Source organism: Pelorhabdus sp. sgz311002, assembly GCF_056134285.1.
In genome coordinates, this window is the sequence record NZ_JBWBCL010000007.1 from 1 (window position 1) to 57,671 (window position 57,671).

46 protein-coding genes, 1 other RNA gene, 1 pseudogene and 2 riboswitches are annotated in these 57,671 nt (G+C 43.2%); of the genes and pseudogenes, 44 read left to right on the forward strand and 4 right to left on the reverse strand.

Annotation, left to right across the window (positions count from 1 at the left end; all coding sequences use genetic code 11):
• The 29 genes and pseudogenes from AC0NJP_RS11425 to AC0NJP_RS11565 form a co-directional block, all read left to right on the forward strand.
• A partial coding sequence (locus AC0NJP_RS11425) for a calcium-binding protein (RefSeq protein WP_474699850.1) occupies positions 1-1,939 on the forward strand: 1,939 nt, incomplete at its 5' end.
• 496 nt (positions 1,940-2,435) lie between these two features.
• The gene (locus AC0NJP_RS11430) at positions 2,436-4,007 is read left to right on the forward strand and encodes an acyl CoA:acetate/3-ketoacid CoA transferase (protein ID WP_474699851.1); all 1,572 of its coding nucleotides are present in this window, start codon (positions 2,436-2,438) and stop codon (positions 4,005-4,007) included.
• A gap of 79 nt (positions 4,008-4,086) precedes the next feature.
• Positions 4,087-5,547, forward strand: a complete 1,461-nt coding sequence (locus AC0NJP_RS11435) for a 4-hydroxyphenylacetate 3-hydroxylase N-terminal domain-containing protein (RefSeq protein ID WP_474699852.1) — start codon at positions 4,087-4,089, stop codon at positions 5,545-5,547.
• Between the two features lie 280 nt (positions 5,548-5,827).
• Positions 5,828-6,174: a transfer-messenger RNA gene (gene ssrA, locus AC0NJP_RS11440) on the forward strand.
• 233 nt (positions 6,175-6,407) lie between these two features.
• Positions 6,408-8,894 carry an HD domain-containing phosphohydrolase gene (locus AC0NJP_RS11445; protein WP_474699853.1) on the forward strand — a complete coding sequence of 829 codons (2,487 nt, stop codon included), beginning with the start codon at positions 6,408-6,410 and terminating at the stop codon, positions 8,892-8,894.
• Between the two features lie 370 nt (positions 8,895-9,264).
• Positions 9,265-10,614 (forward strand): MFS transporter, encoded by a 1,350-nt coding sequence (locus tag AC0NJP_RS11450; protein ID WP_474699979.1) that lies wholly within the window; start codon positions 9,265-9,267, stop codon positions 10,612-10,614.
• Between the two features lie 51 nt (positions 10,615-10,665).
• A complete protein-coding gene (locus tag AC0NJP_RS11455) occupies positions 10,666-11,475 on the forward strand; it encodes an HAD-IIA family hydrolase (RefSeq protein ID WP_474699854.1) in 810 nt (269 codons plus the stop codon).
• Positions 11,476-11,659: 184 nt separating this feature from the next.
• Positions 11,660-12,537: pseudogene (locus AC0NJP_RS11460) on the forward strand (damage-control phosphatase ARMT1 family protein).
• A 208-nt stretch (positions 12,538-12,745) separates the two neighbouring features.
• Complete coding sequence (locus AC0NJP_RS11465; protein WP_474699855.1) at positions 12,746-13,654, forward strand: helix-turn-helix transcriptional regulator; 909 nt, start codon at positions 12,746-12,748, stop codon at positions 13,652-13,654.
• A gap of 77 nt (positions 13,655-13,731) precedes the next feature.
• A complete protein-coding gene (locus AC0NJP_RS11470; RefSeq protein WP_474699980.1) occupies positions 13,732-14,553 on the forward strand; it encodes a nitroreductase family protein in 822 nt (273 codons plus the stop codon).
• A 263-nt stretch (positions 14,554-14,816) separates the two neighbouring features.
• On the forward strand, positions 14,817-15,854 hold the full coding sequence (locus tag AC0NJP_RS11475; RefSeq protein ID WP_474699856.1) for a LacI family DNA-binding transcriptional regulator: 1,038 nt from the start codon (positions 14,817-14,819) through the stop codon (positions 15,852-15,854).
• 91 nt (positions 15,855-15,945) lie between these two features.
• Positions 15,946-16,878, forward strand: coding sequence for a ribokinase (gene rbsK, locus AC0NJP_RS11480; RefSeq protein WP_474699857.1), 933 nt, complete (start codon positions 15,946-15,948; stop codon positions 16,876-16,878).
• A 17-nt stretch (positions 16,879-16,895) separates the two neighbouring features.
• Entirely contained in the window at positions 16,896-17,342 is a 447-nt protein-coding gene (locus AC0NJP_RS11485; RefSeq protein WP_474699858.1) for an RbsD/FucU family protein, read from the forward strand.
• Between the two features lie 18 nt (positions 17,343-17,360).
• Positions 17,361-18,437: a substrate-binding domain-containing protein gene (locus AC0NJP_RS11490; protein WP_474038917.1), complete on the forward strand. Its 1,077-nt coding sequence runs from the start codon at positions 17,361-17,363 to the stop codon at positions 18,435-18,437.
• Positions 18,438-18,542: 105 nt separating this feature from the next.
• A complete protein-coding gene (locus tag AC0NJP_RS11495) occupies positions 18,543-20,027 on the forward strand; it encodes a sugar ABC transporter ATP-binding protein (protein ID WP_474699859.1) in 1,485 nt (494 codons plus the stop codon).
• 20 nt (positions 20,028-20,047) lie between these two features.
• Positions 20,048-21,058 carry an ABC transporter permease gene (locus AC0NJP_RS11500; protein ID WP_474699860.1) on the forward strand — a complete coding sequence of 337 codons (1,011 nt, stop codon included), beginning with the start codon at positions 20,048-20,050 and terminating at the stop codon, positions 21,056-21,058.
• A gap of 1 nt (position 21,059) precedes the next feature.
• A complete protein-coding gene (locus AC0NJP_RS11505; protein ID WP_474699861.1) occupies positions 21,060-22,067 on the forward strand; it encodes an ABC transporter permease in 1,008 nt (335 codons plus the stop codon).
• Positions 22,068-22,071: 4 nt separating this feature from the next.
• Positions 22,072-22,710, forward strand: coding sequence for a deoxyribose-phosphate aldolase (gene deoC, locus AC0NJP_RS11510; protein ID WP_474699862.1), 639 nt, complete (start codon positions 22,072-22,074; stop codon positions 22,708-22,710).
• A 343-nt stretch (positions 22,711-23,053) separates the two neighbouring features.
• Positions 23,054-23,500 carry a chemotaxis protein CheW gene (locus AC0NJP_RS11515; protein WP_474699863.1) on the forward strand — a complete coding sequence of 149 codons (447 nt, stop codon included), beginning with the start codon at positions 23,054-23,056 and terminating at the stop codon, positions 23,498-23,500.
• Between the two features lie 223 nt (positions 23,501-23,723).
• Positions 23,724-25,424: an MATE family efflux transporter gene (locus tag AC0NJP_RS11520; RefSeq protein WP_474699864.1), complete on the forward strand. Its 1,701-nt coding sequence runs from the start codon at positions 23,724-23,726 to the stop codon at positions 25,422-25,424.
• A gap of 244 nt (positions 25,425-25,668) precedes the next feature.
• On the forward strand, positions 25,669-27,102 hold the full coding sequence (locus AC0NJP_RS11525) for an alanine/glycine:cation symporter family protein (RefSeq protein WP_474699865.1): 1,434 nt from the start codon (positions 25,669-25,671) through the stop codon (positions 27,100-27,102).
• 308 nt (positions 27,103-27,410) lie between these two features.
• Positions 27,411-28,010, forward strand: a complete 600-nt coding sequence (locus AC0NJP_RS11530) for a type 1 glutamine amidotransferase domain-containing protein (protein WP_474699866.1) — start codon at positions 27,411-27,413, stop codon at positions 28,008-28,010.
• 416 nt (positions 28,011-28,426) lie between these two features.
• Entirely contained in the window at positions 28,427-30,076 is a 1,650-nt protein-coding gene (locus AC0NJP_RS11535) for a DUF342 domain-containing protein (protein WP_474699867.1), read from the forward strand.
• 176 nt (positions 30,077-30,252) lie between these two features.
• Complete coding sequence (locus tag AC0NJP_RS11540; RefSeq protein ID WP_474699868.1) at positions 30,253-31,038, forward strand: hypothetical protein; 786 nt, start codon at positions 30,253-30,255, stop codon at positions 31,036-31,038.
• Between the two features lie 233 nt (positions 31,039-31,271).
• Complete coding sequence (locus AC0NJP_RS11545) at positions 31,272-32,312, forward strand: PocR ligand-binding domain-containing protein (protein WP_474699869.1); 1,041 nt, start codon at positions 31,272-31,274, stop codon at positions 32,310-32,312.
• 224 nt (positions 32,313-32,536) lie between these two features.
• Positions 32,537-32,899: an MCP four helix bundle domain-containing protein gene (locus AC0NJP_RS11550; RefSeq protein WP_474699870.1), complete on the forward strand. Its 363-nt coding sequence runs from the start codon at positions 32,537-32,539 to the stop codon at positions 32,897-32,899.
• Positions 32,900-32,916: 17 nt separating this feature from the next.
• Positions 32,917-33,120, forward strand: coding sequence for a hypothetical protein (locus AC0NJP_RS11555; RefSeq protein WP_474699871.1), 204 nt, complete (start codon positions 32,917-32,919; stop codon positions 33,118-33,120).
• Positions 33,113-33,553, forward strand: coding sequence for a hypothetical protein (locus AC0NJP_RS11560; RefSeq protein ID WP_474699872.1), 441 nt, complete (start codon positions 33,113-33,115; stop codon positions 33,551-33,553). Before AC0NJP_RS11555 ends, AC0NJP_RS11560 begins: the two co-directional genes overlap by 8 nt.
• The gene (locus AC0NJP_RS11565) at positions 33,541-33,729 is read left to right on the forward strand and encodes a hypothetical protein (RefSeq protein ID WP_474699873.1); all 189 of its coding nucleotides are present in this window, start codon (positions 33,541-33,543) and stop codon (positions 33,727-33,729) included. Before AC0NJP_RS11560 ends, AC0NJP_RS11565 begins: the two co-directional genes overlap by 13 nt.
• 65 nt (positions 33,730-33,794) lie before the next feature.
• Here the strand turns inward: AC0NJP_RS11565 and AC0NJP_RS11570 are convergent, their stop codons facing one another.
• Genes AC0NJP_RS11570 through AC0NJP_RS11580 form a run of 3 tightly spaced genes read right to left on the reverse strand, consistent with a single transcriptional unit; the run spans position 33,795 to position 37,113 of the window.
• Positions 33,795-35,204 carry a vWA domain-containing protein gene (locus tag AC0NJP_RS11570; protein WP_474699874.1) on the reverse strand — a complete coding sequence of 470 codons (1,410 nt, stop codon included), beginning with the start codon at positions 35,202-35,204 and terminating at the stop codon, positions 33,795-33,797.
• 5 nt (positions 35,205-35,209) lie between these two features.
• Entirely contained in the window at positions 35,210-36,298 is a 1,089-nt protein-coding gene (locus AC0NJP_RS11575; RefSeq protein ID WP_474699875.1) for an AAA family ATPase, read from the reverse strand.
• An 11-nt stretch (positions 36,299-36,309) separates the two neighbouring features.
• Entirely contained in the window at positions 36,310-37,113 is an 804-nt protein-coding gene (locus AC0NJP_RS11580; RefSeq protein ID WP_474699876.1) for a hypothetical protein, read from the reverse strand.
• A 182-nt stretch (positions 37,114-37,295) separates the two neighbouring features.
• Between AC0NJP_RS11580 and AC0NJP_RS11585 the strand changes: the two genes are divergently transcribed.
• From AC0NJP_RS11585 to AC0NJP_RS11605, 5 genes are all read left to right on the forward strand, one after another.
• Positions 37,296-39,503 carry an ATP-dependent helicase gene (locus tag AC0NJP_RS11585; RefSeq protein ID WP_474699877.1) on the forward strand — a complete coding sequence of 736 codons (2,208 nt, stop codon included), beginning with the start codon at positions 37,296-37,298 and terminating at the stop codon, positions 39,501-39,503.
• Positions 39,504-39,671: 168 nt separating this feature from the next.
• Positions 39,672-39,749, forward strand: a riboswitch (glycine riboswitch).
• 3 nt (positions 39,750-39,752) lie between these two features.
• Positions 39,753-39,829, forward strand: a riboswitch (glycine riboswitch).
• 119 nt (positions 39,830-39,948) lie between these two features.
• The gene (locus AC0NJP_RS11590) at positions 39,949-41,331 is read left to right on the forward strand and encodes an amino acid permease (protein WP_474699878.1); all 1,383 of its coding nucleotides are present in this window, start codon (positions 39,949-39,951) and stop codon (positions 41,329-41,331) included.
• Positions 41,332-41,530: 199 nt separating this feature from the next.
• Positions 41,531-43,255 (forward strand): methyl-accepting chemotaxis protein, encoded by a 1,725-nt coding sequence (locus AC0NJP_RS11595; RefSeq protein WP_474699879.1) that lies wholly within the window; start codon positions 41,531-41,533, stop codon positions 43,253-43,255.
• Positions 43,256-43,349: 94 nt separating this feature from the next.
• Positions 43,350-43,859 carry an ECF transporter S component gene (locus tag AC0NJP_RS11600; RefSeq protein ID WP_474699880.1) on the forward strand — a complete coding sequence of 170 codons (510 nt, stop codon included), beginning with the start codon at positions 43,350-43,352 and terminating at the stop codon, positions 43,857-43,859.
• Between the two features lie 265 nt (positions 43,860-44,124).
• Entirely contained in the window at positions 44,125-44,349 is a 225-nt protein-coding gene (locus AC0NJP_RS11605; protein WP_474699881.1) for a (2Fe-2S)-binding protein, read from the forward strand.
• On the opposite strand, the gene AC0NJP_RS11610 is transcribed toward AC0NJP_RS11605, so the two are convergent.
• Positions 44,346-45,857, reverse strand: coding sequence for a dihydrolipoyl dehydrogenase family protein (locus AC0NJP_RS11610; RefSeq protein WP_474699882.1), 1,512 nt, complete (start codon positions 45,855-45,857; stop codon positions 44,346-44,348). The genes AC0NJP_RS11605 and AC0NJP_RS11610 overlap by 4 nt on opposite strands.
• Before the next feature lie 330 nt (positions 45,858-46,187).
• Between AC0NJP_RS11610 and fliD the strand changes: the two genes are divergently transcribed.
• From fliD to AC0NJP_RS11660, 10 genes are all read left to right on the forward strand, one after another.
• Complete coding sequence (fliD, locus tag AC0NJP_RS11615; protein ID WP_474699883.1) at positions 46,188-47,369, forward strand: flagellar filament capping protein FliD; 1,182 nt, start codon at positions 46,188-46,190, stop codon at positions 47,367-47,369.
• Positions 47,370-47,552: 183 nt separating this feature from the next.
• Positions 47,553-49,556: a SpoIIE family protein phosphatase gene (locus AC0NJP_RS11620; RefSeq protein WP_474699981.1), complete on the forward strand. Its 2,004-nt coding sequence runs from the start codon at positions 47,553-47,555 to the stop codon at positions 49,554-49,556.
• A gap of 134 nt (positions 49,557-49,690) precedes the next feature.
• Complete coding sequence (locus AC0NJP_RS11625) at positions 49,691-50,749, forward strand: mechanosensitive ion channel family protein (RefSeq protein ID WP_474699884.1); 1,059 nt, start codon at positions 49,691-49,693, stop codon at positions 50,747-50,749.
• Positions 50,742-52,541 (forward strand): glycoside hydrolase family 3 protein, encoded by a 1,800-nt coding sequence (locus AC0NJP_RS11630; RefSeq protein ID WP_474699885.1) that lies wholly within the window; start codon positions 50,742-50,744, stop codon positions 52,539-52,541. The genes AC0NJP_RS11625 and AC0NJP_RS11630 overlap by 8 nt, the downstream gene beginning before the upstream one ends.
• Positions 52,542-52,627: 86 nt before the next feature.
• The gene (locus tag AC0NJP_RS11635) at positions 52,628-52,960 is read left to right on the forward strand and encodes a hypothetical protein (RefSeq protein ID WP_474038888.1); all 333 of its coding nucleotides are present in this window, start codon (positions 52,628-52,630) and stop codon (positions 52,958-52,960) included.
• A gap of 158 nt (positions 52,961-53,118) precedes the next feature.
• A complete protein-coding gene (locus AC0NJP_RS11640; RefSeq protein WP_474699886.1) occupies positions 53,119-54,408 on the forward strand; it encodes an aspartate aminotransferase type Ic in 1,290 nt (429 codons plus the stop codon).
• Between the two features lie 75 nt (positions 54,409-54,483).
• The gene (gene msrB, locus AC0NJP_RS11645; RefSeq protein WP_474699887.1) at positions 54,484-54,954 is read left to right on the forward strand and encodes a peptide-methionine (R)-S-oxide reductase MsrB; all 471 of its coding nucleotides are present in this window, start codon (positions 54,484-54,486) and stop codon (positions 54,952-54,954) included.
• A 163-nt stretch (positions 54,955-55,117) separates the two neighbouring features.
• Positions 55,118-55,834: an NAD-dependent protein deacylase gene (locus AC0NJP_RS11650; protein WP_474699888.1), complete on the forward strand. Its 717-nt coding sequence runs from the start codon at positions 55,118-55,120 to the stop codon at positions 55,832-55,834.
• 78 nt (positions 55,835-55,912) lie between these two features.
• Positions 55,913-56,362, forward strand: a complete 450-nt coding sequence (locus tag AC0NJP_RS11655) for a MarR family winged helix-turn-helix transcriptional regulator (RefSeq protein ID WP_474699889.1) — start codon at positions 55,913-55,915, stop codon at positions 56,360-56,362.
• Complete coding sequence (locus tag AC0NJP_RS11660) at positions 56,359-57,615, forward strand: L-lactate MFS transporter (RefSeq protein ID WP_474699890.1); 1,257 nt, start codon at positions 56,359-56,361, stop codon at positions 57,613-57,615. The genes AC0NJP_RS11655 and AC0NJP_RS11660 overlap by 4 nt, the downstream gene beginning before the upstream one ends.
• Positions 57,616-57,671: the final 56 nt, after the last annotated feature.

Here is a 57,671-nt window from a genome sequence, read left to right on the forward strand (position 1 = left end):
GAGTGGCAGCTATAATGCCAGTACGGGAATATACAGCGCAACAGGCAGTGTTGAGCAGGTGCAAAATGATCTGAACACGCTGATCTTTACGCCCACGAATCTGTTGACGGCGGGAAGTACGCAAAGTTCTTATTTTACAATAAAAGTGACCGATTCACATCATGCAGCAGCGACGACTCAGGTTGGTATTACAGTAAGGTCTAATGATACCGCCCCGACGATTAGTGGTGGGGTAGCAGGGCAGACCGTGAACGATAATGGGACTATTACGCCGTTTAGCAACATGAGGATTGTCGATCCGGACGTAAATGATATTGAAACATTGAATGTGCAACTGCAATATCCGTGGATGGGAAGGCTTACAGCAGCCAGTGGCAGCTACAATGCCAGTACGGGAATATACAGCGCAACAGGCAGTGTTGAGCAGGTGCAAAATGATCTGAACACGCTGATCTTTACGCCCACGAATCTGTTGACGGCGGGAAGTACGCAAAATGTTTCCTTTAACGTGAAAGTGACGGATTCGCATCATACAGCAGCGACGACTCAGGTTGGTATTACAGTCTTATCTCATTCAGCTAGTACCCTTGATTATTCGTCCTATTCTAGTGCAAGGGAAATCAACATGTCTGTCGGTACGGTTTCCAATGTTATCGGCGGCTCTGGTGATGATATTTTCCGCGGTAATAGCGGCAATAATGTGTTAGATGGCGGTGGCGGCAATAATCAACTCTGGGCGGCGGCTGGTGATGACAAAATGATTGGCGGCAGCGGCAGTAATGGTTTCTGGTGGGGCCAGGGCGATGGTCATGATGTGGTGCAGGAAGGCGGACGTACCAGCAGCGCTGGAGCCGATGCTTTGTATCTTTATAATGTAGATCGGAATGGCTATAACGGCGAACAAAGCGGCAATGATTTTGTGATTAGTCTACCTGACGGGGAAAGTATGACCGTAGCAGGTTGGTATGCAGCAGATCCAGCGAGTCGGATTCAAGGCTGGGTTTTTGGCGATACCGTAGTAGCCTGGAATGATGGTCAAACGGCTACCGTCGAATTGGCGCAACCAGCTTACGCCCAGGAAAATATCCATCAGGTCGTAGTCGATGACAGACAAGTCGGCATTGTCCGCGGCGGAAATGGCGATGATACACTAGAGGAAGGCGCCATGGGAGGCCAGCTCTGGGGCGGTGTTGGCGGCAACGACCGTATGGCTGGCAGCAGCGGCAGTACGGCTTACTGGTGGGGCAACGGCAATGGGCAAGATGTGGTCAGTCAAGCGGCTGTGAACAGCGGTGATGCCTTGTATCTCTATAATGTAGCAAGAAACGGCTACAGCGGCGAACGGCAGGGCGATGACTATGTCATCAAGACAGGCGACGGCTCTACTTTGACAGTACAAGGCTGGTATAGCGCTAAATCGGATGAGAGAATTCAAGGCTGGGTCTTTGGCAGCGAGGTCGTAGCTTGGAATGACGGTCAGGCGGCGACGGTAGAATTATCAGATCCCTGCTATGCTTTAAATGGGATTCATCAAGTTACAGCGGCGGACGGTGGTGCAATGACCTTTCGCGGCAGTAGCGGCTCTGACGTTTTGACAGCAGGTTCCGGTGGCAGTAAGATGTGGGGTGGCGCCGGGAGTGACGTCATGACTGGCGGCAGCGGCAAGGATGAGTACTGGTGGGGCCAGACAGACGGTCAAGATGTGATCAGCGGCCGCTCTGACAATAGTCAGGACTCCATCATGCTCTACAATATGTCTTTAAGTAGTGTGCACAGCCAGCTGAGTGGCAATGATCTAGTCATTTCGCTTGATGGCAGTAGTGACACTTTGACGATTAAAGATTGGGCGAAGGGCGGCGGCTATCAGCTGAATTCTTTTAATATTGGCGGTAAAATGTATCAGTTAGCAGCTGACGGCAAGAGCTGGTCAGCCAAGTGATAAGTTGAAGCAGGAGGCCTGCATTCTGAAAATTAAGATGCAGGTCGAAATTTGGTTCACCTCCACCATACAAATCACAAAATGTTTATAAAAGAAGCATAAAAAGGCCGTTTGGCCATTTTATGCTTCTTTTTTGCATGGAATTTAAGGTAGGTTACTCAGCAAGTTCATGTCGGTGATAGTAACGGCGAGTGTTCAGAAAATGGTTTTTGCGGTCCCTGACATAAGTAAAAATGTTCAAGCATATTAAGATTAGGGGCGCCTTTAAATTGAATGTATTGGCTGTTTCGCGATTAGATCGATTACCTATGACTTAGCAATAATAGGGTTTGCTGTAGCACTATCACAAAAATAAACGGAATTTTTTGATTATTATCCTTCAAAGTTCTTATTTTTATGGTACAGTAATGGAATTTCAAAGTTCATAGTCAATCTCCTATTTTATTGAGTTTTAACATATGGACAAACCGAGGACGAGCCAAAGGAGGGGGTAAACGTGGAAAACAAGATTATCAGTGCTACTGAAGCGGTTAATTTAGTTAAGTCAGGTGATACCTTAGCGATATCTGGCTTTATTGGTATGGGACATCCCGCCGAATTGACGGAAGCATTGGAAAAAAGATTTTTGGAATCTAACGAGCCAAGTAATTTGAAATTAACTTTTGGCGCTAGTCAGAATGACGGGAAATCCTGGTGGGGATTAAATCGTCTCTGCCATGACGGATTGTTAAGCAAAATTGTTGCCGGTCACTTTGGCCTCCAGCCGGACATGGTTAAAATGATCATTGATAATAAAGTTGAGGCCTACAATATACCGCAGGGAGTCGTCATGCATTTATACCGGGCTATTGCTGGGGGAAAGCCTGGGATTGTAACCTCTGTTGGTGTTCGCACTTTTGCTGATCCTCGGGAAACTGGCGGAAGGCTGAATGAAATTTCTAAGGACGAAGTGGTTCAGCTGATTGAGATTGATGGCAAGGAATATCTTTTTTATAAGGCTTTTCCCATCCATGTGGCGTTCATCCGTGGGACAACCGCTGATATTCGTGGGAATATTACTTGCGAAAAGGAAGGCATTTCTTTGGAAATTCTGTCACTTGCTATGGCGGCCCATAACTCTGGCGGAATTGTTATTGCCCAGGTAGAGCGTATAGCTGCGGTTGGTACGCTTGATCCCAAGCTTGTTAAAGTTCCCGGTATACTGGTGGATTATATGGTTGTTGCAAAACCGAAAAATCACTGGCAGACTATGGCGCGGCCGTATGATCCTGCGCTCTGCGGTGAGCTAAAAGTACCCCTGAACAACTGGGAGATTATGCCCCTGGATGAACGCAAGATTATTTGCCGCCGAGCTGCAATGGAGTTAATTCCTGATGCAGTTATTAACTTGGGAATTGGTATGCCCGAAGGCGTTGCTGCCGTCGCAGCTGAGGAAGGGTTCATTGATCAACTGACTATGACTGTTGAATCAGGGCCTATTGGAGGTATTCCCTTATCCGGACTGCGATTTGGCTGTGCGCTGAATCCAGAAGCGCTTTTGGATCACCCCTATCAATTTGATTTTTATGATGGGGGCGGCTTGGATTTAGCGGTGCTTGGCTTGGCCGAAGCTGATCAATTCGGGAATGTGAATGTCAGCAAGTTTGGGCCGCGTATTGCCGGAACTGGTGGTTTTGTCAATATTACGCAAAATACCATGCAGGTTATTTTCGCAGGCACACTTACAACTGGCGGCTTAGAAATAGATATAAAAGACGGCAAGCTACAGATTCTCCAAGAAGGAAAGAGCAAAAAAATAGTTTCCAAGGTTGGGCAGATTACGTTTAGCGGTGAGTATGCCAGGGAGATTAAACAGCGGGTTATGTACATTACAGAGCGGGCGGTATTTGAACTAAGGCCTGAAGGCTTTACTCTTACAGAGATTGCTCCGGGTATCGATATTGAGAAGGATATTATTGCCCAAATGGGATTCAGACCGCATATTGTCGCTGATCTTAAGTTGATGGATGCCCGGATTTTCAAGGCAGAATCGATGGAAATCAAAGCGGAAATAGCAGCCAAGAAATAAGCTTTATGTTTAGGCTGGTTTGCTCGTGGGGCAGATGCCCTGTTAATAAATAGATGCAAAAAAGGGAGAGTGTAGATGTATGTTGATGAATGGCAACCAGTACAAAGCGAGTTTGAAGAAACTGCGGCCTAATATTTACAAGTGGGGTAAACTGATCGAGGATGTTACCACCGATCCGGCGACTCGCTTGCATGTTCAATCCGTTGCATTGTCTTATGATGCCGCCTTTGATCCAGAAAGAGCGTCTATTTTCACTGCTAAGTCGCAGCTTACTGGTGAGACTGCTCATCGTTGGAACACGTTAATGAATAGTGCCGAAGCTGTAGTAGGCAATGCCAATATGAAGCGTGCTCAGTTTCATATGACAGGAACTTGTCAAGGCGCTACCTGCGCGGGGTGGACTGGACTTAATGTTTTGTGGGAAGTAACAGCTAAAATGGATAAAGACTTAGGAACGGTTTATCATGAGCGGTTAAAAAAATACTTCCGATATGTAGAAGACAATGCCATAGCTTTGGCTGGCGCCATCACCGATGCGAAAGGCAATCGATCTTTAAAGCCTTCCCAGCAAGCTAATAAAATGCAAAATCTGCACGTAGTAGAAACTCGGGCCGATGGCATCGTGATTAGTGGGTACAAAATTCAGATCTGTGGTGTGGCGGCAGCTCATGAAATTATTGTTGTTCCTGGTAGCGGCTATGGTGAGTCCGAAAAGGATTTCTGCGTAGCTTGCGCCGTTCCTCGTGATGCTGATGGACTGACTATTGTTGAAACTCGTCGTCCCAGTGAAAAACGGGACGAAGAAGAAGGCTGGGATGCTCCGAAAGTAGGGAATATTACTCAGGCATTCCTGTTGTTCGATAAAGTATTTGTGCCGAATGATCGCATATTTATGAATGGCGAATTTAAATATGCAGGGCAAATCATTGGTCATTTTGCCGCTATTTACCGTGCGGCTATTGGTGCTTGCGTTGCCGGTCAGGGCGACGTCATGATCGGTGCAGCGATTAACATGGCAAGAGCCAATGGCTTAGGTCAAAAGACATTCCAGGCAACACTTACGGAAATGGCTATTAATAACGAAGTGAATTACGGTTTGGGACTTGGGGCGATGATGATCGGCAAGCAACAGCCAGCTGGACTCTTTGTGCCTGATGCACTTTTGGCTCATACCAATAAAACTCAGGTGGCTAAACTTCCTTATGCAACCAAAGTTATGGCCCAGGACATCAGTGGTGGTATCGCTGAAACTGGCTGTTTCCCATCCTATACAGACTTTCAGTCTTCCGAATACGGTGAGAAATTGCTTGAATGTCTTGCTGCTGGATCTGATGGTGAAACCCGGGCCCGGGCGGCTCGTCTTGTTGAGTGGTTGACCGTGGGCGGCGGCATTCCAGGCTGCATGCATGGCGGCGGTTCACCAGATGGGGCTAAAATGGTCGTTAAGGCTTTTACGAAGTGGGAAGCTTATGCTGCTGATGCGAAACGGATTGCTGGTATTACAGCAGCTTTGACTGAACCAGAAAAAGCGAAGAAGTAAGTTACGATGAATGGGTGTGCATTGCTAGTCATACACATCCATTCATTATTTAAAAGTGGCCATTTTTTGTTGGCATAAGGTAATTTATTAAATAAAGTATTCATTATTCATAGTGACATTTTCATCTGATACATTCATAAGTCAAACAGCGATAAAGGCTGCAGTTGTTGCGAACTCTTGTTCTTTATGCTATAATAAGCAAACAAACGTTTTATCTCTGTAAAAGTGGCAGATGATAAAACCGTTCGCTACGGCTATTCGCCGTACATCCCGTCAACATGGGGGTGTACTGGTTTCGACAGGGATAGTTGTGGCAGCAATAGCGAGCCGGGATTCCATCAGCCCGTCAATACGGTGGAACGCAATTAAACGCAAACGAAGATTACGCTTTAGCAGCTTAATGCTAACGTTCGCCTCAGATTCGCCCGTGATCCGGGGATGAACGTCACTTAGCGGGATACCTGAAGCTCAATTCTCGGAGAGCCGACTGGGAAACTTTATCGAGATAGCGGCCAAGAAGCCTGTTTGCGGGCGTCAAGGCGGCGAAATCTAAATCGCAAACTGCGCTCGGAGAAGTTGTTGTAGCAATGTTTCTGGACAGGGGTTCGACTCCCCTCACCTCCACCATTAAATCCGAAGAAATTGAAAACCCGCGAATTTCGCGGGTTTTTTGCTGTTTGTTCTTTAAAAGATTTGGGATAATAAAAGATGATCGTATCTGAACATAATTTCCAGTTTACTCAAATAATTGCAGGAAATTTGTTTTATAAGGGGGAATTTTCTGATATATTCACAAAATATATCAGCCTGTGTTTCGACGCTACGATCAAACTTTTTGACTCTGCTATGGGGGGATATTTATGGTACTCAGCATTAAAAATAAAGCCATACTTACCATATCATTATTAGCTACGGTACTGATGTCAATTATGTCATTTTTGACATTTACCTATTTTGAATCTGAGTTTAAGCAATCCATTTCCAACCAGCAGTTTACCCTACTGTCAGCTATAGCAAAAGAAATTGACAGTAAATTGTTCACTGCCCATGCGACGCTTATTGCTGAGTCAACACATGCTCCATTGGACCTGGCAGATAATCCAGAAAAAGCGCAAGATTTCTTAAACGGCATGGCTGGCCTGCATACAATATTTGATAATAATATTTTTATCTTTTCACCACAAGGTCGAATCGTTGCCGAATATCCTTTTGCACCGAATCGACGGGGGCTTGATTTTTCTTATCGCGATTATATAAAAAGAACGCTGGCTGAGAGAGTTCCCGTTCTGGGAAATCCATACGTTTCCAGTCAAAGTCACGGACATTCGGCAATTATGTGCACCGCGCCTATTTTCGATAATGACGGTAATGTGGTGGCTATACTAGCTGGCGGTATTGACCTTATGAAAGATAACTTTCTTGGTGAGTTGTCTCGAACAAAAATCGGTAAAACAGGATACCTTTATCTCTATAATACGGACCGGACAATCATTATTCATCCTGACAGTGAACGCATTTTGCAACAGGATGTCCCCTTAGGTGTCAATCTATTATTTGATAAAGCCATTGAAGGTTTTGAAGGTACAGAAGAAACAAGTACTTCACGGGGAAACGCTGTCCTTGCAACATTCAAGCGGGTTCCATCTACCGATTGGATTCTCGTATCAAACTATCCCATCGCTGAGGCCTATGCCCCAATTGTGCAAGGAAGAGAGTATTTTCTTAAGGGAACAATCTTAGGCATTTTCGTTGTGCTCAGTTTAATCTGGTACGTTGTAGGCCATTTAATGGCGCCGCTAAAAACCTTTACCCGCCATGTTGAAGAAATCCAGACAAAAACAGGAGCTAGTCGGTTCAGCCAAATTAAATCTCATGATGAAATCGGCGCTTTATCCCAGGCTTTCGATAAAATGGTAGAAGAGCTAGATAAAAAAAATTCCTCACTGCAAAAAAGTGAGGAACTGTACCGGACAGTTGTGGATTTTGCCTCAGATATAGCTTACTGGCGCAGTATGGAGGGACGAATACTATATATTTCTCCCAACTGTGAACGGCTTACAGGCTATCGGGATGAGGAATTTTATGCCTCGCCTGTTCTGCTTGACAGACTATTTCGTGGACATCCGCAGGAAATTTCCGATAAACCAACGGAATTTAATATTACAGCAAAAACTGGACAAAAATATTGGGTTAGCCATGTGAGCCGCCAGGTTTTTGACGCGAGTGGAAACTTTCTCGGTATCCGCGGTAGTTTCAGTGATATTACGGAGCGTAAATATGCTGAAGAACGATTACTCTATTTTAGTCTTCATGATGCGCTTACAGGAGTCTATAACCGTGCTTTTTTCGAAAGTGAAATTCAGCGTTTAGCTACAGAGACCTCTCCGGTTGGTATGATTGTTAGCGATGTCGATGGTTTAAAGTTAATTAATGATACTCTGGGCCATGATCGTGGTGATCAATTACTGGTTGCGGCAACTGTGGCATTACAGCAATCTTTACCGCCAAGTGCGGTAGTAGCTCGGATTGGTGGCGATGAATTTGTAATTATTATAAAAAATACCACTTTATCAACAGTAAACGAGGTTTGCCAAAAAATTAAACTTGCTGTTCAGACTTCTAATCGAAACGATCCTCAAAATCTACTCAGTATATCTACAGGCTCGGCAGTCGGTCTTCCGATTTCGGGAAGTCTATTGCAGCTATTTAAACAAGCTGATGATATGATGTACCGCGAAAAACTCCATCGGAAGCAGAGTACACGTAGTGCGATCGTCAAGGCCTTAATGAAAGCGCTTGAAGTGCGGGATTTTTGCACCGGAGGACATGCTGACCGGTTACAGAATAAAATAGTTTTATTAGCCACAGCTATTAATATTCCCGAGCGAAATCTTGCAGATTTGCGCCTATTAGGCCAGTTTCACGATATTGGTAAAGTTGGTATTCCTGATCATATTCTTTTGAAACCGGGACCTCTCGACGAGGAAGAACGTCGTATCATGCAGCGCCATGTCGAAATTGGACACAGAATTGCTATAGCGGCTCCTGATCTAATGCCAATAGCAGATTGGATTTTAAAACATCATGAGTGGTGGAATGGTAGCGGATACCCCTTAGGTCTTAAAGAAGAGCAGATACCAATTGAATGCCGCCTCTTAGCAATTGTAGATGCTTACGATGCTATGACAAGCGACCGCCCTTATCGAAACGCAATTTCGAGTCGTGAAGCCCTCCTTGAACTGAAGAAATGTGCAGGTATTCAATTTGATCCCAGCCTTGTTGAAAAATTTTGCGAGATGATTACCGTTATTGAGCAAGCGACGGATGACCAAGCATTTTCAGCCTAGCAGTAATAACGTCGGGCTGCAAAATTTATGTTATACATTGCTCGAATAAACATGCTGTAAAGCTACAATGGAGTATATTTGGGATAGAGCAGAGAAATAGGGTTCTATATGTCCAGTTTGTTCCCGGTGAAAAGCGCGTAGGATTTATTCCTACGTGCTTTTCGTTTGTTTTTCTGATAACAAAATATCAAAAATTGTGTGATAATTCAGATATGGATAAGTGTAAATATAGAGCAGGGGGAGGTGTCTGAGGGGAATAGGTTGATTGCTATGGGCGTAATGATAGGCAATATTACGTTTTCTTTGAAATCAGAACGTATTTGCTACCAGCCAAACAAAAAATGAAGGAATCGGGTGAAAAGGTATGGGAATCATTGATGTTATTTGGACCTTCTTTAAAACGGGCGCAAATATAACACCGCTTACGGATCCAAAAGAAATCAAATCGAAATTTAATACGATGCGTTGGCAAGTATTTGGTTCGATTACGATTGGCTATGGCTTATTTTATGTATTGAGACTTAACTTTTCGGTAGTGAAAAAACAGCTTATGTCATTAGGTATACTAGATGCACAGCAGTTGGGGCTTATGGGCTCGGCGATGTTCATTACGTATGGTCTTGGTAAATTTACTAATAGTTTTCTAGCGGATCGATTTAATAATAAACGTTTTTTTGCTTTCGGACTATTTATGTCATCTGTCGCTAGTGTCGGTATGGGCTTTTGCAATACTTTCGTACCGCTTGTAGTTTTATGGGGCATTAACGGCTGGTTCCAGTCCTTTGGCGCTGGACCTTGCATTGTTGCATTGAATCAGTGGTTTACCAATAAAGAACGTGGTACCTATTATGGCATTTGGTTTACAAGCCATAATCTCGGCGCCGCCTTCACTTATGTAGTAACAGCTGTACTTGTTACTACGTATAGCTGGCAAATGGGCTTTATCGTTCCGGGTCTTGTTTGTATGGTAGGTTCTTTCGCTATATTATTCTGCATGCACGACCGTCCTGAAACAAATGGGTTGCCTAATGTAGAAGTATATAAAGGGGAAGTACAGCCAGAAGCGATAAAGAGTAATAAAACGGTAAGCCAGCTGCAATGGGAAGTTGTTAAAAATCCCGCAGTATGGATTCTTGGCTTATCGAGCCTTTGCTGCTATATCACACGCTATGCCATTGAAAGTTGGGGGATTGTTTACTTAACAGCAGAAAAAGGCTATTCCACAGTGGGAGCTAGTAGTGTCCTTGGTGTAATGCAGGTTGCCGGGATCTTTGGCGCATTGACTTGCGGTCTTGTCTCCGATAAATTGTTTAATCACAAACGGAATATGCCAGCATTAATATATGGTGTTTTATATGTTATATCAGTTATGCTTTTCCTCTGGGCTCCGCCAAGCTTTGCTATGGATATGTTTAGCTTGAGCCTATACGGTTGGGTAATGGGAGCTCTTGTCTGTTATTTAGGTGGTCTTATGGCAGTTGATATTGTTCCTAAACGGGCAACTGGTGCAGCAATGGGGATGATTGGTCTGTTAAGTTATGCCGGTGCAGCGATGCAGGAAGCGATCAGCGGCTATCTCATCAATTCTCATATGACAATTGTGAACGGCGAAAAAATTTATGACTTTACACTGGCAGGGGAGTTCTGGGTAGGCGCGGCTGTTGTTTCTTGTCTGTTGGCGCTGCTTGTATGGAATGCCAAACCGAAAGAAATCGTATAGCTTGTTGGCGCTGCTGCGCGTAAGGTTGTAAAAAGTAGGAGGCGACAGACAATGTCGCAGAATTTTGAGAAGTTACAACGCTTAAAATATTTTTCGTTAGATATGGATGGTACCATTTATTTAGGCAAAAAACTGTTGCCTGGTGCCATAGAGTTTTTGCAGTATTTAAAGGCGAGCGGCAGACCCTATCTGTTTTTAACGAATAATTCTTCCAAAAATAAACAATCTTATGTTACAAAACTTCAGGCTTTAGGAATTGAAGCAACTGTTGAACAAATATTGACTTCTGGTGAAGCGACCGCGCTATATTTAAAAAAGCTTAAACCACAAGCGCGAATTTTTTTACTAGGTACACCTGATTTGGAACAAGAATTTATCGCACAACAGTTCATCTTGACAGCTGACAACCCTGATTATGTTGTTTTAGGGTTTGATCAAACTCTTACTTATGCCAAGTTGACGGAAGCTTGTCATTTAATCAGGGAAGGCGTACCGCTTATTGCAACTCATCCTGATATTAACTGCCCGACCGATGATCGCTCTGGCTATTTACCTGATACGGGAGCGATGTTGGAATTGATTTATGCTTCCACAGGTAAAAAAGCCAAAATTATCGGGAAGCCTTATCGGGAAATCATTGATGTTTTAGTTGCTAAGCTCAATTGCAAACGAGAAGAAACGGCTATGGTAGGAGACCGGCTGTATACAGATATTAAACTGGCAAAGAATGCTGCTATTTGTGGTATTCTCGTATTAAGCGGCGAAACTAAGCTGGCTGATTTGGCGCAAGCGGAAGTTCAGCCTGATTATGTCTTTCCAAGTGTCGCCGAATTGACTACTGCTTTACAAGCGGCTAAATAGTAAAGTTTCGTTTTGCAAGTTCGGCACTAGTGCATTTTGATGAGCTGCAAGCAAAGCAGTACTAAGAAATTTATTGAATAAGACAAAATTAGCAGGCTGTTGGTCTGCTAATTTTGTCTTTCCCGATAATATGATTGATGAAAGTATTCAGTAAGTATTAGCCAAAACAAGGAGAATCGCGATTATGAAGCTGAATCTGAATTGCATACTATGCAATATAAAACAAATTTTAACAGTCACAGATTTCGTTCAGTTAGACTCTGCTAAGAAGGAAGAAATTATGCGTGACGCTCTTGGTTATTTACATGGTACGAATTATGAAAGATCTAATCCTGAAGTGATAAAAGGTACTTGGAATATTATTACTCAGTATATTGGTGATACCGATCCTTATAAAAAAATTAAAAGTTACTACAATCAGGAACTACTCGGTATTGCTGATAGCATACGCAAGTTGATCGATCAATCAGACGATAAATTTGATGCCGCATTAAAGATTGCTATTACGGCGAACTTGATCGACTTTGCGGCAAGTCATACTTTTGACGAAAAAATGCTGCTGGAAAAAATAGCTGCGATTCATGCACAAACGATGCCTATTGACGATAGTAAAATATTATACGAAAAATTAAAAAAGGCAACAACACTTCTCTATTTAGGGGACAATTGTGGCGAAATCGTTATTGATAGAATTTTTATTGAATATATTCAGGCAGTATTTCCTAACCAAAAGTTTATTTTGGCGTTAGAGGGGAACCGATTGTCAATGATGTTACCATAGAAGATGCAACTATGGTGCATATGCAAGAAGTAGCCGAGGTTATTAGTAATGGCGATGGATCACTCGGTACGGTTATAGAAAAAACGAGTCCGGTTTTTAGAGAGATTTTTTATAAGGCTGATGTGATCATCGCTAAAGGGCAAGGGAATTATGAAAGCTTGAGTGAAATCGATCGCGAGCATATCTTCTTTTTGTTCATGGCGAAATGCGATGCTGTGGCAAACTCATTAAAAGTAGATAAGCTATCCATTGTTTGCGCTGAGTATCATCGGGAAGCATAAGCCGCTGCTAGGGCAGTTTTTGTTGTTTCGATTCGTAGAAGAACCATATCACCTCTAACGCGGTGCAAAATAGTATAGATAAGAGGCTGGTGTGGTCCTTTGCGGAGTGGAAAAAGCAAGAGGCAATGCAGTCATAAGGTCTTGTATAATATTAAATATGACATGATTATGTCGTATTAGTACGGTATAATTATCTCAGGTGATAATAATGAAGATGAATCGGTTATTTGAAATAACAACGATACTACTTAATAAAGGAACAGCTACAGCCAAGGAACTAGCCGAACGATTTGGTGTATCAACAAGGACGATATACCGTGATATAGATGTTCTCTCCGCGGCCGGAGTGCCGGTTTATATGAACAAAGGGAATGGAGGCGGCATTTATCTTCTAGAAAATTACGCAATCAACCGTACCCTCATTACTCCTGAGGAAAGCGAGAGCTTGTTGCTGGCGATAAGAACGTTGCAGGCGACCCAATACCCGGAGTTAGACAGGATATTGGAAAAGTTGGGGGCAATGTTCCAATATATTTCAAGTCATGAGTGGGTTGAAGTCGATTTCTCACCTTGGGGAAGTATGGCCAACGAAAAAAATAAGTTCAGTGATATACGGCAGGCTTTGCTGCAAAGAAAAGTAATCGGCTTTCAGTATGTTAATAGCAAAGGCCAGAAAAGTAATCGATTTGTCGAACCGGAAAAGTTGACTTTTAAGGAGAATGCATGGTATTTGAAAGCCTACTGTCGGTTGCGCCATGAGCATAGAACCTTTCGAATATCTCGGCTGAAAAAGCTCGAAATACTGTCGGAAACATTTGAGACGAAGAAGACGCCGGGAGCAGAGACCGTAACAGAAGAAGTCTCTCTGCCGTTTGTTCCTGTAAAACTCCGTTTTCAAGCGAGAGCTCTGAACAAGGTATATGATTACTTTGATGACACTTATATAACCCAGAATGATGATGGTAGTTACACTTTAGAGGTGGCCTTACCTGACAACGAATGGATCTATGAATATATCTTGTCCTTTGGCAATTTGGTTGAGGTTTTAGAACCTAAAACTGTAAGACTAGCCATAGTAGAACGAATGAAACAAACCTTAGAAATTTATAGTCGGTAGTTTTAATATGACATACAGTTGTCATATAACCTTATGTATAATTAACAAAAAAACATGAGGTGGTTAAAACAATGGCTATGGATTTTATTCGTGTCGATCAAGGAAAATGCACAAAGTGCGGTATTTGCTCTGCCGTTTGCCCGGGCGTTATTGGTATGGGTGACAGCGGACCACAGGCGATTCGGGATCTTTGTGTAGGTTGCGGTCAATGTGTGGCCGTGTGTCCTCAGGGAGCCATGGACAACACGAATGCACCCTTAGAAAGTCAGGAGCGTTTAGATGAAAACACAGTGCTTGATTCAGGCCTAGCCGCGCAATTTCTTCGATCGCGCCGTTCCGTTCGCAATTATCAGTCCAGAGGTGTGCCACGCGAGATGATAAGCCAGCTTCTTGATATTGCCCGCATGGCGCCGACGGCCTGCAATTCGCAAGGGATCGCTTATCATGTAGTGGATAATCAAGATACCTTGCGGCAGATTTCGGCAGTCATCATTGATTGGACTGAACATGAACTAGAAACCCCGGCAATGGCTGCGGCCAAGTATGCTCCCCACCTGGCAATGATGGTCCAGCAATACCGAAAAGAACAGCAAGACGTTGTCCTACGCGGCGCTCCGTGCTTGATTGTCGCCACCGCTGATAAACAGTTTTTTGCTACCGGCAGGGACAATACTTATCTATCATTCGCCTATTTACAGCTTTTTGCAGCCTCATTAGGGCTGGGAACGTGTTGGGCAGGGTTATTTGAATACTGCGCTACCTCTGGTTATGAGCCGCTGCTTAAGTTGTTGAATCTGCCACAAGACATGAAAGTGACAAGCGGCATGATGGTGGGATATCCACAATATGTCTATCAGCGGTTGGTAGCTAGAAACCCTTTGCAAGTCACTTGGCAATAATATGCCATTTTAGGGCGGGGGAGCTTTTCTGTTAGTTGAATGAGGTCGATGCAAAGGTCCTACAAAAAGTTTAACAATTTGTAGGACCTTTGCATTTTTGATGAAGTTTCGTGGAAGAAACAAGGGACACGGTTTTATTTAGGTAGTCACTTCCTTGAAAATTGTACGGATAAGTGGAGGATTACGTTACTAATATATTGACAATTCAAAACAATCTGTTAGAATGGAATTGAAACCGGTTACAATGCGAAGGAATGTTGAAAATGAGTATTAATATATATGATATTGCCAAAAAAGCGGGTGTCTCCTCGGCAACGGTATCTAGGGTTATTAATAATAAGCCTCATGTGCGTGAAGAGACCAAAGAAAAAGTTTTGAATGTGATTGCCTCGATGAACTATACGCCCAATTCTTTAGCCCGTAACCTTAGTACGGGTAATACTTTGAACATCGGATTTTTGATTCCTGATATTGAAAACCCCTTTTTTTCCCAACTTTTGCGTGGGCTAACAAATGCTTCCGAACAATATGGCTATAATATTTTTCTCTATGGAACCGATGATAGTGTTGAGAAAGAGCACCGTTTTTTTCGTTCCGTTAAGGCGGAACGGTTAAGTGGTATTATTGTGATTCCGATTGATGAGAATAACACGGAAAGTTGCAAGCGGTTACTTGAATTTGAAAAAGCTGGCGTTCCCGTTGTTCTGATTGACCGGGCCCTTAAAAATTGCCGATTGAATGGGGTCTTTTCCGAAGATTTCAATGGGGCTTATGCTGCTGTAGATTGTCTTTTACGAGAAGGCCATCGGCGCATTGCTACAATAAAGGGGCCAGAGAACTCTCGTCCGGGAAATGAGCGTTGGCTGGGTTATTTAGCAGCTCTAGAAAAATGGGGTGTTAAGCCGGAAAGTTGCTATGTACGGCAAGGGGACTTTCATGAGCCATTAGCCTATGAGCTTATGAAAAGTCTTATGGAGCAATCACAGCCGCCGACTGCAATTTTTTCATCAAATAATATGACCTCGCTTGGCTGTATTCATTATATTACGGAAAAAGGCTTGAAACTTGGGGAAGATATTTCAATGATCGGCTTTGATGATATGGAGATGTTGAAATATATGAACATTCGTCTAAGCGTTGTAGATCGTGATGTATATAGCATGGGCTGGAATGCCATTGAACTTTTAACAAGACGACTGGATGAGCTTGATAGGAATGATCCAAACCAGGTTCCTTGCCGGCAAGAAATTTTTTTGCCGACAAAACTCATTCTGCGTGGGTCAGAGAAATGGCGAGGCTAGAACATGCTATGCGCATTTTTGTAACCGGTTACAGACGGGACAAAATGATATCATAACATCACAAGCTTGGATAAAGAAGGGAGACTTTTTCATGGGGAAAAAGGTTGCAGTTTTCGGAAGTTTTGTTGTAGATCTTATGGCAAGAGCCGCACATCTACCGCAGCCCGGCGAAACGGTTAAGGGGTCTATGTTTAAGATGGGAGCTGGCGGTAAGGGATTTAATCAAGGCGTTGCTGCTCATAAATCAGGAGCGGACGTGGCCATGATTACGAAAGTTGGAAACGATGCTTTTGCTGATGTTGCGCTTAGGGTCATGGCTGAGCTGAACTTAAGCAAAGAATACATACTTTATAATCAGGAAGTTGGTACAGGTTCTGCCATTATTATGGTGGATGAACAAACCAGTCAGAATAAAATCATTATTGTACCTGGCGCCTGCAGTACCATAACAGCACAAGACGTTGATAATTTGAAACCTCTGCTTAAGGAGTGCGCTTATGTGCTGTTGCAGTTGGAGGTGAATCAGGACGCCAATGAACGCATCGTTGACATTGCCAATGAATGTGGCTGTAAAGTCATTTTGAATACAGCTCCTTATCAGCAAGTCAGTGATGAGTTTTTAGCGAAGGTCTATATGGTAACACCGAATGAAGTGGAAGCAGAAATGATGACCGGTGTACCTGTAGAGGATTTGGCTGCAGCGAAAAAGGCTGCTGCGGTATTTTACAATAAGGGCGTTGAAGTCGTTTTAATAACATTAGGGGAACGAGGTGTGTTCGTTTCTGATCATGGGCGTGAAGAAATTATCAGTGCATTTAAGGTTGATGCAGTCGACACTACCGGTGCAGGCGATGCATTCAATGGTGGCCTCCTGACAGCATTATCGGAGGGGAAAGACTTGTGGGAAGCTTCTCGCTTTGCCAGTGCACTTGCTGCCTTATCTGTTCAGAAAATTGGCACAACTCCAGCGATGCCAACGCGAGAGGAGGTTGAAGCGTTTCTTAAACAGGCAAGCATCGATTAGTAGCTAGGAGGGAAAGTATGCTAAAGGGAATTCCTAAATGCATTAGTCCGGATCTGTTAAAGGCATTGGCTGATATGGGACATGGTGATCAAATTGTAATTGCTGATGACTTTTATCCGGCAGTTTCTATGGCGAAGAATGGTATTACAATTAATGCCGACGGGATCGGGGCGGCGGAGATGGTGGATGCCGTACTGCAGCTTATGCCGCTTGACGTGGAATATGTAGAGCATCCAGTCATGATTATGGACATTATGGATCATTTAAAAGGGTCGATGGAACGGCCGAAAGTTTGGGATGATTTCATCGCAGCTGTTAAGAAAAACGAACCAAAGGGCGAAGCCTGTGTCGGGTTTATCGATCGATTTGAGTTTTATGAAAAAGGAAAAAACGCCTTTGTTACTGTTTCGACGGGAGAACGTCAGCCCTATGGCTGTATTATATTGCAAAAAGGTGTTATGTAAATTAAGGAGGGACTATTGATGAATAAGAAAAAGTATTTAGCAGTTGCGTTAGGATTACTTCTTTGCGCTGGTTTGGCTGGCTGTGGCGATAGTGGTAAGAAAGCCGATGCGCCCAAGGCATCCGTTCAAAAAGTGGTTACGACAACAGATGTTGCCACACAAGGCCAGAAGAAAGATTGGAAAATTGCCGTTGTTATAAAAGACTCTTCTAATGGCTGGTTTGCCCGTATGGATCAAGGGGTTAAACAATATGCCGCTGATACAGGGATCAATGCTTATCAAAAAGGTCCTGCTTCCACCGATGCTGCCCAACAAGTTCAAGTTATTCAAGATGTTATCAATCAAGGAATCAATGCCCTTTGCGTTGTACCGGTTGATCCGGCAGCCTGTGATCCTGTATTGAAAGAAGCTCGCGATAAAGGAATTGTTGTTATTACTCATGAAGGATCAAGCTGTAAAAATGTCGATTATGATTTAGAAGCTTTCAATAATGCTGGATATGGCGCTTTCATCATGGATAAACTGCAAGAATCCATGGGGGGCCAAGGTGTTTACACAACCATGGTTGCTCATCTTACCAATGCTTCGCAAAATGAATGGGCCAATGGTGCTGTTGCCCAGCAACAAGCTAAATATCCCGGCTTACAATTACTTGCGAATCCCAAACGCGTAGAATCAGAAAATAATTCAGAAAAAGCCTATCAGGTTGCGAAGGAAGTCATGAAATCACATCCTGAAGTGAAAGGCTTTGTCGGTACATCTTCGATGGATACCCCAGGCATTGCTCGTGCGATCAATGAAATGGGACTGAAAGGCAAAACTTTTGTTGTTGGCACTGGTATGCCGAACGAATGCCGTTCTTTAATTAAAGATGGATCGCTTTCCTTCATTACTCTTTGGGACCCGGCAGAAGCTGGTTATGCAATGTGCGTACTGGCTCGTCAAGTGCTTGAAGGTAAAAAGATTACTGATGGTACCGATCTTGGTTTGAAATCCTATAGCAAACTGATCCAAAGTAAAGAAAACCCAACGCTGTTCATGGGCGCCGGTTGGATTGCTATTAATAAAGAAAACGTAGATAACTACAATTTCTAAGAAGCGTTCCGGCAAAAGTGAGTGGGCTGTTGGCTTACCACTTTTGCCGATCTCGTAATGATAAAGAGCTGTGATAGGTAGTGTGTAGGGCTGGGGGGGAAAGCAGTGTCAGATTATATTATAAAAGCAACAAATGTTAAGAAATATTTTGGTGGCGTCAAGGCACTTGATGGTGTAAATATTGAGATCAAAAAAGGTGAAATTCACTGCCTGGCAGGCGAGAATGGTTGTGGTAAATCCACAATTATTAATATTATTTCAGGCTTTTATACACCGGATTCGGGCACGATTGAAATTGATGGCATAAAACATGAGAAAATGAACCCCAAACAAGCGATAGCGAGCGGTGTACAGGTTATTTACCAGGATCTATCTTTGTTTCCAAACCTGACTGTCATGGAAAACCTTGCAATTAATATGGAAGTGGCAGCAAGCAGAACCTTTGTAAGTAAAGCGCGTATGCGTAAAATTGCCGAAGAAGCCATAAGCAAGATTGTTTTTGAGATTGATTTAGATGAAACAGTGGAAAATCTTACGGTAGGTATGCGCCAAATGATTGCGATCAGTCGTGCGTTATTAAACGATGCGAAACTGATCATTATGGATGAGCCGACAACGGCAATTACGAAACGGGAAGTCAAAGCCTTGTTTCAAATTATTAAACACCTGCAAGCGCAAGGAATCGCAGTACTTTTTGTTTCTCATAAACTGGATGAGGTATTTGAGATTGCTGAACGATTTACAATTTTCCGTAATGGGAAAAATGTGGCAACAGGAAATACAAAAGAGTTAGATCAGAATAAGTTTACCTATTATATGACAGGACGGGAGATCGTTTCGTCTCGGTATGAGTATACGAGAGAAAATGCACCAACCGTATTGGAAGTGAAGAATCTTTCCTTGAAAAATGGGTTCAAGGACGTAAGCTTTTCACTTAAACAGGGGGAAATTATCGGCATAACTGGTCTGTTAGGATCAGGCCGAACCGAATTAGCAGAGACTTTATTTGGGTATCACGCAGCCGATTCCGGCGAGATTGTTATTGATGGGAAATTGGTGAAAATTGATTCTATAAAGAAAGCGATTGACAATGGGATAGGCTATCTGCCATCGGATCGTGTTACGGAAGGTCTTTTCTTATCACAGCCGATATCAGACAATATTTCCATAAAAAAATGGCATGATTATGCCAATCGGTTAGGTAAAATTGACCGAACAAAGATTGAGGAAATGACAGGGTATTGGACCAAGGAATTGTCGATTGCCCTTCATAATATGGAAGACCCCGTAGGGACACTTTCCGGCGGGAATCAGCAAAAATGTGTTTTAGCCAAGTGGCTGGCACTGGATCTTAAGGTATTAATTTTGAATGGACCGACCGTTGGGGTAGATATTGGTGCTAAATTTGATATTTATGAGCTAGTGAAACGCTTAGCGAAGCAAGGCTTGACGGTTATTATTATTTCAGATGATTTGCCGGAAGTGCTGACGAACTGTAATCGTGTGATGGTTATGCAGTCTGGTCGGTTAGTTCAAATTCTATCGACACAGGGCCTCGAAGAGAGTCGCCTTGCTGAGTTGGCAAATTAGAAGGAGAGGACGATTCAGATATGAATTTGCAGAAAACGGTAAGGTCGACTGAATTTTATGTAGTATTGATCATCCTGCTCCTGTGTATGGTCATTCAAATGAAAAGCGGGCAGTTCTTTACAGGCAATAATTTAGTTGATATTGTGCGGGCGTTTTCGGTACCAGCAATGTTTTGTATCGGTGAAATGTTCGTTATTATTACAGGTGGTGTAGATGTTTCTTTTCCGGCGATTGCATCCTTGTCTATGTTTGTAGTTTGCTCGCAATTAGAGGACGTTTTCACAAATCCGTTGGCTTATTTTTTGGTTGCAATGCTGATCGGCTTGGTCGTTGGTATACTGAATGGTGTAATTATTGCGCGGTTTAAATTTCCAGCACTTATTGTTACCCTTGCGACAAGTAGTATCTGTTTTGGGATTATGCAAGGGGTGTTCAAGTCGCGCGAATACCCGCTTTGCGAACCGCTTAAAGAACTCGGCGAGATGAACTTATTTTCAGTAACAAACCCTGTATCAGGCTTAACTTCCAATATGCCTGTCGGTGTTGTGCTTATGATCGTACTCGTATTTTTCGGTTGGTTTATTTTAAATCGAACGATGCTCGGACGGGGGATTTATGCGATTGGCGGCGATGTAAAAGCGGCAGAGCGAGCTGGTTTTAATGTTTTTGGCATTTTAGTAGCAATTTATGCTTTTTCCGGCTGTATGGCAGGCTTGATTGGTGTACTTCGTTCGACAATGCTTCTGGCCGTGCATCCTAATAATTTAGAGGGGATGGAAATGACGGTTATTGCTGCCTGCGTTCTTGGTGGCGTGCGAATGACAGGTGGGAAAGGGAGTGTGCTTGGTGCAATGCTGGGCATGGCGCTGTTGGTTATTGTCGATAATAGCTTGATCTTATTAGGAATTTCAACGATTTGGAAAAAAGTATTTATTGGTGCAATTATTATTATTGGGACGGCAGCCTCCGCCATTCAAGTGAAGCGTAACGAAAAAAAGCTTGCCATCAAGCTGAACGAAGGAGGAAAATGAGATGGATGCAATTAAGCAAGCAATACATAAAGATAAAAATTTAGCGCAGCTCCTGGTCGTTTTCCTAATTGTGCTTGTGGCTTGCGCGGCTCTTAAGGGATCTATGTTTATGAATGTATCCAATTTCCAGTCGATTGGGAAGCAGTTTCCTGAGTTTGGCCTTCTATCGATTGCGATGGCATTTACCTTGTTTACAGCGGGGATTGATCTTAGCGTTGTAGCCATTGCGAATCTGTGTGCGGTGCTAATGGCCAAGCTATTGATGATTCTAATTGCGCCGGATATGAGCAACAGCACAGTATTTATGATGATTGCAGTAGCCTGTTGTATGGCCTTGGTTGTGAGCGTTCTTTGCGGCGCCCTCAATGGGTTTTTAATTGGTGTTGTTGGAATTACGCCCATTTTGGCAACTTTGGGGACGCAGGCTCTTTATACAGGCATTGCCATTGTCCTGACGAATGGTAGCACACTGGGAAAGCTGCCGAAACAGTTGTCAGCTACCATGAACAGTAGTGTAATCGGCATACCGGTGCCCCTGATTATTTTTGCAGTATTTGCGGCAATTGCTGCTTTTATTATGAGTAAAACAACGTTAGGCTATAAGCTTCGTATGCTTGGTACAAGCGCCAAGGCTTCTACGTTTTCGGGCTTTGATAATGTGCGTTTATTTATGACCAATTACATATTAAGCGCTGTGTTTAGTGCGGTTGCTGGGATTATTATGTTGGGACGATTCAATTCGGCCAAAGCCGACTATGGCGCCTCGTATTTGATGCAGGCTATTTTAATTGCTGTTTTGGGCGGGATCAATCCATATGGCGGCAAAGGGAATATCAGCGGTGTTATCGTAGCAACGATCATTGTACAAATGATTAGCAGCTGGCTTAATATGTATGAGGATATATCAAATTTTTATCGGCAGATATTTTGGGGAGGACTCCTCATTTTTGTCCTTATTTACAATTATGTCGCCAATGAACGTGAGAAAAGACAAGCAATGAAAGGGTGATCGTATGAAAATGGAACAGATGATTGATCATACTATGTTGAAACCGGACGCAACGCAAGCAACAATTCGTCGGTATTGTGCGGAAGCTCGTACGCATGGCTTTGCTTCTGTTTGTGTGAATAGCTGTCATGTGCCGCTTGTTGCTTCTGAGCTAACCGGAAGCGAAGTGAAAACTTGTTGCGTGGTCGGGTTTCCCTTAGGAGCGATGCTGACTGAGGCTAAGGTTTTTGAAACGCAAGCTGCTGTAAAAGCTGGAGCGCAAGAGATTGATATGGTTATTAATATTGGCAGTCTTAAAGACGGAAATATAGAATTTGTGACAGAAGATATTCGCAAAGTTGTGGCAGCGGCTAAGCCTGCTGTTGTTAAGGTCATTATCGAAACCTGTTTATTAAGTGATGAAGAAAAGGTAGCTGCTTGTGAAGCTGCGCTTCAAGCTGGCGCCGCATTTGTCAAGACTTCCACTGGCTTTAGTACCGGCGGCGCAACCGTGGAGGATGTCAAACTGATGCGTCAGACTGTTGGCGATCAGGCTAAGGTGAAAGCGAGCGGCGGTATCCGTACCCATGAAGATGCTTGTAAGCTAGTGGAGGCTGGGGCTGATCGGATTGGCGCAGGCAATGGGATTATTTTATTGAAATAGTACAATTAGTTATGATTAAGTTACATATGGTAGAGTGAAGCCCAGTATTCGATTACGTTACGAATACTGGGCTTTTTATGAAGAAACGCGCCCTAAAAATAATTATTTGCCTAGCCCAATCCTATAAAGGAGTTTATGCGATAAGGTCGAATTCTAAAAAAAAGAAAATGTCTTTTTATGTCATAAATAGTAGAAAAATTAGTTATAAATAATGCGTTCTCGATGGTACATATTGAATTTTATCGTAAGGATAACTATTGATTTTGTTTCTAGGATATGGCTCGTTGTGTTTGTATCTTTATATTATTAAGGTAGATATTTAGTATATAAGAGGGGAGGTGGAATGAATTTGAAGATAGTGAGCTTCAAATTAGGAAGTGAAGAGTATGGAATAGATATTTTTAAAATTAAAGAAATACTAGACTATCAAGGAGCTACAAAACTGCCAAATTCGCCTGTTTATATGGAGGGTGTAGTCAACATACGGGGACAGATCATTCCTGTCATTGACTTGAAGGTGAAATTAGGAATTCATGGTGAACAGGCCACGGAACGAACCGCTGTGATTGTGGAACTTGGCAATATGCAAGTGGCTATGCTAGTTGATGCCGTAAAAGAGGTACAAGAACTCGATGAACGTAATATAGAAAGCACTCCTGAGTTTTCCTCCTGCCCCAATTGCAAATCCATCCAGGGAATTGGCAAGATTGGAGACCAGATTTGTATTTTATTAGATATTGATACAGTATTGACTCAGTTAGAAATAGCAAAACTAGAGACGGTTTGTTAGTTAATTCGTTGTTACGTATAACAACTGATGTTGCAGTGGCAAAAAGCAGTCAAAAAGGTCGTGATGGATTTCGCGGCCTTTTTAACTATTCTTTGGTTGATTCGATACTACTGTTAGGTAATTTTTTATATATAATAAAATGATTTTACATGATCTCTGGAGAATAGAGCTACTGTTATTGTGACAAAAAGTGTCAGAAATAAGCTCATAAGGGGGGATTTCGATGTTTGAGTATAAGGGAAGACTCATGAATGACAGAGTCAATGTCTTTTATTTTCCTGGATTATTATCAGCATTGTCGATCACTGCGAGTATGTTCCTGGATATTGCCATTGTTGGCCAGATGCTCGGGCCTATTGCTATGGGGGCCGTGAGTTTAGCTTTACCACTTACGATGGTTTTTAATATGGTATATATGCTGCTAGGAATTGGCGGCGAAGTATTAGTTTCGGCGGCAAAAGGGGCCGGGAATAAGACCGAGGCTAACAAGTTGTTTTCACTTACTATGTTTACGATTATTACCGTCAGTATTTTGTTTACTCTTATCGGCCTTGGCGCTAGTGATCGTGTTGCTACTGTGTTAAGCGGCGGCGAATCGGAAATGAAGCCGCTTTTGGCCCAGTATATTCATATTATTTTTATTACAGCGCCGCTTATGATTGGTGTTACGAGTATGACTTATTTTGTTAAAGTTGATGCTTTGCCGAAACTGGCAGCAGGGATTATGGTTTTTGTAAATATTGTCGGTACGATTAGTAAAGTACTTTATCTTGGACCATTGCAATTAGGAATTGCTGGCGCTGCTTATGGTACAATGACTGGATTTGTTGCCGGTTTTTTGCTGCTGTCGCCGTATCTTGTTTTTCGCAAAAACCGTACTCTCTGTTTTGTACCGCTGGCCGTAAAGGATTTATTGCGTTTAGGTCATATTATTGTAGCTGGCCTTCCTTCCGCTTTAGGACAAGGATTGGGGGCTGTTGTTACTTTCTGTATTAATGTAGTTATCATGGATCTTGCTGGTAAGAGCGGAATTATTGTAAATACAGTTTGTGCTTCTTTGTCTATTTTTCTCTCTTCCTTCCGGTATGCCGCCACAAGCGCCATGGTGCCGATTGTTGGCGCTCTTTTTGGGGAAAGAGATTGGTGGTCAATGCATCAAGTAGCTATGCGTATTACGAAAATTGTTATGGGTTTTGTGGCTGCATGTACTCTCCTTATTGAATTTTTTCCGAGTAGTATACTATCCTTTTTCGGCGTTCATGATGGGGATATTATTGCTATGGGAGTACCGGCGCTTAGAATTTATGCGCTTGGCTTATTGATTGGTAGTTTTACTTATATTTTGATGACCTATATGCAGACAACAGCGCGTAAAGCTTTTTCTATTGCCATTAGCGCTGGTAGCGAGATTTTTGCAGTGCTCTTTATTTATTTACTTGGCTACGGCGTTGGCAATCAAGCTGTATGGGCTTATATGCTAGCGGCTAATTTGCTGCTATTGCTGTTTATTATTGTTACGGCAAAATACATTGGTAAGCGGTCGAATGGTCAATATCACGGTATTTTCATCCATGAAATACAGCCTGGTTTTGTTCTGGGAAATTCAATTTATGCCACAGCCGAAGCAGCGACGGGATATAATGAGCTGTTTGGCCAATTTTTGGTGGAGCAACAAGTTCCCGAATCAACGATTGAGGCAGCGAAACAATTACTATTTGAAAGACTTATGATGATCGTTGACAAGGAGAAGAATGCAAGGAAAACCATCGATATTATGGCGTTCGTTTATGATGGTGCCATCAAGGTTCGTTTGCGTGACGATAGTAAAGCAATAGGCGCAGAATTAGCAGAGGCTGATGAACGAGTCAGCCAGTTAAGTGTTATGGGCTATCATAATACGTATATAGAAATACCAGTTAATTAGAGCGAAACTAGCGTAATTTGGACTGCAAAATAAGATTGTGCAGCAGCTAATGGAAGCTGGCATAGTACAGCAGAGTGACAAGACACAAAAATAGCGTAGCAAAGGCTAGAAAAAATTTGTTGTATTTAAAAGTACTTTACTTAAAAAATCTTTTTCCAATAGACATTTTTTCTGAAAAATACTGTACAGTTTAGCAAAATGTGATAAACTAAAAAAGTTGATTTTCAGGAAAAGAGGTGCCGTTTTGTTAGAAGATTTTTTGGTGAAAACAGTTACCCTACTAAATGATGTACTGTGGTCTTATGTGTTGATTGTTTTATTAATTGGTGGCGGGCTTTATTTTACCGTTCGCACTAAGTTTGTTCAGATTCGATTACTAGGTGAAATGATTCGTTTACTCGGTGAAGGGGTTGGGAAAGGCGGGAAAGGAAGGGGCGTATCTTCCTTCCAGGCTTTTTGTATTAGTACAGCTTCCCGCGTTGGAACGGGAAACCTTGCGGGTATTGCCATGGCTGTTGCGCTAGGGGGCCCTGGTGCGGTATTCTGGATGTGGCTTATTGCTTTGATTGGAGCGGCAAGTGGGTTTATTGAAAGCACTTTGGCTCAAATCTATAAAATTAAAGACCCGAAAGGATATCGCGGCGGTCCGGCCTATTATATGGAAAAAGGTCTGCAGCATCGCTGGATGGGCATAGTCTTTGCTGTCTTTATTACTTTGAGCTTTGGTCTTGTCTTTAACTCTGTTCATGCCAATAGTATAACAGTTGCTTTAAAAAGCGCTTACGGTTTAGATCGTACGACAATGGGGGCTATTTTAGCGCTGATGGTAGGAGTCGTAATTTTTGGCGGTGTCGAAAGAATTGCGGCTATGGTAGAATGGATGGTTCCATTTAAAGCCGGTGGATATATTTTACTAGCTTTATATGTCATTGTGAAAAATATCACCATGCTCCCAGATGTGTTGCTACTCATTTTTCAATGCGCTTTTGGTGTTAAGGCCGTTGTCGGCGGCGGTGTTGGTGCGGCGATGATGATGGGGATTAAGCGCGGTCTTTTCTCCAATGAGGCTGGGATGGGCAGCGTACCGAATGCGGCAGCAGCGGCTCATGTCACTCATCCGGTAAAGCAGGGCTTGATTCAGGCGCTAGGTGTATTTGTTGATACCTTTTTGGTTTGTAGCTCGACAGCCTTTATTGTTTTGTTATCAGGCATTGATTTAAACAGCGGCCTAAGCGGCATTGAGATGACTCAGGCGGCGCTTAGTGTCCACGTGGGCAAATGGGCCTATGATTTTGTAGCTATCATTGTATTGCTCTTTGCTTTTAGCTCTATTGTCAGCAATTACTATTATGGCGAAACAAACTTGGAGTTTATTAAAAAAAGTAAAACCAATATTATGCTCTTTCGGGCAGCCGTTGTAGCTATGGTATTTTTTGGCTCGGTTGCTAAAGTGGCAATTGTCTGGGATATGGCCGATCTGTTTATGGCCTTTATGGCGATTATTAATATGCTAGCTATTTTATGGCTGGGAAAAATTGCTTTTGCGGCTTTAGAAGATTATCGGATACAGAAAAAGGCGGGTCAAGATCCCGTTTTTTATTCTGACAGCATTGAAGGTTTAGGTGAATTAGAATGTTGGCCGAAGCGTGCCGAAAAAGCAAATAAGCAAGCTGGTTAATTGATAAGCAGCTTCAGCAAATGATTCGTCATTTATGTTATCCGTGAATCGTATTATAGGGTCTGCCATCTTAGTGTTAATTGGCGGGCCCTGTTTTATTTTTAGTAGATATAGTCATCATTTACTGGTTTGACAGAAAACGATCCTCAATAAGAAGTAATAATTTGACAAAGATAATAATTAACTATATAATAAATTATGTTAACCGATAACTATTATTTGGGGACGCTTATCATGGCAGCAAGTAAAAAAATTTTGATGGTTGTTACGAATGTGCATGCTATAGATGAAAATTATCCTACAGGATTGTGGCTAGAGGAATTTGCGTACCCTATATTGAATTTTTGAATGCAGGATATTCTGTCGTTGTTGCTAGTCCTAAGGGCGGAAAAATTCCCTTAGATCCCAATAGTCTTGCTGAAGAAATCCCCGAGTCTTGGCAGCCAGCCATGAAAGTGTTGGATTCGTCTGAGACACTAGCATCCATGTCAGCAGACACTTTCGATGCTCTGATATTGCCAGGTGGTCATGGTCCCATGTTTGATTTGGCTGTAGATGCAAAACTTGCCGCCTTATTAAATAAATTTCATAACTCTAATAAAATCATTGGCGCCGTTTGTCATGGTCCTGCTGCACTGGTTAGTACGGTACTTGATAACGGCCAGTCGCTTATTGCTGGTAAAAAGGTTACTGGCTTTACGAATGAAGAAGAAAGAACGGTGCAATTAGATCATTTGGTGCCTTTTTTCCTAGAAGATAAGCTAAAAGAACTTGGCGGAACCTATGTTAGAAAAGGAGCTTGGCAGGCTCATGTTGTTGTTGATGGGAATTTGATTACCGGACAGAATCCGCAGTCTAGTGCTTTGTTTGCTAAAGCCATCATAGATGAATTGGCTAACCTAGCGTAAAAATATCCCCCCTTAGGAAAAACCTGACATTATTTTACTTTTGTGTCGGGTTTTTCTATATCTTAAAATCTTTTTGCAAGTTAATATACTTTAGATGAAGCTACTGCCAGTGGGGATTTACGTCAAAGTCTCGTCGAATCTGATGCAATGGGACAACTGAATGAAAAATTTAACCATATCGTTTAAAATTTGCAAAATATCGTAACTGAAGTGATTTATGTGGCAAAACTTGTGAACGATTATTCCCAGCTGCTGCTTCTTCGGAAGAAACCTCGGATCTAGTAGAAAAACAAGAAGCTGCGCTAGAGGAAGTGAGTGTCGCTTCGCAGAATTTAACAGATAGGACTAACGCACTACTGAAAAATGTAGAATAACTTAAACTGTAATAGCCTCGTAAATACAACGAGTCAATAGAAATGAAATCTTTGAAGGGGAGTTCTATGGAAGTGAATCAATCTGTTTTATATGCGGACCAGTCTTGTGAAATATTTAGAAACGAAGCTGGACTATTTTTGAAGATTTCTTCTGATGCCAGTGGTACTATGGCCATGACATCTACCGTGATAGAACAGATTTTATCGGAATTTAGACAGCTTGAAATAGATTATATCGAAGAAAAATTTGTAATGGCGATTGTACAAAATCAAATTCAAGAGCCAATCAATCTGCTGGTTTTAAAAGAAAAAAAAGATTTTAGCAAAGCTTTTTCTGTACGGATTCGCCGGGATCGCTTAGAGGCCGTCGTGGAAATTAACGAACTTTTATCGGATAGTGATGTTACTTTCAGTGATCTTTTTAGTAGTTTAATTGAAGCAAATATCATATTCGGCATTAGTGAAGCGGCTTTGTTAGCTGCGCTAGCGGCGAAGCCTGGTACGCGAATCTCCTGTGCCTCGGGAATTGAGCCGCAAAAGGGCGCTGATGCGAAGCTTGTTTATCATGTTGATTTAGAAAGTCAAGGCAAGCCTGTGCAGTGTGAGGACGGCAGTTGTGATATGAAAAATATCCGCCGTTTTTTGAATGTATATAAGCATGATCTTCTTGTCGAAAAAATTCCTGCTGAACCAGGGATCGATGGCGTGGACATCTGGGGAATACCAATTCCAGCTAAACCAGGTAAAAATATTGTGCTACATCCAGGCAAAAATACGGAGCTTAGAGACGATTGCCACTTAATCGCCTCTATTGATGGTCAGCTTCACATTCGAAATGGACGAATTCAGGTTTTGCCGATTTTGGAAATTGCTGAAGATGTGGATTATTCTACAGGCAACATTGACTTTGTTGGCAGCGTGATTGTGCATGGCTCGCTCCAGTGCGGTTTTTCGATCAAGGCCACTGGGGATGTGGAAATTTACGGCAGCGTGTGCGGTGGAAATGTGGATGCCAAGCGTCTTGTTGTGCATAAAGGGATTCAGGGAATGGAGCATACGGTGGTTAAGGTTCGCGAGTGGGTGGAAGCTAATTTTATTGAAAACGCCATCGTCTACGCGAATCAAACAATTCTCGTACGAAACGCTGTGATGAATAGTCAACTTTTTGCCGGTGTATCGATTATCGTGGAAGGAAAGCGCGGTTTAGTTGTTGGCGGACGCTTATCAGCAGGTCAAGAAATTCGGGTTACTACGGCGGGAAATGCGGCGAACATTCCGACTAATTTAGAGATTTCAGGGAACCCTGTTTGTAATGAAGAGCTTCGTCGTTTGCGTCTTGTCCTCAAGCGTAATGACGCAATCTATCAGGAACTAGAACGGGCTTTGCTTTATTTTATTAAGCAGAATCTGCAGAGTTTACCGCAAGAAAAACGCGATATGTATGAAGATTTATATAAGAAACATCGGCAGCTTACTGAGGAGATCAACGAAATAAAAGAAAGAATTAAAGAGTTAGAGCGTCTTTTGGCAGCTTTTGCGCCAGGGAAAATTCATGTATATGATGCTATTTATGGTGGTGTCTATGTGGTCATAAGTCAGTCGCGTCGACATTTTATTGACGCTTTGCAGAACTTGACGCTTTATGTTCACGACGATACGGTTTGCTTTACCCCTTATAATTATTCAGGATAAACGCTTTTATTTATCGAAGTAGCAAAGTGAAAAGTAGGGCTATCTTTCAAATTGGGAAGATAGTCCTAATTTGCTTTATGAGAAAAATAAAGGTTTTTAACCTATTTTAGCGAATGATTAATTTTACTGCCAAATCCTAATAGGCGAGTTTTGTAGGATTTTGAGTAGAGAGTTAGGTGAAAGCAGTGAGGATCCTCAATTCTTCCGTTTATGAAGAAACATTGAAAAATTTGTCAAATTACCACAAGTCAATTATTTATGAAATCGGTCAACATTTTCAATTTCCCAACATTGCGGCAACCCCTTTTCTTGCTTTACGAAAAAATGTAGAAATCGGTTTTTTAGCGAGTAATTTGACTGGCTGGGAGCAGGAAGCTGTATTCCAATATGGTAAAAAACATATTTATCACGAATATTATTCCATCATCCTGAACTTAGTTAGGACAACAATTGTGCCGCGCAAAGTACTTGATTATGCTTGTCCTATTGGGTATTGTCATATTTTTTCGCCACGGTATCATAAAAACATGATTTATAGTTTTTTTGTGAACTTCTTTACAAAGCCGATTTTCAAAAAGTTTAATTCGGGACAGGCCTTGTTAGAACAAGAAATTGTAGCCTTTATATCTGGTTATTTTCGTAAGCAGAATCGTTATGGACCTGAGCAAATTTCTGTGGCGATTTTAGAGGAACAGTTTATTACAATTATGATCTCAGGGCTGTTGAGCCCCTTTTTACGAAGTTTTATCCAAGCGGATTCGCAAGAGTCTGTTGTGATTGAGAAAATCTTTATGATACAGGCCAAAATGGTATTAGGCGAATTGCTTCATAAGTATTTCCACGTTGAGTTAGAAGAAGGGGAACCTTTTATTTTTTTTGATAAGGCGACTGACAAGCTTATCATTTTATCGCCACTCTCAAGCCAGCAATGGTCCGCTTTTCTCGATAATATGAATGCCTAGTTTGCTAGCTGTGTCTTTTAAAGATTGTTATTTTTAAGGAGATGCAGTGTAAATAAAGTGTATCTGTTATCAAAGCAGTTTATCAAAAGAATAGAGTCCAGCTTTTGTGTTTTTCGGGAGTAAGTTAAGCAGTTCACCATATGGTAGATGTTTAATGTACGCTTGCATTTTTTCTGCAAAGCGTATTTTTTATTTATTGAAAATAAATATCATTTAAATTAGGGGGAACGATTGTGGAACAGAACAAAAAAGGAGACAATGTTGTAGATCTTAAATTGACGGATGTGATTAATTTAGCGGTCCTACAACGATTTCAGGATGATTTTGCCAAAGGCATGGGATTAGCTAGTGTAACCGTGGATAAAGATGGAACGCCTGTTACGAAGCCTAGCTATTATACAAAATTCTGTATGGATTTTACCCATGCGACAGACGTTGGCGATAGACGGTGTGCGGAGTCCCATAAGCGGGGCGGTGAAGAAGCGGCGCGTTTAGGCAAACCTTATGTTTATGAATGTCATGCTGGATTGATTGATTTTGCCGCGCCGATTATGGTCGAAGGCCATTTGTTAGGCACCATTTTAGGCGGGCAGGTCTTGGCGGAAAGTCCCGCAGATGAAAAATATCGTAAGGTTGCTGGGGAAATCGGCGTTGATAGCGAAGGCTATATCGCTGCTGTAAAAGAGATTAATGTGTTGGAAAAGGCCAGAATTGAAGCAGCAGCCAATGTGCTCTTTGTTGTTGCCAATAATATGTCTGAGGCGGCTTATCATCAACGACAATTAAAAACAGCCGTGGGCCTTTTGAATGACAGTTTGCATCAAATTTCTGCCACCATGCAAGAGTTGGCCGCTTCAGCGACCAATGTGAGTGATAATCAAGTGCATCTCAATTCAGAAATTAAAAATGTAGATACCGTAACTGGCCAAATCAATGAAGTGATGGACTTGATTAAAGACATTGCTGATGAAACGAGATTATTAGGTTTGAATGCTGCTATTGAAGCAGCGAGAGCTGGTGAAGCCGGTTTAGGCTTCGGTGTTGTGGCACAGGAAATTCGCAATCTGTCTGATGACTCCAAACAGACAGTGGGGAAAATTCGCGAATTTACAAATCGGATTCGTCAGCATGTTAATACAACCGTTTCCATGGGCGATGAAACTTTATCAACTGTTGAGCAGCAGGCTGCTGCAATTGAAGAAGTAACAGCTAGCGTCGAAGAGATGACAAGTTTAGCAGAGCAGCTGAATGAACTTGCCAATAGCCGGATCTAATAGCGAGAAAGATAGACTGAAGAGCTATCTAGGGAAAGCGTTACGGGAGAGTTTTATCACAAAGGGAGGTCATTACGATGTCATGGCTAAATAATTTAAAAGTTGCCAAAAAATTAGGGCTCTTAATTGCGATTTTGCTTATGGCGGTTTTGTGTGTAGGGGGAACAGGCTACTATTCTTAGTAAGACCAATGATTCGTTAGTTACTTATATAATGAAAACTTAATGGCTATTGAACTGCTAAATGATAGTCGGACTCATGCCAGAAAAATTGAAGCAGATACGTATGCGTTGATGATTACTACCGACGTCAAAGAAAATCAAGCGCTACTTGATGACATTACTACTAGAGCAAAAGTCTTTGACGAAAATTTAACAAAATATGAACAGATTCCTTTAGACAATGAGTCAAAGGCAAAATTGAAAGAAATTCGCGAGGACTTGGCCAAGTTTCGGACAGTAAGAATCAAGGTATTGATTTGGCTACGCAAAATAAGAATGCAGAAGCTTATGCGCTATTCAGTAAAGAAGGTAAAGCTCTGTCTGAAGGGTTTACCAATGAATTACGCAACTTGTCCCAAGATATGAAAAAAAAGGCTGAGGCCATGAATCAGAAAAATAAAAGAAACTTTGTTTTTGCTAACACTTTATTTCTAAGTGTGACCTTAGCGGCGATTATACTTGGTATTTTGCTTGGCTGGCTTATTACGAAGCGGATTGTAGAGCGGCTGAATTGCGGTAGTCCGTTTTGTCGATATTTTGGCTCAAGGCGACTTTACGCACGAAGCTCGGACGGAAAGTTTGCTTGATAAAAGTGAATTTGGCGCGTTAGCCCGCGCTGTGAATGATATGAAAAATAACATTAAAAATTTAATTAAACATTTATCGAATACTTCAGAGCAGTTAGCTGCTTCTTCGGAAGAACTGACAGCTAGCGCCAAACAATCGGCCCAGGCATCCAATCAGGTAGCAGGCTCGGTCACAGAAGTGGCGCAGGGGACGGAAAACCAGCTCCACTTAGTCAGTCGCTCGAATCAAGTGGTGCAGAATATATCGACAGCCATTCGTCAAGTTGCTGCGAATACGGGAACAGTTTCAACGTCTGCTGAAAAAACGGCTAGTACAGCTAACCAAGGGGAGGCTGCGATTAAACAAGCCGTAGCCCAAATGGCAGTGATTGAACAAAAGACAAATGATACGGCAGCCGTGATTGGTGATTTGGAAGACAAATGCAAGATGTAGTCAATGCCGTGCAAGAAATTGACCAGGAAAGCAAACGAGCTGCTGAGCAGACGCAGACGATTTCAGCGGCTACAGAAGAACAATCGGCATCTGTCGAAGAAATTGCTTCGGCTAGCCAACATTTAGCAAAAATGGCGGAAGAGTTGCAGCAATCGATTCGGAAATTTAAAATTTAACCTTGTGAGGAATTTTTATACAAAGAAGGGGCGAACTTGCTTGTCAGCAGGTTCGTCCCTTTTTTTCATATATGATTTTTTTCCTGTGAATTCATGGAGTAGCCATCACGAAAGGCCACATCGTTCGGATCGACGGTGGTATCCTTATTTTCGACTGGTTTAAGTTGTTTTACGGCGCCATAGGCTGTTTTCAAGGAAAGTCCTTTACTGTTACCAGATAGAATCCATAAGGTTTTATAGCCTTGGGGCTGAGTCTGTAGTGATGTTTCGCCTTGGCCGTCGGTGAAATAGATGAGTAAGTTGATTTTATGCTGGTTCGCATAATCAAACACCGGGGTAAAGCGAGTAGCGCCGCGGATTTTTAACCGTTCCTTAATATCTTTGGCTGTTTTTACTGGGTAAACGCGGCGAATTTCATCATCGCATTCTACCAAGGTAATTTCATGCTTGTAGTTTTTTACAATGGCAAAGACTTCTTTCATAGCTTGCTGAAATTCTTCGTCGCTAATACTGCCGCTTATATCGAGGGCTACAGTGATTTTGGCCTTGTAACTACGCAGTTCGCCCCGTAAGTCCAGTCGGTCTGGCTGGCGGCGGTTGCGACGGGCCGTCGTTTTCTGTCTCGTACTGGCGATCGTTCCCAAGCACTGCTTGAGGTACAAGTTCCAGGGAAGTTCGCCTTTACGAGCGGCAAGAGCCTCTAGCATACTGAGGACATACGCTGGCGGCGTGCCTTTTTGGGCCTGAAGCGCTAATTTTTCGGTAAATTCCAAGAAGGTTTTCGCATCAATTTCACTGGATTCTTGCCAAAGATCATGGGTTCGCTGCGGTTCGTACTTTGTTTCTACAGCCTCATCAAGACGGCTGTCATCGATGGCGCCTTTTTCGTCAGTAGCTAGTAAGTCAATAGCAGCCTGGACCTTTTCGGCATAGTACTCAAAGGTTTCAAAGGGAAGCAACTTCAAGTTATAGTAGGCATTGACGGAGGCTAGTGTTGTTGCATAAGGTGGCAGGAAATCAAGATAGGTATTCACAACAATATCCATAGCAATATTTGTGGCGAGTGTGCCATATTGACTCGTAAGATTTCTAGCGCGTAACAAATGGAGCGACAGAACATGCAGGATCTCGTGTTTGATCGTGCTCTCCATTTGTTTTTCCGTGAGCGTTAGAAAAATGACGGGATTAAAATATAAGACATAGCGCGGCGCTTGAAAATTGACGCCAGTGGGGCTAGTCATGTCAAACCGGAGGTCTCGTGACATTTGAAATAAAAAGTAGCCGTAGAAATTATCCTGATCGGCCATGAGTTGGAGATTGACTTGATCGATCAGTTGAAAAAAGCTTTCCTTAAAGGCGGCGGGAATCGGAACTTTACGCGAAGTATTTTGTTTGTTGGAACGGAGAAATTGAGAGATGATTTCCTTGGCTTCGTCATAGAGTTTTTGCTGGTGTATGGCAAAGGGAGTATTCATCGTGATCACCTGCTTGAGCGGTAGGTTGCAAAATAGGCTTCGACGAAAGCATCGTCAGCAAGGGCTGCTGCGTAGGTTTTCTCATAATTTTGTTTCATATCTTTCATGAGTCCAATCATTAAGTCGGCCGGGCAAGCTTGTAAAAAGTCAATCAGACGGCTTACTAGCTCCGTGGCTGCTGTTGGCTCCTGAGTGATAGTTGTTTCTAGGTGTTTTAGGATGTTTTTGGCCGCGAGATAGAGCCTTGTGTGGCTTTCGGCTTTGATTTTCTGGCGGACAGCATCTGATAAGGCTGTGCCCGCAAAGATGTCTTCATAAGTAAGGAGCGGCGCATAGTTTGACTCGACAAAGCTGACAAATTCTTCGGCAATAAGGCGGCCCACATTGCCGCGGATTACATTGAGAAAGACGGAGCGGGAAATCGCATCGGCTTTTTCTTGATAAATTTTGTAGATATGCGAAATTCGTTCATAACTGCGCGGCGTAGCCTGTAGGTCGGCTTCGTTATTTTTATGGAGATACTCCGGAAAGGTCGCAATAAATTCGATGACTTTTGCTTCCAGACCAGCTTCTGTCGCCCAAGCGAGCCACTGGTGGTAATCTGGTTCCATGTAGAGCCAGACGAAGCGGTTTTCCTGGGCGGCATCCATATCGACGACCTGGTAGTCATAATCGGAGCCGTATTTCCCCGAGGGATTCATAGCTGCCAGGATCTTTACGGTTGGCGGCAAAGTGAAGCCGTTAATTTCCCGGTTTAAGATCAAATTCATCAGTTCCTGCTGCACCGCATGTTCACAGCGATTCATTTCATCAATAAATAACAGGACAATTTTACCCTGTGCAGCAGCTTCTTCTAATTCTTTAAGCTTATGATGAACGGCATAGACCGTTGTATTGTCTTTTACGGTCGGCAAGCCGCCAATTTCGCCTTCTTTCAAGAGATTGGCGTCAATGGTGATAAGGCTCCAATTTTTCTGGCGGGCTAGTTCTTTCGCTAAATCGGTTTTGCCAATGCCGCTTTCGCCGACAATGAGCGGGACGGCTTCGGTGGCGAGTACTAAATCAGCGCTTGTTAAGGTGTCAATAAAATTCACGGGGGTTCCTCCTAAAGTAACTTGAGCTGTTCATCGACAGCAATTCGTTTCGCTGTGCAACTGCCGTACTGATCAATCAGTAGGAGTCGGTCAATAGCCATAATGGGACTTAGTTTATCTATGGTAGTGTAAGTTAAAAAATCACGTACATATTTTTCGGCAATATCTGGTTTGGCAAGCTGTGTTTGTAGGACTTGCCGTAATTCTTCTGCGGAGATTTCCTTCATAACATATTTAATGACGAGAAAATTAATCGCGAGAAATTCTAGAATTTTGGGCTTCGTTAGATCATTAATTAATTGAATGGCTCGTTCATTCTGACTCACTGCCAGGCGCTCGGCCTGTGGTGTAGGAGTTTTGATATAGCGTAGCGCTTCGTAGCTATGCGTTATTGCTGCCAGTTGGACTTGTTCAGTCGGTTCTTTCAGAAATTTGATCGCATCGTAATTTTTGTTTACTGCCAATAGCTGCAATGCTTCACTGGGGTTTTTGATATATTTAATGGCCCAGCCGGATTGATTGAGGGCTTGTTCGATGATCGTTGCCGGGGGATTGTTCAGATACTCCAAGTTGGTCCAACTGGCCGTAATGGCTTTTTGCATCATGGCTTCAGTGGGACTTTCAATGAATTCGATAGCGCGGCTGTTATTTTCCAGCGCGGTTTGTTCCATTTCGCTAGTAGGGTTTTTAATATGTTTTAGCATGAGGCCGTTTCTTTTGACAGCAAGCAGCTTCATTTCATCAGTGGGATTCTTGATCGAGGTGAGTGTATAGGGATTTTGCCGGATTAATTCCAGAAAGGTTGTATTTTCCATAGACCGATTTTCCTTTAGTCCGTATTTTTGTTATTATAATTATTACTTACGATTTTCTATCAGAGCTAAATCAGATTTATTATATCACTCGCGACTAGCAGGGTCTATTATATAATAAAAAGACGATTTCGCAGCGAGGCTAGTATCAGCCGCTGCACTGGGCGATGAGAAAGGGTTTTTACATGATGGTAACAGAACAAAGATTTTGGGAAGAACTGGAGAAACGTGGTGTAGTACTTAACCAAGTACAACGTGACGCAGTGTTGCATAATCAAGGCGCGTTGCTGCTGCTCGCATCGCCAGGCTCGGGAAAAACAACAACGCTCATTGCGAAAATCGGCTATCTGATTGCGGTACAAGGTGCTGCTTCGCGGCGGATTAAGGCGGTCACCTTTAGTCGGGCGGCGGCGGCAGAAATGGACGGGCGGTTTCAAGCTTTATTTCCGCAATTGGAGTCTGTTGAATTTTCGACGATTCACAGTCTGGCCTTTCGAATTGTGCGGGATTATTTTCGTCAGCGCCAGGTGGCGTATCAACTGATTGAAGGACAAGCGGAGCTGAATAAGGGGCAGATTTTACGGGATATTTTTAAAATCCTTACAAAGGAAACGATGACGGAAGATCAGATGGATGAGCTGACCACCTATATTAGTTTTATCAAGAACAAGCTTATTCCCCGGGAAAAGTGGTCGGAAGTGGATTGCAGTGTAAAAGGGGCGGCAAAAATTTTAGAAGCCTATGAGGCCTTTAAGACAGCGGGCGAGACACTGTTACTTGATTATGATGATATGCTGCTCTATGCCTATAAGACTCTGGACTCAGAAGTGGACTTGCTGAAAAGATACCAACAGTGTTATGACTATATTTTAACAGACGAAAGCCAAGATACGTCGCTGGTACAGCATTTTATCTTGGAAAAGCTCGTCAAAGCTCATGGCAATCTTTGCGTAGTGGCTGACGATGATCAATCAATTTATAGTTGGCGCGGCGCCGAACCTGATTATTTGCTGCACTTCCGCGAGGTTTATCCAGCGGCGCGGCTGTTATATATGGAACAGAATTATCGTTCTTCCCGCAATATTGTGATTGCCGCCAATCGGTTTATTCAGCGCAATGCCCAGCGGTATCCGAAGCAGATGTTTACGGAAAATCCTTATGGGGCGCCCATTGATATTCGCTGTCTCAGTGATTATAAACAGCAGGCTAAGTATTTGATTGAGACGATTCGACAGGCGGTTGCGAAAGACAGTATTGCCATTTTGTACCGCAATAGTTCATCAGCGATTATCCTGGTGAATGAATTGGAGCGAGCCGGTCTTTCCTTTGCCATGCAAGATGAGGACAAGCGATTTTTTTCGCACTGGGTTGTAGCTGATATTTTAAACTTTATGCGACTTAGTTACTCTGATAAACGCATTGATATTTTTGAAAAGGTTTTTGCGAAGATGAACGGCTATATTACGAAACAGCAGCTAGAAGCCGTAAAAGAGTTAGGAAATCATGAGTCGGTATTTCAGAATTTACTCCGCCATGTACCGCTGCAGGACTATCAGTGGCCGCTCATTGAAACTTGTCGGGACGTAATTATTTCTTTAAAAGAAAAAAAGCCTCTGGCAGCCATTGCGGCAATTCGCCATCAGCTTGGTTACGACAAGGCCTTAGATCGAATGTGTGACCGACTGGGGTTTCGCAAGGAATATCTCTTGGGCATTTTAAACACACTCGAGGAGATTGCATCAGGACTTGATAGTGTCGAAGCCTTTGCCAACCGGCTAAAGCATTTAGAAACTGTGACTAAGCAGGCGAGACAGAAAAAAGATCATCAAGTGACTCTGTCGACCTTTCATAGCGCGAAAGGAATGGAGTTTGACAAGGTCTATATGATTGATTTGATTGAAGGGATTATTCCTGCGGCCAGCGATGTAACAGAGAAACAGCAGGGAAAACCAGCGGCGATGGCCGAGGCGGTTCGTCTCTTTTATGTGGCGATGACGCGAGCTAGACATCACCTTGAATTGATAACTTATGAGAAGCGCGATCAGGAAAAAGTCAGTGAGTCGCAGTTTGTTATGGCCATACGCCATATGGTAACGCCGCCCAAGGCGCCGTCGCCGCAAGCTTGGCAATCCAAGTGTCAGCCACTGTCCGTGAAAAGTCCCTTTGCAAGCACGCGGCTAGTGCCAACTCAGCCAGCAAAAGTTTTATCGCCTACCGCCATTCGTAAGCGCGAGGGGCTGAAGGTAGGCGCTCATGTTAGACATGCTCGGTTCGGTGAGGGCCAGATTACGGCGCTCAATGCGGTGAGTCTCGATATTCAGTTTGCCGACAAGGTGAAAACTTTAGCAGTTGCCGTGTGTTTAAAGGAAGGCTTTCTGGAGCCTGTCCGCTAAAGTAGCGATAAAAGATATTGGCTAGGAAAGTAAGCTATTAACTAATGATCGGGATTTATTGTAGCTCATATACGCACAGAAAAGAAAAGTGTTTGTTTAAGGTTGACAATTTCTGTGAAGAGTGCTAAAGTATGTAACTGTACTATCAAAGTGAATACCGAACTTCGTATGAAGGTAACGGGAGAGAGATTAGCAATAATCCGCCGAAGATGTTATGCTTTCAGGCAAAAGAACCGTTACTGGACGAACCTCTGGAGAGCCTCAATTGAGCACCGAAGGAGCAAGCTGATACTAAATCAGTGAATCTCTCAGGTAAAAGGACAGAGCAGACAAAGCTATTTTCTTGCTGTTTTATTTTGAGGCCAAATTTTTAAATTTGGCCTCTTTCTGTTTTTCTCGAGGCTGGTATTTGGCACGTAGTAACAGAACGGAAGGCGGGATACATATGTCAGAAGAACAAACTTTATCACGGGGGCTGAAAAATCGTCATGTTCAGCTGCTGGCCATTGGCGGGGCGATTGGAACAGGCCTGTTTCTCGGTTCAGGTCGTTCGATTCACTTAGCGGGGCCATCGATTTTATTTGCCTATATGATTACAGGCACGATTTGTTTTTTTGTAATGCGGGCGCTAGGCGAATTGCTACTCTCTAACAGCAAATATCATTCTTTTGTGGATTTTGTCCGCGACTATATGGGTAACGGCGCTGCCTTTATTACGGGTTGGACATACTGGTTTTGTTGGATTTCCTTGGCAATGGCCGATGTGACGGCTGCGGGGCTGTATATTCAGTATTGGTTTCCCCATATCGCGCAATGGGTTCCCAGTCTCATGATTTTAGTTGTGCTGCTGATTATGAATTTGACGGCGGTAAAGCATTTTGGTGAAATGGAATTTTGGTTTGCTTTGATTAAAGTTGTGGCGATTCTCGCACTTATAGTAATTGGTTCGTTTATGGTTATCAAAGGGTTTGCGACTGACGCTGGCCCGTCAAGCTTTGCCAATCTCTGGAGTTACGGCGGTTGGGTTCCTAACGGAATCAGCGGGTTCATTCTTTCTTTCCAAATGGTTGTATTTGCTTTCACGGGGATTGAATTAGTCGGCTTGACTGCGGGGGAAACGGAAAACCCCGAAAAGGTTATTCCCAAGGCCATTAATCATATTCCACTTCGAATTATTGTGTTTTACTTTGGCGCTCTCTTTGTCATTATGAGTATTTATCCCTGGACGGCGCTCAGTCCGGCAAAAAGCCCTTTCGTGCAGGTTTTCTCGGCAATCGGGATTACTGCAGCGGCCACGATTGTCAATTTTGTTGTCTTAACTTCGGCGGCATCGGCTTGCAACAGCGGTATTTTTAGTACGAGCCGCATGGTTTATGCTTTAGCGAAAGAAAGCAACGCACCAGAATCAATGAAAAAATTAACTTCCAATCAAGTACCGGCGAATGCTACGCTCTTTTCGGCTTTTGTTGTACTATTAGCCGTGATTCTACAATATATTATGCCAGAAAGCGTCTTTGTTTTGATTACCAGTATTTCGACGTTCTGCTTCATTTTTATCTGGGCGATGATCACAATTTGTCACTTGAAATATCGTAAGACGAGACCAGACCTTGCGGCGAAAAATAAATTTAAAATGCCTCTATATCCGGTGATTAATTATATTATTTTAGCTTTCTTTGCCTTTGTATTAGTCACCTTGGCTTTAAATGAAGAAACACGCGTTGCTCTGTTTGTGACGCCAGTATGGTTTATTATGCTTGGCGTGATTTATAAAGCCGCGAAGAGCAGAACGAAAGAAGCCGAGGACGGCGAAAGCAGTTTAGCTTAATAAAGTGAAAATTTTGTCAATTTAATAGAGGAATTCTAAAATTTTGCTAGAAATAAACATGTAAGCTATGTAAGCAAAGAAATAGCTTATGAGAAGGCCTATGCTTCGGCGGGGGCCTTCTTTTTTTATCAACAAGGAAAGGGAGGCTAACGATTACTTTTTACTTATTTACATTACAGTAGCGAAAGGATTGAGGCATATGAATTTTAATCACCTAAAAATCGGGAAAAAACTCTACTTAGGATTTGGAATTGTTATGGTGCTCATGCTTTTCGTAGTAGGTTATTCCTATCTTCAATTTACTGCTGAATCAGATGCTATTGCAATGAATGTTCATACCTATGAAGTGATGGGTGAGGCCGATGCAATGTTAACGAGTTTGGTGAATATGGAAACAGGCGAGCGTGGTTTTGCTTTGACGGGGAAGGAAGATTTTTTGGAACCTTATAAGCAAGGTACAAGCAGTTTTCAAGAACACTTTAATAAGATAAAAGACCTTACTTCAGATAATCCGAAACAGCAAGAACGATTGACAAGTTTACTGCAGTACGAAAGATCCTGGTTGGCGGCAGAAGGCGAAACATTAATTAATCTTCGACGGCAAGCTGTAATGGGCCAGGGGAAGATAGAGGATGTAATTGCCTTTGTACAGTCAGGCAAAGGGAAAGCAAATATGGATAGCATGCGGCAACTTCTTGCTGATATAAAAGGAGAAGAACAGGGGCTTTTAGCAAAACGGTCGGCCGAACTTAAAAGTGGTGAAGTTCGAACGAAAATAGCTATGTTTGGCGGTAGTGTGATAGGGGTTTTGCTATCGGTCATACTAGCTGTTTTGATTACAAGAGGAATCACGAAGCCGATCAATCTTTTGTATCGGGAACTGACGAAGCTTGTTGAAAATGGCGGCGATCTGCGGCAAAGTATCCAAGTAGAGGCAAAAGATGAAATTGGTGATTTGGCAAACGCGGCGAATCAGTTTCTTGCGGATCTCCGGCAAATTATGGCCCAGATATTGAAAAATGCACAGCGAGTTGGTTCTTCCACGGCAGATTTAACGGAAAATGCGGAACAATCCGCTCAGGCGACGAATCAAGTGGCTGGGGCTATATCGGAAGTGGCTCAGGGGGCTGCTAAGCAAGTACAGGCAGTTACGGATGCTTCCGCGGTAATTGAGAAAATGTCTGCCGGAATTGATCAGGTAGCAGCGAACGCAAGCGTTGTATCAGGCGTAGCGGAAAAGACCGCAAAAGCGGCTGCCGAAGGGGATAAAGCTGTGAATGCTGCCATCGGGCAAATGGATATTATTGATCAGTCTGTATCCAGTTCGGCTAGGTTTGTTACAGTTCTTGGCGAACGTTCAAAAGAGATCGGACAAATCGTCGATGCTATTTCTGGCATTGCGGGCCAAACGAATTTACTGGCTTTGAATGCAGCGATTGAAGCTGCTCGCGCCGGGGAACAGGGAAAAGGCTTTGCTGTTGTAGCGGAAGAAGTACGCAAGCTGGCGGAACAGTCACAGGAAGCGGCGAAGCAAATCGCTGGCTTAATTAGTGAGATCCAAACTGATACGAATAGTGCGGTTACAGCGATGAATGAAGGAACACGGGAAGTTAAGGTGGGGGCTGACGTAGTAAAGACAGCTGGAAAAGCTTTTCAGGATATTGTATCACTCATTGGCGAAGTTTCGTCTCAAGTCAAAGATATTTCTGCTGCTATTCAGCAAATGGCGGCAGGCAGCCGACAAGTTGTAGTGACAGTCCGGCAGATTGATACAATTAGTAAGGAGGCGGCAGAGCAAACGCATACGGTTTCAGCGGCGACAGAGGAGCAGTCAGCTTCTATGGAAGAGATTGCTGCTTCCAGTCAGGCTTTAGCCAAAATGGCAGATGAGCTGCAACAGGCTGTAAGTAAATTTAAAGTATAAGGCTTGTTAAAACGAGATTTGCCTATTGTGTAAATTTGTTTCGTGTGATATGGTAGATAAATATTTTATTTTTCGATAAGGCAGGCATTTAAGAATGAAACAGTCTTCTACGTATCAAACGAAACAATTGGTTATGGCAGCTTTAGGCATCGCACTCGTGTTTATTTGCACTTCTTTTGTTAATATTCGTTTGCCCATTGCGGCAAACGGCGGACTCATTCACTTAGGCAATGTACCTCTCTTTATTATGGCGATTCTTTACGGTCGCTGGTTTGGCGCTTTTGCTGGTGGTATTGGCATGGCTTTATTTGATGTAGTTGGCGGCTGGTTTTTATGGGCGCCATTTACCCTTGTGATTGTTGGGCTAATGGGTTATGTTGTCGGTGCAATTTGTGAATCACGGCAGAGTTTTTCTGCCTATGTTTTAGCGTTGCTAGCAGCCTGCCTGATTAAGGTGGTTGGCTATTATGGGGCGGAAGGTATTATTTATGGCAACTGGGTGGCGCCAATGCTATCTGTTCCTGGCAATCTGGTACAGATTGGCGTAGCTGCAATTCTTGTCCTGCCCTTGGCTACCAGATTAAAAGCATATGTGAAAAGGTAAAAGAAAATTATAGGAAGTAGCTGTTTATTAAATAGCTATTTAGAAATAGCTTGTTTTGAAGTTTTAAGACTGCCTTTTGGCAGTCTTTTTTTGACTAAGGTTTTATTAAAGGTATATTTAAAAGAAAGTAGAAAATAATTACTATAAAGTAAAAATGATAATCATCAAATGGAAACGAACATTATTAACTGGAAATACTCATTACAAAGCTAGAACAATCATCACAAAAGGAAATCATTCAGTGAATAAATGGGGGGATATTTTTATGGAAGAACAAGAATTACAACAGCAAGTACTCGATAAATTAACCAAGGTTTGTTTATGCAAAGGCATTAGTCGGGCGACGATGAAGAAGACTATTGCGGCAGGGGCTGATTCGGTAGTCGCGGTGCAAAAAAAGACAGGAGCCGGGTCTGGCTCCTGTCATGGACGGCGTTGTACGCCTAAAATTGAAGCATTGTTAGAAGATCATTTGCTAAGCAGCGATTAGTCCGGGAAGTAATATTGAATCCACATAATCACTTCTGATAACGAGGGATGAGGCGTCATTGTTTCACCGACACTTACAATGGAGCGGGGATCAAGATTGCGAACTAGGCGGGAACGTCTTAAGTTTTCCGTTGTGGGTGAAGCAATATGGTCGTGGACGGGTGTCAGACGCGTTTCGCCAGCATTCATCAGATTGACGAAAGGCTGAAGTAAAATCGAGGCTTGTGGTCCGACGATATGGATGCCCAAGATATTTTTCGTTTCTTTCTCTACAATTACTTTTACGAAGCCGTCTTCGGCATCGCCAGGATTGAAGCCAAGAGCGAAGCCTTTTGCGGTAGCGGAATAATGGTGCTTGGCCGTGGTAATTTCGTAGCCTTGTTTGAGTGCTTCTGCTTCGGTAAGCCCTACGTGGGCAACCTGCGGGAAGGTGTAGGTTACGGCAGGGACAATATCATAACGAGCCCAGCGCCAGTCACTGGGGTGATGGTCGCCAAAGAGGTTATGAGCTAAAATATCGGCTTCATAGTTGGCTTTATGGCGAAAGGGCGCTTCGCCGTTGACATCACCTAACGCCCAAATTCCAGCGGCGCTTGTTTCCAGAAATTCATTGGTAACAATCCAGCCGCGATCATTCATTTCTACGGCGGTATGTTCAAGCTGCAGTGTGTCCGCATTCGACTCAATTCCGGTGGAGAGCATGATTTCCTGCGCTGCGATTTCAATAGTTTGGTTGTTTGTTTTATCAAGGAGGCGAAGGATTTTTTTATCTTCACCTTGTTCTACTTGCAGCGGCTTATGATTGACGAGGACTGTTATGCCTGCTTGGCGCAAGCCCTGCAGTAAGTGAGCGGAAATTTCGCTGTCTTCTCGCGGTAATAGGCGGACATTTTGCTGAACTACCGTTACTTTCGTGCCAGCAGCGGCAAATACGTGGGCGAATTCTGTGCCGATGGGGCCGCCGCCGATGATAATGAGATCTTTAAAGGGCTGAGCCGGATATTTTTCACCAAAGAAAGTTTCTGATGTGAGATAGCCTGTTGCTTCGAGTCCCTCAATTGTGGGGATTTTCGTACGGGCGCCTACGGCGAGAATGATTTTTTCGGCGGTAAATTCCTCAGATAAGGCGCCATCAGGCAGGGTTACCTGTAAGGTTTTTTCGCCAGTGAAGTGACCGATTCCCCGATAAACATCTAGTTCTTCGATGGACTCATAGTAGGAACGCAGTTCGTCGCTTTCATTTATTTTTTTCCAAACGCGTTTTGTTACAAGTTCCCAATTCATCGAAGCAGGCGCTACATTGACGCCGATTTTTGGTAGTTCCTGAATTTCTCGAATATAATCTGCTGCCGTAACCATGACTTTCGTAGGAATACAGCCTCGTGTTAGGCAGGTTCCGCCAAATTTCCCTTTTTCAATTTGGGCGCATTTTAAGCCTTGTTTTAAGGCGGCATCTAAGACAATATTCGCCGCCCCTGTGCCAATTACGACAACATCGTATTTTTTCATGACTGTTTACTCCTTTTCAGAATAAAGGTGATCTTTTGCCAGAATCAAGAAGCTTTCTGATTTAGACTTTTACCAAGTAATTTCGCCTATTCGTAAGCAATATCCTTGAAAAGTCTAGCTGTTTAAAGGTTTTTTTAAGAATCATTTAATCATCAGACTATTTTTTTCGATATAAAGAATGAGAGGTTTTTAGCTGGGAGAAGAGAAGTCACAAAGCGAAAGGTGTGGCGTTTTATGGCGATACATATTAACAATTCCGTTAATTCATATTTGTTTACAAAGATTTTTTTGAATCAGAATAGTTCCAAGGTAGGTCAGAACGACTCCTTTTTGACAGATTACATGAATCTTGCGGCAAATAACACAACATTTTCCATTAATTCAAATTTATCAGCTGCAAATTTTAAAGCGAAGCAGGAAGAGTATCAGAATCAGACAGCTGGTTTTAAGACGGCTATTAGTAATTTGCAGACAAGATCGCAAACCTTAACAGGAACTGCGAGTGTGTTGAATAAAAAGTATGTTTCGGACTCGACGGGGGCTGTTACTGGTGAAGCTAAAACCGCAGCGAAATCAGCCACTTATGATGTAAGTGTAGAAAAAGTGGCCACAGCCCAGCAAAATCAGGGAAAAACTCTTACGGCTACTGGCTTGGGTGGAATTGGCGCTGGTGTCTATACGATGGGGCTTACTGTTGGCAGCGGTGCAGAAAAGCAGATCACTGTTAATATTTCCGGTACGGATACAAATAAACAGGCTCTCACCAAGATTGCTGACGCGGTCAACCGTAGCGGCAGTAGCGTGAAAGCGGAAGTGAAGACAGCCAATGATAAAACATATTTGGCGATGGAAGGCCAAACTGGTGCGTCGTCGTCCTTTTCTGTCCGTGATATTTATGGTAATCTTGCAAGTCAGAGCAATTTAACAAATCAGGTAAAACAGGCCCAGGATGCACTATATACAGTAAATGGCGTTAGCCAAAAGTCAGCGTCTAATGCAATCAAGATTGATAATGGAAATGTGAACCTAACCCTAAAGAGCACTACAGTCGGTGCAGAAAAAGTGACTGTTGGACCTGATGCGAATAAGACCATTAGTGCCGTACGTGATTTAGCGGCAACATATAATGAAATTAACTATAATATCCAAAACTCTGAGAATGTGACAAAGCGTGGCGAAACGATGCTAAAGGGAATTCAAAGTCAGTTTGATGGAATTCGTCGCAGTCAATATGAGAAAATTGGCATTACCATGGATCGTAAGACCGGTAACCTTGCTGTTGATACGGAAACACTGACAAAGGCATTGAAGACAGACGCTTCTAATGTAGATCGACTGATTTCTGGTCCTAACGGGTTAGCTACAACGGCGGGGAAAATTGCAAAAACAGCGCAAAGTACACCAACTTCAGCTTATTTCCAAGCGCCGACTATGAGTAATTACTTACAGACAAATAATAATACGAACTACTATAATTATTCACAGTCTTTATTTCTTGACATGATGTTGTAATCTATATCAGCCTGCACTTTGACGAATTCATTGCTGCAGGCTTTTTTACGGTTTGTGACAGACTTTTTTAATTGCAGTTTGGAAAGTTTCTCGATTTATTGATTGGATAATCATGGGAACCAGGAAGTTCTTCAAACTCTGGCGAAAGTAAACCAAGCGATAGGTGAGGTGTTTAGTTTGTTTGTGAAAAATGGCCTTAAACAAGGCCCATTTTGGCGTTCCACGTTTTTTATTGCCTTCCTTGCGGTTACTTTGTGCCTTGTGGCTTTTTATTCGGCAGAAGGACTTTACCAACGAGATCTTGCCGCACAGATTGAAGAAACGCATACAGCCAACAAAAATGTAACGAGACTTGTAGAGGAAAATGTTCGGCTCATGTTATCGCAGGCTGATAATATTCTATTAGTCATGAAAATTGATATGGAAACGCATGGGTTCTTAGAAGCAAAGCATGTAAGTCTTTTACAGAGCTCTTTAGGATTAGGTACAATTAATCAGATTGCTGTAGCCGATTCGGCTGGTAATCTGATTTTTAGCGCTGTGCCGTTGCAGGCTCCATTAAATATTGCGCTGCGAGAGCATTTTCGGGCACAGGCTGATTATGATTCAGATAAACTTTACATTGCTGCTCCGTGGATCAACCGGGCTACGGGAACGCCATCTGTTTTTCTGAGCCGCCGTATCAATGATAGCCAAGGGAATTTTGCGGGGATTGTATCTGTGGGCTTAGATCAAAAATATTTTACGAGTGTGTTTAGTCAATTGGAGCTGGGCAGAGATAATAGTCTCGTTTTGCTGCGAACAGACGGACGACTGCTGGCACGTGTACCCAATAATCGCTCTTTAGAGGAGTTAGCTGGACTTTATTCTTCCCACATAGCTTTCAGCCGCATGAGCAAAGGGGAAAACTTTGGAACTTATGAAGCGGTTTCTATTGGCGATGGGGTTGCTCGCTACGGCGCCTTTCGCGCTTTCAGCGATTATCCTTTGCTGGTTTTAGCTGGAACCTCGAAAGAAACGGTAATGCAGCCTTTACAGGAACTTCGTTTCCTCTATTTTTTGCGGGCTGGATTTTTTTCCTTACTTATTCTTGGCGCTTTCGTAGTCATTTGGCTGCAAATGCGTAAACAAGTTGACATGACGCGTGCGTTATCGCGAAGTCAAGGACGCTATCAAGCGTTGATGGCGCAAGCAGCTGAGGCTATTGCGGTGGCTGATTTTGCTACAGGAACGATTTTTGAAGTGAATGAAGCGTATTGTACTTTATTTGGTATAGAGTCAGTCAAAGAGAATCTATTTGATTTTTGGAAAACCCAAGAAGGGGTAAACGCTACTGCCTATCAAAGCATGCTGCAAGAAGCTGGGTCATTGCCTACGGCCGTATTTTATTTTAATAATCAGGCAGGGAAACATATTTGTGTACAGCGGGCTGCTTCGTTGATTCATTATGAAGAAGAAGCCTTGATTATCGTTCATTATCGCGACATTACGCTGGAACAAAAGCTCGCGAATCAGATCGAACAAGAAGTCAAGCTGGCGGGAGAAGCACAGCGGCGCATGCTGCCTGGCGATTATGCCGACAAATCTCTAGTTGTTCAAACCGTATATCAGCCAGTTCACTTCGTGAGCGGCGATTTTTTCAGCTATGCTTGGTCACGGGATCATAATAAATTTTATGGCTATGTACTTGATGTGACGGGTCACGGTATGGCCACAGCTTTGCATACTTCTGCAATTACCAATCTGCTTGATCATCTGCTGGAAGAAACGCAGGGCTGGACGACTGAGACGATGGCACAATTTAATGAGCAGATGATCCGCTATTTTCAGGATGATTCTTTTTTGGCGATGATAGCCTTTGAATTTGATTTTTCCCAGCGCCAGCTTTGCTGTTTGGCTGGCGGTATGAATCATTTTATGCTTTGTCAGCAGAATCGGCCCCAAGTTCGGACTCTTCCCGGAAGCTATCTGGGGATTGGCCCTTCTGCCGAATTTGAAACACTAGTCCTTTCCTTTCAGCCAGGTGATGCTTTTTACTTTTTCAGTGATGGTTTATATGAACAGCTGCCTAAAGAAGCATTGCCGGCATTCTGTGGCTTTTCGGAATCTGTCGCGAAGCTGAAATCGCTCGCGCTTCAGGAGAATATTCATGATGATTGTTCGGCTGTCTGCATCCAAATTCAATAGCGAAATATTTTAGAAGGCTGTTAGATAGTGCGTTTACTAGAAAGTACCATTTGTTTAGGGCAGGGGATTCATCAAACTGTGACGAATTTTTTAGCGTTCCTGAATAAAGGTTTGTTAGTTCTTAAGGAGGTTCTATGCCCCAGATATTTAGTGATTTAGCGAATCAAATTGTAAACGGCGGCTTTAAAATCCATCTTGCCGCGTTTGCTTTCAGTTTATTTTGTGGTATTCTTGTGATTCATTTTCTCTTTTACCGTGTACTGAAAGTGATTGCCCATAAAACTGATCTTTCTTATCCGCTCTTACGGCAAACTTTTCGTGGAATTCCTACTTTACTTGGTTCTTTAATTGGCTTGTACTTAGTAATGGAATTTTTGGCGATTCCCGAGCGGCCGCTATTATTTTTACAGCGGCTCTTTCACTCGCTGGTTATTTTAACGATTACTCTTGTAGTTGCAAGGCTGGCTTCTGGTTATCTCAAGCAGAAATTCAGCAAGACATCAGGTGCTTTTGCCTCTACGTCGATTTTGGCGACAACAATTGATCTAACTGTCTACACAATGGGAATTTTATTTTTATTGGAATCCTTTGGCGTGGCCATTTCTCCTTTATTGACGGCTTTAGGCGTCGGCGGTTTAGCTGTCGCTCTGGCCTTGCAGGATACTTTGGCGAATTTGTTTTCTGGTATTAATATTCTTGTTGCGAAGCAAATCAAAATCGGTGATTTTGTAAAACTGGCTACCGGCGAAGAAGGACATGTTGTGGATATGAATTGGCGGAATACGACGATCAAGACTTCTACGGAAAATATGGTAGTGATACCTAATCAGAAAGTGGCTTCAGCAACGCTCACGAACTATGCGCAGCCTTTTGCGGAGTGTTCCATCGGCATATCCATTGGCGTAAGCTATGATAGTGATTTAGATCAGGTAGAAGCTGTGACACTTGCCGTGGCTCGCGAGGTTTTGCAGGAAACACCAGGGGCTGTAGCGGCTTCTGATCCAGTTCTTCGCTACACGCGCTTTGGTGAATCAAGTATTGATTTTAATGTGACTTTGCGCGTTCAGACCGTGACAGATCAGCATCTTGTGCGTCATAAATTTATCAAAAGAATTCATAGTCGCTATCGGCAGGAGGGCATTGTGATTCCTTTTCCAACTCGGACGGTTTATGCTGAAAAAGAGAATGTCTAGGCAAGCGAGACGAATGATGCGGCTGCTTTTGCTTTCGTTACTATTTTGCCTGACTGCTTTTTCTGCTGCTGCGGCGCAGCCTGCTAGTAATGGATTCACTCCTGAAGTGATCCCTGATGCGATCGAAGAGCGTCTTAAAGCGATGAGTTTGGAAGAAAAAGTCGGACAACTGTTCATAGCGGCCTTTCGGCAAGAAGAGGGTCAACCAGTGCGAGCTGTGACGCCAAAGCTAAGGGCTTCTGTCCAGCAGTATCATTTAGGCGGCGTTATTTTGTTTGCGGAAAACTTTCAGTCTGTTGATCAGACTGTGGCGCTGAACCAGGAGCTTGCGGCTCTGGCCGGGCCAGTTCCTTTATGGATCGCTGTTGATCAGGAAGGCGGTCGCGTCAATCGATACTTCTTCGGTACGGCTCTGCCGGGAAATATGGCTGTCGGTGCGGGCGGTAACAGCGAAGGCGCCTATCAAACGGGCTATATTCTGGGACAAGAAATGGCGGCGTTAGGGATCAACTTAGCGTTAGCGCCAGTACTTGATGTGAATAGTAACCAGAAAAATCCCGTCATTGGTGTTCGATCTTTTGGCGCAGATCCCATTGCCGTGTCTCGCTTAGGCAAAGCTTATATTGCAGGACTTCATGATGGCGGCGTTTTGGCTGTTATGAAACATTTTCCCGGACATGGTGATACTTTTGTTGATTCCCATGTGGGGCTACCGATTGTGAAGCGAGATAAAGACGCTTTGGTGGCAATGGAATTGCGGACGTTTATTGATAATCTCGCTACTGCTGACATGGTTATGGTCGGACATATTGCTTTTCCGGCGCTCGATGCTACGAAAGTACTTTCGCAGGACACCGGCGAAGCGATTTATTTACCAGCTTCTCTGTCGCCGAAGGTTACGACAAAGCTGCTACGCGAAGAGTTAGGTTACGAAGGTGTTGTCATTACTGATGCATTGGAGATGAAAGCCATTGCGAAGCACTTTGGAGCAAAACAAGCGGCTCTGATGGCGTTGCAGGCAGGAGCGGATATTTTGCTAATGCCGGAAAATCTACCAGAAGCTTATGAAGCGGTTCTGACGGCAGTACGAAGCGGTCGTATTGCGGCAGAGCGAGTTGATACGTCAGTTAGACGAATCTTACGTCTTAAAGCGAAACTTCTCCCAACAAATAAGTTTAGTCAAGGCGAAGCCGAAAAAATTGTCGGCAACATAGCGGCTAAGGATACGGCGGCGCAAATTGCCGCAGCGGCAGTAACGCTTGTGAAAAATGAAGCTGGTGCAATGCCGTTGCAGCTGACTGGCCATGAAAACATTGTGTTAGCTGCTCCCACGGCGGATACAATCAAGTTAATGCAAGATTTTGCGCAAGCCCAATGTAAAGATTTAGGGTTCCAAGAGCTACAGTTCAGTCCGTTACTCTATCAGGAAAGCGGTTCGTTGACGCTAGCAGAAACGCAGACAGTGCAAGCAGCCGATATTGTCATCATGGCCTTACCGCGGGAAGATGCAGGGGCTGCGGCTTTGGCGGCGTTTAGCCGCAAGCAGGGCAAACGAGTTATCGGAATTGCCATAGATACACCTTATAATATGATTGCGTTGCCTTATCTATCAGCCTATCTAGCTGTATATGGAAAGAATGCCAGTAATATGGAAGCTGGTATGGCTGCTGTATTTGGGCGGCTTTCACCAGCGGGACGTTTGCCTGTTCCTGTCTATGATGACGGCAAGCTTCTCTTTCCCTTAGGATTTACTCTTGCAAAAAATTTAACAGCAGTAGCAGGAAAAGAGTAACATTTTTCTAATTCTTATTATTATACGGTGCTGTTCATCGCTTCAACCGAGGAAAAGTTGGATCTTGTGGAGGAGGGGTAAGGACTATGAATGATCTAAGTCAAAAGCAGATTGCGCTATGCCGGGAGAATCGCCCCGTGGGTGTGGCGGAAAAAGAACGGGAAGGCGTTTTTGTAAACGGTTTTATCTGCCAGAACTGCGGGCTTCATTTCAACTTATTTTCCTGGAAGGCCAATCGTCACCGCAGTGATAATACCTATTGTCCCGAATGTGGTCAAAAAGGAGCCTTTATTCATTATCGCAAGGCTCTCAGTACAAGTCGCGCCAGAGATAATAATTCTAAGGATGAAATTTTTCGCAATGTCCCTTTGCCTGGCAGTCAATTAATGAAAGATTCTATTGTCATTCCCAAAAATTAAAGAAGTTAACAGCCTGATTTTTGCCTATATGGCATGAATCAGGTTTTTTATTGACCTAAGTGATAAAACCTCATGTATCTTGCATACATAACTGGAAAGTATTGACTCGCTTGCGTGGGACTCCTACAATAAAAAAGACTGTAAAGGAGCGATCTACTATGAATATATTGGAAAGTATGACGAAAGAGGAATTAATCGAATATCAAAAATCATTGCAGGCAAGCTATGAAGCTGTGCAGGCTAAAAAATTGAAGCTGGATATGTCACGAGGTAAGCCTTGCAGTGAACAGCTAGCGCTTTCTTCGAAATTGCTTACTTGTTTAGGGCCTTCTGACTATAAAGCGACGAATGGAACTGACTGCCGTAATTATGGCGGCGTTGACGGATTGCCTGAAGCGAAGGAGCTGATGGCTTGGTTTCTTGATGCCCAGCCAGAGCAAGTCATTATTGGCGGCAACTCCAGTCTGACCATGATGTATGATTTGATGACTAGGGCGATGCTGAAACCGATTCCTGGCAGTGAAACTGCTTGGAGTAAATTGCCGCAAGTAAAATTTTTGTGCCCTAGCCCTGGCTATGATCGCCATTTTGGAATTTGCGAACACTTAGGCATTGAAATGATTCCTGTACCGTATTTAGCTGACGGTCCGGATATGGCAGAAGTCGAACGACTTGTTGCTTCTGACGATTCTATCAAAGGAATGTGGTGTGTGCCTAAGTATAGCAATCCGACAGGAGTAACCTATTCGGATGAAGTAGTACGGCGTTTGGCTGCTATGCCTACCAAAGCGCCTGACTTTAGAATTTTCTGGGATAATGCTTATACGGTGCATCATTTGACGGATCAGCCTAAGCCGTTGTTAAGTATTTTGGCAGCTTGCCGTGAAGCGGGGAATCTTGACCGCGTTTTTGCTTTTGCCTCGACCTCAAAAATCAGCTTTCCTGGAGCTGGGGTGGCCATGTTAGCGAGTAGTGAAAGAAATATTAGCTGGCTGAAAAAAGAGATTAATGTTCAGACAATCGGCCCTGATAAATTAAATCAGCTTCGCCATGTACGTTTATATAAAGACAGGGCGGGTATTGAAGCTCATATGAAGAACCATGCTGCTTTGATTAAGCCCAAATTTGATTTGGTGATTGAGTTGCTGGAACAAGAACTTGGTGGTAAAGGAATTGCTTCCTGGAGCAACCCGACGGGTGGCTATTTTATTAGTTTTGATGCGTTGCCAGGCTGTGCGAAGCAGATTGTGGCGAAAGCCGCTGAAGCTGGCGTTATTATGACTTCTGCTGGAGCGACCTATCCTTACGGCAAAGACCCAGAAGACAAAAATATTCGCATTGCGCCAACTTTCCCGCCGTTGGCGGAACTGGCTCAAGCCATGGAGCTCTTCGTTCTCTGTGTGAAACTGGTTAGCGCTGAGCAGGAGCTGGCAAAACGCGCGAATTAAGAGTAACAGAGGCGAATTAAGCGAAATAGAACGGACAAAATAGTAAAGGCATAGTGTTGGCGAAAGGGTGAGAGCATGAAACAAGATCGCGCTTCATTAAAGCAAGACCTAAAAGAGCGGCTAAGTCCGCTAGAATTTGCTGTAACTCAGGAAAGTCATACAGAACCGCCTTTTCAAAACAAGTACTGGAATCACCATGAGGCTGGAATTTACGTCGATATTGTCTCGGGGGAAGTTCTGTTTAGTTCTTTAGACAAATTTGATTCTGGCTGCGGGTGGCCCAGTTTTACGAAGCCGCTGGCAAAAGAAGTATTAGTCGAAACAGAAGATGTGAGTCATGGAATGTATCGCACGGAAGTAAGGAGTAAGGAAGCCGATTCCCATCTCGGCCATGTCTTTGCTGATGGTCCGGCGCCAACGGGGCTTCGTTACTGTATTAATTCGGCTGCATTGCGATTTATTCCTAAAGAAAAACTGCAAGAAGCCGGTTATGGTGAATATGAAAAAATATTTTTGCCGGACATAACGAAAAAAGCATCAAAGTGAGTGCTTTCAGGCACTTCTTTGGCAAGATAAAGTCTAGCCTTAGTGGAAGAAGATTCCGCTAGGGCTAGACTTTTTTAAAAGGGAAATACTGTTTGCTGTCGTATTCTATTCCATAAAATGATAAAAATATTATAGAAAAGTAGTTACGAGAGAGGGTAGGAATATGAAGGAATTACAGGAAATCGCTGCGATTCTGTCGCAAAGCAATAATATCGTATTTTTCGGTGGTGCTGGTGTTTCTACCGAAAGCGGCATACCGGATTTTCGTAGTGTCGACGGGCTTTATAACCAACAGTATGCTTATCCGCCAGAAGTGATGTTGAGTCATACTTTTTATGTACAGCATCAGGAAGAGTTTTTCGATTTTTATCGTAAAAAGCTGATTTTTCCTCAAGCAAAGCCCAATAAAGCCCATGAGTGGTTGGCTCGCTGGGAAGCGGCGGGGAAAGTAAAGGCTGTAATTACGCAGAATATTGACGGACTTCATCAGGCGGCAGGTAGTCAGCAGGTGCTGGAACTACACGGATCGATTCAGAGAAATTACTGTGAGTGTTGCCAAGCCTTCTATCCGCTTGAATTTATTCGAAGCAGTTCTTTGACTCCAACGTGTTCTTGTGGTGGAGTCGTTAAACCTGATGTCGTATTGTATGAAGAAGGTCTTGATCAGTCTGTGTTAGAAAAAGCGATTTCCTATATTGCCAAAGCTGATATTTTGATTGTGGCAGGAACTTCGCTTGTCGTTTATCCTGCGGCGGGATTAATTGATTATTATCGCGGCAACAAGTTGATTTTAATCAATCGCGATCCAACCGTGGCGGATCGTAAAGCTGATTTTGTGCTTCATGGTAAGGTTGGCGAGATTTTAAATCAGATTGAATAAAGAATTTTATTGCGAACTAAAGTGATTTTTTATATGATAATAGTTAGTTTTGAAACTAATTATTGTTAGGTGGTTACAATGAAGCAAAAACATTCTATCGGTATAAAATTTGCTGTTTTAGGACGGCTGCTGGCAAAGCGGTCGAATGAAGGTTTTACTGGAACCGGTTTATCGGCAAGCCAGTGGTCTGTTTTAAAATGTCTTAGAAATGAGGAAGCCTTGACACAAAGTGAGATTGCTGTGCGGCTATCCCTAGAAGCGCCGACTGTATCTAAGACGGTTCTGCTCTTAGAGCAGGCTGGTTGGGTTCAGCGCATTGCTGATGAGAAGGATCGGCGAGAGAAAAAGGTGGTAGCGACGGAACAAGCGAAAAAACAGTTTCCTCTGTGGCAGGCAGTTGCTTCTAAGGTGGAGCAGGAAGCTCTGGTCGGGTTTTCGCGCGAAGAACAGTTAATCTTAGAAAGTATGATTGATCGAATAACTGTAAATTTGACGGATCGCGCCAAGCAAGGGGGGGCGATCCAATGAGTTTTCAGGGAACTTTATTACGCTGGCGGCCTTGGATTGTATTGGCAGCGGCTACAGGCGTAAATTTATCAATGGGACTTAATTATTCCTGGAGTGTGATTCAGAAAGCGCTCGTATCAGACTGGCATTGGACTTTAGTGCAAGCCTCGCTGCCTTACACAGCCTATGCTGTTGTCATTACGGTCGCTATGCTGTTGAGCGGCAAAGTGCAAAAGCTATTAGGGCCTCGGCGGGCGATTCGCCTCGGCGCTGTCTTGATGGGACTTGGCCTTATCAGTTGCAGTTTTTCTCAGACCCCGTTGCTTATTGCTTGCGCTTATTCTTTTGCTGCGTTAGGTGCAGGCATTTGCTATTCAACTACGTTGCCCACAGTCATAGCCTGGTTCCCTGCGGCAAAAAAGGGACTCGTTACAGGTGTAGTCATTAGTGGCAGCGGGTTAGCGCCTATTTATGTATCGTTTATCGCCAATGGGCTATTATTGCAATATGGCATAAGTCGCACTTTTTTACTGTTAGGAATTGGTGTTGCCTGCCTGCTCTTATTTATGACCTTATTTATTACGAAAGCTCCCGCTTTAGCAGCTACAGCGCCAATGAAAACTGCTCAATTTGATCCGGAAGTCGCTGCTTTCCATTCAGATAGTTCAGCCTTCTCCTGGCGAGAAATGATTGGCACCACACTGTTTTGGCGGTTGTGGTTTATGTATTTGTTTGCCTCTTCAGCCGGGTTGATGATTATTGGTCATATTGCGATGATTGCGAAAAAACAGGCCCAGTGGGATCAGGCGATTTATTTAGTATTGCTTATTGCGCTTTTCAATACACTAGGCAGGATAGCTGCAGGCTATTTTTCAGATCGTTTTGCTTTGCTGAACCTGATGAAAGGAATTTTTGCCGTGTTGGCTATGGATTTACTGTTCTTTGCCTCTTATGAAACTCCCTTATCGCTTTGCGTCGGCGCAGCATTACTGGCCTTTTGCTACGGTACTTGTCCGGCATTATTTCCTTTGGCCGTGGCGGAGTTTTTTGGTGTGAAAAACTTAAGTGTCAATTATGGCGTTTTATTTACTGCCTGGGGCGGCGCCGCCTTGATTGGGCCGATTTTGGCGGGGCAGGTTGTTGATTGGACAGGCGGCTATTTGTATGCTTATTTACTTTCGGCAGGATTTATGGCCGTTGCTTGCGCTTTGACTTTTGGGATTCGTCAAAAAGCCCTTGTTACAGAAGCGAACGCCCTCTATAGTGAGAAATAACTGTAAATTTACACTTTTCGTAGTAGCGATTTTTCCGCAGGATTCCTGAGCCGCCT

Coding starts and splice junctions, on each gene's coding strand:
- AC0NJP_RS11515 (WP_474699863.1), top strand. CDS start 23,054: ATGAATTTGAAGATAGTGAGCTTCAAATTAGGAAGTGAAGAGTATGGA.
- AC0NJP_RS11630 (WP_474699885.1), top strand. CDS start 50,742: ATGTCTAGGCAAGCGAGACGAATGATGCGGCTGCTTTTGCTTTCGTTA.
- AC0NJP_RS11600 (WP_474699880.1), top strand. CDS start 43,350: ATGAAACAGTCTTCTACGTATCAAACGAAACAATTGGTTATGGCAGCT.
- AC0NJP_RS11640 (WP_474699886.1), top strand. CDS start 53,119: ATGAATATATTGGAAAGTATGACGAAAGAGGAATTAATCGAATATCAA.
- AC0NJP_RS11655 (WP_474699889.1), top strand. CDS start 55,913: ATGAAGCAAAAACATTCTATCGGTATAAAATTTGCTGTTTTAGGACGG.
- AC0NJP_RS11625 (WP_474699884.1), top strand. CDS start 49,691: ATGCCCCAGATATTTAGTGATTTAGCGAATCAAATTGTAAACGGCGGC.
- AC0NJP_RS11500 (WP_474699860.1), top strand. CDS start 20,048: ATGAATTTGCAGAAAACGGTAAGGTCGACTGAATTTTATGTAGTATTG.
- AC0NJP_RS11605 (WP_474699881.1), top strand. CDS start 44,125: ATGGAAGAACAAGAATTACAACAGCAAGTACTCGATAAATTAACCAAG.
- AC0NJP_RS11650 (WP_474699888.1), top strand. CDS start 55,118: ATGAAGGAATTACAGGAAATCGCTGCGATTCTGTCGCAAAGCAATAAT.
- AC0NJP_RS11435 (WP_474699852.1), top strand. CDS start 4,087: ATGTTGATGAATGGCAACCAGTACAAAGCGAGTTTGAAGAAACTGCGG.
- AC0NJP_RS11455 (WP_474699854.1), top strand. CDS start 10,666: ATGTCGCAGAATTTTGAGAAGTTACAACGCTTAAAATATTTTTCGTTA.
- msrB (WP_474699887.1), top strand. CDS start 54,484: ATGAAACAAGATCGCGCTTCATTAAAGCAAGACCTAAAAGAGCGGCTA.
- AC0NJP_RS11660 (WP_474699890.1), top strand. CDS start 56,359: ATGAGTTTTCAGGGAACTTTATTACGCTGGCGGCCTTGGATTGTATTG.
- AC0NJP_RS11505 (WP_474699861.1), top strand. CDS start 21,060: ATGGATGCAATTAAGCAAGCAATACATAAAGATAAAAATTTAGCGCAG.
- AC0NJP_RS11445 (WP_474699853.1), top strand. CDS start 6,408: ATGGTACTCAGCATTAAAAATAAAGCCATACTTACCATATCATTATTA.
- AC0NJP_RS11535 (WP_474699867.1), top strand. CDS start 28,427: ATGAAATCTTTGAAGGGGAGTTCTATGGAAGTGAATCAATCTGTTTTA.
- AC0NJP_RS11610 (WP_474699882.1), bottom strand. CDS start 45,857: ATGAAAAAATACGATGTTGTCGTAATTGGCACAGGGGCGGCGAATATT.
- AC0NJP_RS11550 (WP_474699870.1), top strand. CDS start 32,537: ATGGCTATTGAACTGCTAAATGATAGTCGGACTCATGCCAGAAAAATT.
- AC0NJP_RS11585 (WP_474699877.1), top strand. CDS start 37,296: ATGATGGTAACAGAACAAAGATTTTGGGAAGAACTGGAGAAACGTGGT.
- AC0NJP_RS11520 (WP_474699864.1), top strand. CDS start 23,724: ATGTTTGAGTATAAGGGAAGACTCATGAATGACAGAGTCAATGTCTTT.
- AC0NJP_RS11490 (WP_474038917.1), top strand. CDS start 17,361: ATGAATAAGAAAAAGTATTTAGCAGTTGCGTTAGGATTACTTCTTTGC.
- AC0NJP_RS11470 (WP_474699980.1), top strand. CDS start 13,732: ATGGATTTTATTCGTGTCGATCAAGGAAAATGCACAAAGTGCGGTATT.
- AC0NJP_RS11485 (WP_474699858.1), top strand. CDS start 16,896: ATGCTAAAGGGAATTCCTAAATGCATTAGTCCGGATCTGTTAAAGGCA.
- AC0NJP_RS11635 (WP_474038888.1), top strand. CDS start 52,628: ATGAATGATCTAAGTCAAAAGCAGATTGCGCTATGCCGGGAGAATCGC.
- AC0NJP_RS11555 (WP_474699871.1), top strand. CDS start 32,917: ATGAATCAGAAAAATAAAAGAAACTTTGTTTTTGCTAACACTTTATTT.
- AC0NJP_RS11465 (WP_474699855.1), top strand. CDS start 12,746: ATGAAGATGAATCGGTTATTTGAAATAACAACGATACTACTTAATAAA.
- rbsK (WP_474699857.1), top strand. CDS start 15,946: ATGGGGAAAAAGGTTGCAGTTTTCGGAAGTTTTGTTGTAGATCTTATG.
- AC0NJP_RS11570 (WP_474699874.1), bottom strand. CDS start 35,204: ATGAATACTCCCTTTGCCATACACCAGCAAAAACTCTATGACGAAGCC.
- deoC (WP_474699862.1), top strand. CDS start 22,072: ATGAAAATGGAACAGATGATTGATCATACTATGTTGAAACCGGACGCA.
- AC0NJP_RS11595 (WP_474699879.1), top strand. CDS start 41,531: ATGAATTTTAATCACCTAAAAATCGGGAAAAAACTCTACTTAGGATTT.
- AC0NJP_RS11580 (WP_474699876.1), bottom strand. CDS start 37,113: ATGGAAAATACAACCTTTCTGGAATTAATCCGGCAAAATCCCTATACA.
- AC0NJP_RS11565 (WP_474699873.1), top strand. CDS start 33,541: ATGCAAGATGTAGTCAATGCCGTGCAAGAAATTGACCAGGAAAGCAAA.
- AC0NJP_RS11475 (WP_474699856.1), top strand. CDS start 14,817: ATGAGTATTAATATATATGATATTGCCAAAAAAGCGGGTGTCTCCTCG.
- AC0NJP_RS11590 (WP_474699878.1), top strand. CDS start 39,949: ATGTCAGAAGAACAAACTTTATCACGGGGGCTGAAAAATCGTCATGTT.